Source organism: Catellatospora tritici (assembly GCF_019083965.1).
Taxonomy (GTDB): domain Bacteria; phylum Actinomycetota; class Actinomycetes; order Mycobacteriales; family Micromonosporaceae; genus Catellatospora; species Catellatospora tritici.
Genome location: NZ_JAHRCY010000007.1, coordinates 193180 through 248901, shown reverse-complemented (window position 1 = coordinate 248901; position 55722 = coordinate 193180). Strand labels below are relative to the sequence as shown.

General features: G+C 69.9%; 56 protein-coding genes and 4 tRNA genes (1 of these 60 only partly in view). 24 read left to right on the top strand and 36 right to left on the bottom strand.

What is annotated here, in order from left to right:
• Window positions 1–606, bottom strand: the beginning of a protein-coding gene (locus KUA19_RS18200; protein WP_217397190.1) for a 3-oxoacyl-ACP reductase. The gene continues 699 nt to the left of window position 1, outside the view; the window shows 606 of its 1305 coding nt (coding positions 1–606); the start codon lies at window positions 604–606; its stop codon lies off the left edge, out of view.
• A 46-nt stretch (window positions 607–652) separates the two neighbouring features.
• Here KUA19_RS18200 and KUA19_RS18195 point away from each other — a divergent pair, with 46 nt between their 5' ends.
• Together KUA19_RS18195 and purB are read left to right on the top strand one after the other, a co-directional pair.
• Window positions 653–1915 (top strand): acetyl-CoA C-acetyltransferase, encoded by a 1263-nt coding sequence (locus tag KUA19_RS18195; RefSeq protein WP_217397189.1) that lies wholly within the window; start codon window positions 653–655, stop codon window positions 1913–1915.
• 148 nt (window positions 1916–2063) lie between these two features.
• Complete coding sequence (gene purB / locus KUA19_RS18190) at window positions 2064–3503, top strand: adenylosuccinate lyase (protein ID WP_217397188.1); 1440 nt, start codon at window positions 2064–2066, stop codon at window positions 3501–3503.
• Window positions 3504–3552: 49 nt separating this feature from the next.
• Here purB and KUA19_RS18185 read toward each other — a convergent pair whose 3' ends face one another.
• Entirely contained in the window at window positions 3553–3996 is a 444-nt protein-coding gene (locus KUA19_RS18185) for an NINE protein (RefSeq protein WP_254549621.1), read from the bottom strand.
• An 87-nt stretch (window positions 3997–4083) separates the two neighbouring features.
• On the opposite strand from KUA19_RS18185, the gene KUA19_RS18180 reads away from it, so the two are divergent.
• The 4 genes from KUA19_RS18180 (at window position 4084) to purL (ending at window position 8130) form a co-directional block, all read left to right on the top strand.
• Window positions 4084–4662 carry a TMEM165/GDT1 family protein gene (locus KUA19_RS18180; protein WP_308167491.1) on the top strand — a complete coding sequence of 193 codons (579 nt, stop codon included), beginning with the start codon at window positions 4084–4086 and terminating at the stop codon, window positions 4660–4662.
• A gap of 119 nt (window positions 4663–4781) precedes the next feature.
• Complete coding sequence (purS, locus tag KUA19_RS18175; RefSeq protein WP_212834353.1) at window positions 4782–5024, top strand: phosphoribosylformylglycinamidine synthase subunit PurS; 243 nt, start codon at window positions 4782–4784, stop codon at window positions 5022–5024.
• Window positions 5021–5704 carry a phosphoribosylformylglycinamidine synthase subunit PurQ gene (gene purQ / locus KUA19_RS18170; protein WP_217397186.1) on the top strand — a complete coding sequence of 228 codons (684 nt, stop codon included), beginning with the start codon at window positions 5021–5023 and terminating at the stop codon, window positions 5702–5704. Before purS ends, purQ begins: the two co-directional genes overlap by 4 nt.
• A complete protein-coding gene (gene purL, locus KUA19_RS18165) occupies window positions 5701–8130 on the top strand; it encodes a phosphoribosylformylglycinamidine synthase subunit PurL (protein ID WP_217397185.1) in 2430 nt (809 codons plus the stop codon). The genes purQ and purL overlap by 4 nt, the downstream gene beginning before the upstream one ends.
• 65 nt (window positions 8131–8195) lie before the next feature.
• On the opposite strand, the gene KUA19_RS18160 is transcribed toward purL, so the two are convergent.
• Together KUA19_RS18160 and soxR are read right to left on the bottom strand one after the other, a co-directional pair.
• A complete protein-coding gene (locus tag KUA19_RS18160; RefSeq protein WP_217397184.1) occupies window positions 8196–8876 on the bottom strand; it encodes a transglycosylase domain-containing protein in 681 nt (226 codons plus the stop codon).
• A 76-nt stretch (window positions 8877–8952) separates the two neighbouring features.
• Window positions 8953–9378 (bottom strand): redox-sensitive transcriptional activator SoxR, encoded by a 426-nt coding sequence (gene soxR / locus KUA19_RS18155; RefSeq protein WP_217397365.1) that lies wholly within the window; start codon window positions 9376–9378, stop codon window positions 8953–8955.
• Window positions 9379–9441: 63 nt separating this feature from the next.
• Between soxR and KUA19_RS18150 the strand changes: the two genes are divergently transcribed.
• Both KUA19_RS18150 and KUA19_RS18145 read left to right on the top strand, forming a co-directional pair.
• Complete coding sequence (locus KUA19_RS18150; protein WP_217397183.1) at window positions 9442–10137, top strand: thiamine pyrophosphate-binding protein; 696 nt, start codon at window positions 9442–9444, stop codon at window positions 10135–10137.
• A gap of 1 nt (window position 10138) precedes the next feature.
• Entirely contained in the window at window positions 10139–11011 is an 873-nt protein-coding gene (locus KUA19_RS18145) for a transketolase family protein (protein ID WP_217397182.1), read from the top strand.
• A gap of 128 nt (window positions 11012–11139) precedes the next feature.
• Here KUA19_RS18145 and purM read toward each other — a convergent pair whose 3' ends face one another.
• The 3 genes from purM to KUA19_RS18130 form a co-directional block, all read right to left on the bottom strand.
• Window positions 11140–12285 (bottom strand): phosphoribosylformylglycinamidine cyclo-ligase, encoded by a 1146-nt coding sequence (gene purM, locus KUA19_RS18140; protein WP_217397181.1) that lies wholly within the window; start codon window positions 12283–12285, stop codon window positions 11140–11142.
• A gap of 87 nt (window positions 12286–12372) precedes the next feature.
• Window positions 12373–13908, bottom strand: a complete 1536-nt coding sequence (gene purF / locus KUA19_RS18135; protein ID WP_217397180.1) for an amidophosphoribosyltransferase — start codon at window positions 13906–13908, stop codon at window positions 12373–12375.
• A 207-nt stretch (window positions 13909–14115) separates the two neighbouring features.
• Window positions 14116–14472: a sterol carrier family protein gene (locus KUA19_RS18130; protein WP_217397179.1), complete on the bottom strand. Its 357-nt coding sequence runs from the start codon at window positions 14470–14472 to the stop codon at window positions 14116–14118.
• Window positions 14473–14729: 257 nt separating this feature from the next.
• On the opposite strand from KUA19_RS18130, the gene KUA19_RS18125 reads away from it, so the two are divergent.
• The 3 genes from KUA19_RS18125 to amcA all read left to right on the top strand — a co-directional run bounded on the left by KUA19_RS18125 (window position 14730) and on the right by amcA (window position 17938).
• Entirely contained in the window at window positions 14730–16544 is a 1815-nt protein-coding gene (locus tag KUA19_RS18125) for a carboxypeptidase-like regulatory domain-containing protein (protein WP_217397178.1), read from the top strand.
• Between the two features lie 127 nt (window positions 16545–16671).
• On the top strand, window positions 16672–17793 hold the full coding sequence (amcB, locus tag KUA19_RS18120) for a cyclophane-forming radical SAM peptide maturase AmcB (protein ID WP_217397364.1): 1122 nt from the start codon (window positions 16672–16674) through the stop codon (window positions 17791–17793).
• Window positions 17744–17938, top strand: a complete 195-nt coding sequence (amcA, locus tag KUA19_RS42890; RefSeq protein WP_254549620.1) for a multiple cyclophane-containing RiPP AmcA — start codon at window positions 17744–17746, stop codon at window positions 17936–17938. The genes amcB and amcA overlap by 50 nt, the downstream gene beginning before the upstream one ends.
• Window positions 17939–17959: 21 nt before the next feature.
• On the opposite strand, the gene KUA19_RS18115 is transcribed toward amcA, so the two are convergent.
• Both KUA19_RS18115 and KUA19_RS18110 read right to left on the bottom strand, forming a co-directional pair.
• On the bottom strand, window positions 17960–18196 hold the full coding sequence (locus tag KUA19_RS18115; RefSeq protein WP_217397177.1) for a DUF3073 domain-containing protein: 237 nt from the start codon (window positions 18194–18196) through the stop codon (window positions 17960–17962).
• 256 nt (window positions 18197–18452) lie between these two features.
• Window positions 18453–19514: a Glu/Leu/Phe/Val family dehydrogenase gene (locus KUA19_RS18110; protein WP_217397176.1), complete on the bottom strand. Its 1062-nt coding sequence runs from the start codon at window positions 19512–19514 to the stop codon at window positions 18453–18455.
• A gap of 122 nt (window positions 19515–19636) precedes the next feature.
• Here KUA19_RS18110 and KUA19_RS18105 point away from each other — a divergent pair, with 122 nt between their 5' ends.
• Window positions 19637–20464 carry a DUF8083 family protein gene (locus KUA19_RS18105; RefSeq protein WP_217397175.1) on the top strand — a complete coding sequence of 276 codons (828 nt, stop codon included), beginning with the start codon at window positions 19637–19639 and terminating at the stop codon, window positions 20462–20464.
• Between the two features lie 219 nt (window positions 20465–20683).
• Entirely contained in the window at window positions 20684–20893 is a 210-nt protein-coding gene (locus KUA19_RS18100) for a BldC family transcriptional regulator (protein WP_020522548.1), read from the top strand.
• 372 nt (window positions 20894–21265) lie between these two features.
• Here KUA19_RS18100 and KUA19_RS18095 read toward each other — a convergent pair whose 3' ends face one another.
• The 5 genes from KUA19_RS18095 to KUA19_RS18075 form a co-directional block, all read right to left on the bottom strand.
• Window positions 21266–21949: an ABC transporter ATP-binding protein gene (locus tag KUA19_RS18095; RefSeq protein WP_217397174.1), complete on the bottom strand. Its 684-nt coding sequence runs from the start codon at window positions 21947–21949 to the stop codon at window positions 21266–21268.
• Window positions 21942–22940 carry an ABC transporter ATP-binding protein gene (locus KUA19_RS18090; protein WP_217397173.1) on the bottom strand — a complete coding sequence of 333 codons (999 nt, stop codon included), beginning with the start codon at window positions 22938–22940 and terminating at the stop codon, window positions 21942–21944. Before KUA19_RS18090 ends, KUA19_RS18095 begins: the two co-directional genes overlap by 8 nt.
• The gene (locus tag KUA19_RS18085; protein ID WP_217397172.1) at window positions 22940–25591 is read right to left on the bottom strand and encodes an FtsX-like permease family protein; all 2652 of its coding nucleotides are present in this window, start codon (window positions 25589–25591) and stop codon (window positions 22940–22942) included. Before KUA19_RS18085 ends, KUA19_RS18090 begins: the two co-directional genes overlap by 1 nt.
• Before the next feature lie 8 nt (window positions 25592–25599).
• Window positions 25600–28797: an FtsX-like permease family protein gene (locus KUA19_RS18080; RefSeq protein WP_217397171.1), complete on the bottom strand. Its 3198-nt coding sequence runs from the start codon at window positions 28795–28797 to the stop codon at window positions 25600–25602.
• A 104-nt stretch (window positions 28798–28901) separates the two neighbouring features.
• On the bottom strand, window positions 28902–29504 hold the full coding sequence (locus tag KUA19_RS18075; RefSeq protein ID WP_217397170.1) for a TetR family transcriptional regulator: 603 nt from the start codon (window positions 29502–29504) through the stop codon (window positions 28902–28904).
• Window positions 29505–29634: 130 nt separating this feature from the next.
• On the opposite strand from KUA19_RS18075, the gene KUA19_RS18070 reads away from it, so the two are divergent.
• Together KUA19_RS18070 and KUA19_RS18065 are read left to right on the top strand one after the other, a co-directional pair.
• Window positions 29635–30192 (top strand): hypothetical protein, encoded by a 558-nt coding sequence (locus tag KUA19_RS18070; protein ID WP_217397169.1) that lies wholly within the window; start codon window positions 29635–29637, stop codon window positions 30190–30192.
• On the top strand, window positions 30189–31514 hold the full coding sequence (locus KUA19_RS18065) for a PrsW family intramembrane metalloprotease (RefSeq protein WP_217397168.1): 1326 nt from the start codon (window positions 30189–30191) through the stop codon (window positions 31512–31514). Before KUA19_RS18070 ends, KUA19_RS18065 begins: the two co-directional genes overlap by 4 nt.
• Before the next feature lie 123 nt (window positions 31515–31637).
• Here KUA19_RS18065 and KUA19_RS18060 read toward each other — a convergent pair whose 3' ends face one another.
• Both KUA19_RS18060 and KUA19_RS18055 read right to left on the bottom strand, forming a co-directional pair.
• Window positions 31638–31874 carry a hypothetical protein gene (locus KUA19_RS18060; protein WP_217397167.1) on the bottom strand — a complete coding sequence of 79 codons (237 nt, stop codon included), beginning with the start codon at window positions 31872–31874 and terminating at the stop codon, window positions 31638–31640.
• Between the two features lie 36 nt (window positions 31875–31910).
• A complete protein-coding gene (locus tag KUA19_RS18055; RefSeq protein WP_217397166.1) occupies window positions 31911–33239 on the bottom strand; it encodes an ABC transporter substrate-binding protein in 1329 nt (442 codons plus the stop codon).
• A gap of 129 nt (window positions 33240–33368) precedes the next feature.
• On the opposite strand from KUA19_RS18055, the gene KUA19_RS18050 reads away from it, so the two are divergent.
• Window positions 33369–33761 carry a hypothetical protein gene (locus KUA19_RS18050; RefSeq protein ID WP_217397165.1) on the top strand — a complete coding sequence of 131 codons (393 nt, stop codon included), beginning with the start codon at window positions 33369–33371 and terminating at the stop codon, window positions 33759–33761.
• A complete protein-coding gene (locus KUA19_RS18045; RefSeq protein WP_217397164.1) occupies window positions 33701–34201 on the top strand; it encodes a hypothetical protein in 501 nt (166 codons plus the stop codon). Before KUA19_RS18050 ends, KUA19_RS18045 begins: the two co-directional genes overlap by 61 nt.
• 41 nt (window positions 34202–34242) lie before the next feature.
• Here the strand turns inward: KUA19_RS18045 and KUA19_RS18040 are convergent, their stop codons facing one another.
• From KUA19_RS18040 to KUA19_RS17970, 15 genes are all read right to left on the bottom strand, one after another.
• Window positions 34243–34704 carry a hypothetical protein gene (locus KUA19_RS18040; protein WP_217397163.1) on the bottom strand — a complete coding sequence of 154 codons (462 nt, stop codon included), beginning with the start codon at window positions 34702–34704 and terminating at the stop codon, window positions 34243–34245.
• Between the two features lie 431 nt (window positions 34705–35135).
• Window positions 35136–35933 (bottom strand): pentapeptide repeat-containing protein, encoded by a 798-nt coding sequence (locus tag KUA19_RS18035; protein ID WP_254549617.1) that lies wholly within the window; start codon window positions 35931–35933, stop codon window positions 35136–35138.
• Window positions 35934–36134: 201 nt separating this feature from the next.
• A complete protein-coding gene (locus KUA19_RS18030) occupies window positions 36135–36596 on the bottom strand; it encodes a DUF4279 domain-containing protein (protein ID WP_217397162.1) in 462 nt (153 codons plus the stop codon).
• 430 nt (window positions 36597–37026) lie between these two features.
• Window positions 37027–37377 carry a hypothetical protein gene (locus KUA19_RS18025; protein ID WP_217397161.1) on the bottom strand — a complete coding sequence of 117 codons (351 nt, stop codon included), beginning with the start codon at window positions 37375–37377 and terminating at the stop codon, window positions 37027–37029.
• 819 nt (window positions 37378–38196) lie between these two features.
• On the bottom strand, window positions 38197–38862 hold the full coding sequence (locus KUA19_RS18020; protein ID WP_217397160.1) for a hypothetical protein: 666 nt from the start codon (window positions 38860–38862) through the stop codon (window positions 38197–38199).
• Window positions 38859–39182 (bottom strand): PadR family transcriptional regulator, encoded by a 324-nt coding sequence (locus KUA19_RS18015; RefSeq protein WP_217397159.1) that lies wholly within the window; start codon window positions 39180–39182, stop codon window positions 38859–38861. Before KUA19_RS18015 ends, KUA19_RS18020 begins: the two co-directional genes overlap by 4 nt.
• A 232-nt stretch (window positions 39183–39414) precedes the next feature.
• Window positions 39415–40422: a protein NO VEIN domain-containing protein gene (locus KUA19_RS18010; protein ID WP_217397158.1), complete on the bottom strand. Its 1008-nt coding sequence runs from the start codon at window positions 40420–40422 to the stop codon at window positions 39415–39417.
• Between the two features lie 258 nt (window positions 40423–40680).
• Window positions 40681–40757, bottom strand: a tRNA-Phe gene (locus KUA19_RS18005).
• Between the two features lie 27 nt (window positions 40758–40784).
• Window positions 40785–40858: transfer RNA gene (locus tag KUA19_RS18000), tRNA-Asp, on the bottom strand.
• A gap of 54 nt (window positions 40859–40912) precedes the next feature.
• A tRNA-Glu gene (locus KUA19_RS17995) sits at window positions 40913–40985 on the bottom strand.
• Window positions 40986–41142: 157 nt separating this feature from the next.
• Window positions 41143–41928, bottom strand: a complete 786-nt coding sequence (locus KUA19_RS17990; protein WP_217397157.1) for a polysaccharide deacetylase family protein — start codon at window positions 41926–41928, stop codon at window positions 41143–41145.
• Between the two features lie 170 nt (window positions 41929–42098).
• Entirely contained in the window at window positions 42099–42641 is a 543-nt protein-coding gene (gene idi, locus KUA19_RS17985; protein WP_217397156.1) for an isopentenyl-diphosphate Delta-isomerase, read from the bottom strand.
• Entirely contained in the window at window positions 42638–44065 is a 1428-nt protein-coding gene (gene crtI / locus KUA19_RS17980; protein WP_217397155.1) for a phytoene desaturase family protein, read from the bottom strand. Before crtI ends, idi begins: the two co-directional genes overlap by 4 nt.
• Before the next feature lie 262 nt (window positions 44066–44327).
• Window positions 44328–47069, bottom strand: a complete 2742-nt coding sequence (locus KUA19_RS17975) for a cellulose binding domain-containing protein (RefSeq protein WP_217397154.1) — start codon at window positions 47067–47069, stop codon at window positions 44328–44330.
• A gap of 294 nt (window positions 47070–47363) precedes the next feature.
• On the bottom strand, window positions 47364–48014 hold the full coding sequence (locus KUA19_RS17970; RefSeq protein WP_254549614.1) for an NADPH-dependent FMN reductase: 651 nt from the start codon (window positions 48012–48014) through the stop codon (window positions 47364–47366).
• Window positions 48015–48185: 171 nt separating this feature from the next.
• Here KUA19_RS17970 and KUA19_RS17965 point away from each other — a divergent pair, with 171 nt between their 5' ends.
• Window positions 48186–48749, top strand: coding sequence for a hypothetical protein (locus KUA19_RS17965; RefSeq protein WP_217397153.1), 564 nt, complete (start codon window positions 48186–48188; stop codon window positions 48747–48749).
• A gap of 63 nt (window positions 48750–48812) precedes the next feature.
• Here KUA19_RS17965 and KUA19_RS17960 read toward each other — a convergent pair whose 3' ends face one another.
• Complete coding sequence (locus KUA19_RS17960) at window positions 48813–49010, bottom strand: hypothetical protein (protein ID WP_217397152.1); 198 nt, start codon at window positions 49008–49010, stop codon at window positions 48813–48815.
• A gap of 290 nt (window positions 49011–49300) precedes the next feature.
• Here KUA19_RS17960 and KUA19_RS17955 point away from each other — a divergent pair, with 290 nt between their 5' ends.
• Complete coding sequence (locus KUA19_RS17955; protein ID WP_217397151.1) at window positions 49301–50020, top strand: PP2C family protein-serine/threonine phosphatase; 720 nt, start codon at window positions 49301–49303, stop codon at window positions 50018–50020.
• Between the two features lie 22 nt (window positions 50021–50042).
• Here KUA19_RS17955 and KUA19_RS17950 read toward each other — a convergent pair whose 3' ends face one another.
• The 4 genes from KUA19_RS17950 to KUA19_RS17935 form a co-directional block, all read right to left on the bottom strand.
• Window positions 50043–51050, bottom strand: a complete 1008-nt coding sequence (locus tag KUA19_RS17950) for a LacI family DNA-binding transcriptional regulator (protein WP_217397150.1) — start codon at window positions 51048–51050, stop codon at window positions 50043–50045.
• 123 nt (window positions 51051–51173) lie between these two features.
• Entirely contained in the window at window positions 51174–51938 is a 765-nt protein-coding gene (locus KUA19_RS17945) for a phytanoyl-CoA dioxygenase family protein (protein ID WP_217397149.1), read from the bottom strand.
• Window positions 51926–52771 carry an aminoglycoside phosphotransferase/kinase family protein gene (locus tag KUA19_RS17940; protein WP_217397148.1) on the bottom strand — a complete coding sequence of 282 codons (846 nt, stop codon included), beginning with the start codon at window positions 52769–52771 and terminating at the stop codon, window positions 51926–51928. The genes KUA19_RS17945 and KUA19_RS17940 overlap by 13 nt, the downstream gene beginning before the upstream one ends.
• A gap of 106 nt (window positions 52772–52877) precedes the next feature.
• Window positions 52878–52952, bottom strand: a tRNA-Lys gene (locus tag KUA19_RS17935).
• Between the two features lie 182 nt (window positions 52953–53134).
• Between KUA19_RS17935 and KUA19_RS17930 the strand changes: the two genes are divergently transcribed.
• The 5 genes from KUA19_RS17930 (at window position 53135) to KUA19_RS17910 (ending at window position 55649) form a co-directional block, all read left to right on the top strand.
• Window positions 53135–53458, top strand: coding sequence for a YbaB/EbfC family nucleoid-associated protein (locus KUA19_RS17930; RefSeq protein WP_217397147.1), 324 nt, complete (start codon window positions 53135–53137; stop codon window positions 53456–53458).
• On the top strand, window positions 53448–53789 hold the full coding sequence (locus KUA19_RS17925) for a type VII secretion target (RefSeq protein WP_217397146.1): 342 nt from the start codon (window positions 53448–53450) through the stop codon (window positions 53787–53789). The genes KUA19_RS17930 and KUA19_RS17925 overlap by 11 nt, the downstream gene beginning before the upstream one ends.
• Entirely contained in the window at window positions 53782–54096 is a 315-nt protein-coding gene (locus tag KUA19_RS17920; protein WP_217397145.1) for a hypothetical protein, read from the top strand. Before KUA19_RS17925 ends, KUA19_RS17920 begins: the two co-directional genes overlap by 8 nt.
• Window positions 54097–54237: 141 nt before the next feature.
• The gene (locus KUA19_RS17915; protein WP_217397144.1) at window positions 54238–55140 is read left to right on the top strand and encodes a hypothetical protein; all 903 of its coding nucleotides are present in this window, start codon (window positions 54238–54240) and stop codon (window positions 55138–55140) included.
• Window positions 55137–55649 carry a hypothetical protein gene (locus tag KUA19_RS17910; RefSeq protein WP_217397143.1) on the top strand — a complete coding sequence of 171 codons (513 nt, stop codon included), beginning with the start codon at window positions 55137–55139 and terminating at the stop codon, window positions 55647–55649. Before KUA19_RS17915 ends, KUA19_RS17910 begins: the two co-directional genes overlap by 4 nt.
• Window positions 55650–55722 lie beyond the last annotated feature (73 nt).

Genomic DNA, 55722 nt, shown 5'->3' with positions numbered 1-55722 from the left:
GGCCCCCGTGACCAGGGCGATCTTCCCGGTCAGGTCGCCGCTGCCGCTGTGCTGTGCGGGCGTCGCGTCCACCGTCACCGTCTGCCCGCTCACGTACGCCGACCTGGTCGACAGCAGGAACTCCAGCGTCGAGCGCAGCGCGGCGGTGTCGGCGGCCGGGTGCACCCGGACCAGCTGGGCGGTGGTGCCCCGCCCGAACTCCTTGCCGACGCTGCGCGTGAACCCGTCGAGGGCCTGCTGTGCGGCGGCGCGGGCCGGGTCGGTGAGCAGCTGCGGCGGCAGCCCGAGCACGATGACCCGCCCGGCGGGGGTGAGGCTGCGCGCGACGGGGTGGAAGAAGTCGTACAGCGCCTGCAGACCGGCCGGCGAGGTGATGCCGGTCGCGTCGAAGACGAGCCCGTGGTACTTCTCCGCCTCGGCGGCGCCGAGCAGCTTGACCAGGCCGTCGGCGCGCGGACCGTCGGACGGCCCGACCAGCACCGGCCCGGGGATGAGCGCGTCCCCGGCCTTGAATCGCGGCAGCTTCGGCGGATCCGGCAGGCCGAGCCGCTTGACTATCGCCCGACCTGCGCCTGACCTTGCGAAGCTTGTGTAACGATCGCTCATGCGGTAGACCTTACTCGCGAGTAAGGTTAGACACCAGGAGGCTGTTGTGACTGATCAGGTGCGCCGGGTAGCCGTCATCGGCGGCAACCGCATCCCGTTCGCCCGCTCCAACAGCCGCTACGCCAAGGCCTCCAACCAGGACATGCTCACCGCCGCGCTGGACGGGCTGATCGCCCGGTTCGGGCTGGCCGGGCAGCGCCTCGGCGAGGTCGCCGCGGGCGCGGTGCTCAAGCACTCGCGCGACTTCAACCTGACCCGCGAGTCGGTGCTGGGCACCGGCCTCGATCCGGCCACCCCGGCGGTCGACCTGCAGCAGGCCTGCGGCACCGGTCTCCAGGCGATCACCTACATCGCGAACAAGATCGCGCTGGGGCAGCTCGACTCGGGCATCGGCGGCGGCGTGGACACCACCTCCGACGCGCCTCTTGCCCTCAACGAGCAGTTCCGGCGGGTGCTGCTGCGGCTCAACAACGCGCGTACCACCGGCGAGCGGCTGAAGGCGGCGATGATGCTGCGCCCGTTGCAACCGTTCCAGCCGGAGATCCCCCGCAACTCCGAGCCGCGCACCGGGCTGTCCATGGGCGAGCACGCCGCGCTGACCGCCGAGCGGTGGAGCATCGGCCGGGCCGAACAGGACGAGCTGGCGCTCGACTCGCACCGCAAGCTGGCCGCCGCGTACGAGGCGGGCTTCTTCGACGACCTGCTCACGCCGTACCTCGGCCTCACCCGCGACCAGAACCTGCGCCCGGACAGCTCGCTGGAGAAGCTGGGCAGCCTCAAGCCCGTGTACGGCCTGCGCGGCGCCAACCCCACCATGACCGCGGGCAACTCGACCCCGCTCACCGACGGCGCGGCCGTGGTGCTGTTGGGCACCGAGGACTGGGCCCGTGAGCGCAACCTGCCCGTGCTGGCGAACTTCGTCACGGCGCAGACCGCCGCCGTCGACTTCGTGCACGGCGACCCCGAGCCCGAGGGCCTGCTCATGGCCCCGGTGTACGCCGTGCCCCAGCTGCTGGGCCGACTCGGCCTGAAACTGCGGGACTTCGACCTGTACGAGATCCACGAGGCGTTCGCCTCGCAGGTCCTGGCCACGCTCGCGGCCTGGGAGGCCAACGGTCTCGGCACCATCGACCGGGCCAAGCTCAACGTCAACGGCTCCTCGCTGGCGGCCGGGCACCCGTTCGCCGCCACCGGCGGCCGCATCGTGGCCACCGCCGCGAAGCTGCTGGCCCAACGCGGCGGCGGCCGCGCCCTCATCTCCATCTGCGCCGCCGGCGGCCAAGGCGTCGTCGCCGTCCTCGAACGCTGACCCGCCCCCGCCCCGCCCCGCCCCCGCCCCGCGGTGCGGTGCGGTGCGGGCCCAAGATCGTGCGCAAGTTGCCGGGCAATCGGGGGTATGACCGCCCAAGATACGCCCGATTGCCCGGCAACTTCGATGATCTAGCGTGCGTGCGAGAATGAGGTACGTGACGAAATCCCAGGTGCCTAACGTTCTTGCCGCTCGGTATGCCTCTGCTGAGCTGGTCTCGCTGTGGTCGCCCGAGGAGAAGGTGCGCGCCGAGCGGCGCCTGTGGCTCGCGGTGCTGCGGGCCCAGCGCGACCTCGGCATCACCCTGCCCGACGGCGTGCTCGAGTCGTACGAGCGGGTGCTGGACACGGTCGACCTGGACTCGATCGCCGCCCGCGAGCGGGTGACCCGCCACGACGTGAAGGCCCGCATCGAGGAGTTCAGTGAGCTGGCCGGGCATGAGCACGTCCACAAGGGGATGACCTCGCGGGACCTCACCGAGAACGTCGAGCAGCTGCAGATCCGCGACTCGCTGCTGCTGATGCGCGACCGCATGGTGTCGGCGCTGACCCGCCTGGCCGCCCGCGCCACCGAGTACGACGCGACGATCATGACCGGCCGCTCGCACAACGTCCCGGCGCAGGCCACGACGTTGGGCAAGCGGTTCGCCTCGGCCGCTCAGGAACTGCTCATCGCGTACGAGCGAATCGACGAGCTGATCGCCCGCTACCCCCTGCGCGGCATCAAGGGCCCGGTCGGCACCGCCGCCGACCAGCTCGACCTGTTCGACGGCGACGCCGCGAAGGTCGCCGAGCTGGAGCGCCGCGTCGCCGGGCACCTGGGCTTCCAGCGGGTGCTCGACAGCGTCGGCCAGGTCTACCCGCGCTCGCTCGACTTCGACGTGCTGAGCGCGCTGGCGCAGGCGGCGGCGGCGCCGTCCAGCCTGGCCACGACGATCCGGCTGATGGTCGGCCAGGAGCTGGCCACCGAGGGCTTCAAGCCGGGCCAGGTCGGCTCGTCGGCGATGCCGCACAAGATGAACACGCGCTCCAGCGAGCGGATCAACGGCCTGGCCGTGATCGTCCGGGGGTACGTGCATATGGCCGGTGAACTGGCCGGCGACCAGTGGAACGAGGGCGACGTCTCCTGCTCGGTGGTGCGCCGGGTGGCCCTGCCGGACGCGTTCTTCGCCCTGGACGGCCTGTTCCAGACGTTCCTGACCGTGCTCGACGAGTTCGGCGCGTACCCGGCGGTGATCAACCGGGAGCTGGACCGCTACCTGCCCTTCCTGGCCACCACGAAGGTGCTGGTGGGCGCGGTGAAGAAGGGTGTGGGCCGGGAGACGGCACACGAGGCGATCAAGGAGCACGCGGTGGGCGTGGCGCTGGCCATGCGCGAACGGGGCCAGGCCGACAACGACCTGTTCGACCGGCTCGCCGCCGACGCGCGGCTGGGCCTGACCCGGGCCGAGATCGACACGCTGGTCGCCGACCGGGCCGCGTTCGTGGGCGCGGCGTCGGCGCAGGTGGCCGCGGTGGTGGCGCAGGTGGAGAAGATCGCAGCGCAGCACCCGGCGGCCGCGGCGTACACGCCGGGCGCGATCCTGTGATCATCGGGCCGCGCCCGCCGCGATGCCGGCGGGCGCGGACCGGTGCGGATCAAGGGCGCAGGGGTCGGCCCTGGCCGTCGACCGGATTGCCCGCCAGCAGGACGACGCCGTCGACGACGAACCACAGCCAGATCGCGCCGTAGATCAAGAACGGGATGAACAGCACGAAGATGTTCAGGAAGAACCCGCACCAGAACGAGATCCAACCGACCACCGTCGCGCAGATCTGGAGGATGCCGACGGTGGTGTGCCCGGCGTAGAGGCGGCCGATCCCGCCCAGGCCCATGAAGAAGCCGGGCAGCAACTGCAGCAGGCCCGCGACGACCTTGCTCTTGTCGGACAGCACGGTCCCGGTCGCGTAGGTCGGCGTCGCGGAGACCGGCGCGAGAGCGTACGGCTGGTACGGGTCCGGCTGGTACGAGTCCAGTTGGTGCGGATCCGACTGGTACGGGGCCGGCTGGTACGGGTCCGGCTGGGGTGGCGGATAAGTCATGTGCTGACCGTATCGAGCGCGCTCCAGCCGCGCTTCCACCCGTACGGCTGAGAAGATCGGCTGGTGGAGTTCGTTACCGCACTGTTGGTGGCTTTCGTAGCCATCTTCCCGGTGGAGTTGCCGGACAAGACCTTCGTGGCGACCCTGGTGCTGAGCACCCGGTATCCGCCGCTGCCCACCTGGCTGGGGGTGGTGGCGGCGTTCGGGGTGCAGTGCGTGATCGCGGTGCTGGCTGGAGCCCTGCTGACGAAGCTGCCGGCGCGGCCGGTGCAGTTCGTCGCGGCGGGGCTGTTCCTGATCGGCGGGGTGGTCCTGGCGCGCGGCGCCCGCAACGCCGACGCCGAGGAGAAGGAGCAGGAGGAGGAGTTCGGCGCGAAGGTCGTCGAGCCCAAGCGGGGCTGGCGGGCGGCCGTGGCGAGCTTCCTGGTGCTGTTCACGGCCGAGTGGGGCGATCTGTCCCAGTTCCTGATCGCGGGCCTGGTCGCCCGGGGCAACCCGGCGCTGCCCACGTTCCTCGGCGGCTGGGCCGGCCTGGCAGCCGTCTCGGGCCTGGCCGTGCTGCTCGGTCGATGGCTCTTGAAACGGGTGAAACTCGCTGTCATCCGTTACGTAGGCGCGGCCGTCTGCGGCGTTCTCGCCGTCGTGACCTTGGTCTCAGCGCTGTGACGTGAGTGAAAACGTGAGGTCATTGCGGGTGCCCGGAATTCGTCGGGGATCTGACGCCCGGTAATCTGAGGTTGCCCGTGGCGGACAGGCAGACATAGAAGATAGTCAGGAGTTTCCCCGTGGCTCGCGTCGTGGTTGACGTCATGCTTAAGCCCGAGATCCTCGACCCGCAGGGGCAGGCCGTCGCGAACGCGCTGCCCCGCCTCGGCGTCAATGACGTCGCCTCGGTGCGGATCGGTCGACGTGTGGAGATCGACTTCGCCGGTGAGGTGGACCTGGAGCGCGCCCGCGAGATCGCGGACAAGCTGCTGGCCAACCCGGTGATCGAGGACTACGAGATCAGGGTTGTCGAAGCGGTATGAAGATCGGTGTGGTGACCTTCCCCGGTTCGCTGGACGACGGGGACGCGGCGCGGGCCGCACGCATCGCCGGCGCCGACGTGGTTCGGCTCTGGCACGCCGACCCGGACCTGCACGGCGTCGACGCCGTGGTGCTCCCGGGCGGCTTCTCCTACGGTGACTACCTGCGCTGCGGCGCCATCGCCCGGTTCGCCCCGGTGATGGAGACGATCTCCGCGGCCGCACGCGACGGCATGCCCGTGCTGGGCATCTGCAACGGCTTCCAGATCCTGTGCGAGGCCCACCTGCTGCCCGGCGCGCTGACCCGTAACCAGCACCTGCACTTCCGCAACCGCGACCAGTGGCTGCGGATCGAGAACAGCGACACGGCGTGGACCAACCACTTCAACACCGGCCAGGAGATCCTGGTCCCGGTGAAGAACGGTGAGGGCTGCTACGTCGCCGACCAGCGCACGCTGGACGAGCTGGAAGCCAACGGCCAGATCGTCGCGCGCTACATCCGCGGCAACCCGAACGGCTCGACGCGCGACATCGCGGCCATCCGCAACGCGGCCGGCAACGTGCTGGGCATCATGCCGCACCCGGAGCACGCCGTCGAAGCGCTGACCGGTCCGTCGCTGGACGGTCTCGGATTCTTCTCCTCGGTGCTCAAGCACCTGGCCGGCGTGGGGGTGCCCGCATGACCGAGATGCTCAACCAGACCGTCGCCGCCGTCGACACGGTGCGCCTCGCCGAGGTCACGCCCGACGAGCTGCAGCCCTACCTGGAGCTGGGGCTCAAGGACGACGAGTACCAGCGCATCCGCCAGATCCTGGGGCGCCGCCCGACCCAGTCCGAGCTCGCCATGTACTCGATCATGTGGAGCGAGCACTGCTCGTACAAGTCGAGCAAGGTGCACCTGCGGCAGTTCGGCGAGAAGGCCCCGCCGTCCGACCGGCTGCTGGCCGGCATGGGCGAGAACGCGGGCGTGATCGCGATCAACGACCGCATCGCGGTGACCTTCAAGGTCGAGTCGCACAACCACCCGTCCTTCGTCGAGCCCTACCAGGGTGCGGCGACCGGGGTCGGCGGCATCGTCCGCGACATCCTCGCCATGGGCGCCCGCCCGATCCTGGTGATGGACTCACTGCGCTTCGGCGCGGCCGACCACCCGGACACCCAGCGGGTGCTGCCGGGCGTGGTCGGCGGGGTCGGCGGCTACGGCAACTGCCTGGGCCTGCCCAACATCGGCGGCGAGGTCGTCTTCGACGAGTGCTACCAGGGCAACCCGCTGGTCAACGCGCTTAGCCTGGGCGTGCTGCCGGTCGACGGCCTGCAGCGCAAGGAGGCCGACGGCCCCGGCAACATCGTGGTGCTGATGGGCGCCAAGACCGGCCGGGACGGCATCGGCGGCGTGTCGGTGCTGGCCAGCGCCACCTTCGACGACGCCTCCGAGCAGCGGCGGCCCAGCGTCCAGGTCGGCGACCCGTTCACCGAGAAGCTGCTGATCGAGTCGTGCCTGGAGCTGTACCAGGCCAACCTGATCGTAGGCGTGCAGGACCTCGGCGGCGCGGGCCTGACCTGCGCCCTCACCGAGACCGCCGCCGCGGCGGGCACCGGCATGGACGTGCAGCTGGAGAAGGTGCACCTGCGTGAGGCTTCGATGGAGCCGCACGAGATCCTGGCCAGTGAGTCGCAGGAGCGGATGCTGTTCATCGTCGAGCCGGCCAAGCTCGATGCGGTGCTCGGCATCGCCCAGCTGTGGGGCGTCATCGCGACCCCGATCGGCGTGGTCACCGACAGCGGCCGCGTTCGGATCACCTGGCACGGCGAGACCGTGGTGGACGTGCCGCCGGGCAGCCTCGCCGACGACGGCCCGGTGTACGCCCGCCCGCTGCGCGAGCCCGCCGACCTGATCCTGCTGCAGGCCGACCGGGCCGAGACCCTGCCGCGCCCGCACCACGACCACGAGCTGCGCGAGACGGTGCTGCGCATGGCCGCCTCGCCGAACCTGTGCGACCGGTCCTGGATCACCGAGCAGTACGACCGCTACGTGCTCGGCAACACCGTGCTGGCGCAGCCGGAGGACTCCGGCATCGTCCGCCTCGACGAGGAGACCGGGCTGGGCGTGGCCCTGTCGGTCGACTGCAACTCCCGCTTCGCCCGTCTCGACCCGTACGAGGGCGCGAAGCTGGCGCTGGCCGAGGCGTACCGCAACGTGGTCGTCACCGGCGCGGAGCCGGTCGCCGTCACCGACTGCCTCAACTTCGGGTCGCCCGAGGACCCGGCGGTCATGTGGCAGTTCGCCGAGGCGGTGCGCGGCATCGCCGACGGCTGCCAGGAGCTGGGCATCCCGGTCACGGGCGGCAACGTCAGCTTCTACAACCAGACCGGCGCGGTGGCGATCCACCCGACTCCGGTGGTGGGCGTGCTCGGCGTGCTCGACAACGTCGCGCAGCGCATCCCGATGGGCTTCAGCCACGCCGGTGACCTGCTGTTCCTGATCGGCGAGACCCGCCTGGAGCTGTCCGGCTCCGAGTGGGCCTGGGTCACGCACCAGCACCTGGGCGGTCGTCCGCCGAAGGTGGACCTGGCGCGCGAGATGGCGATCGGGGCGTTCATGGCACAGGCGGCGCAGTCCGGCCTGGTCCGGTCCGCGCACGACCTGTCCGACGGCGGTCTGGCCCAGGCGTTGGTCGAGTCGACCCTGCGCAAGGGTCTCGGCGCGAGCGTGCAGCTGCCCGAGCAGCTCGAGGCGTTCACGGCGCTGTTCAGCGAGTCGGCGGGCCGGGTGCTGGTGGCCGTGCCGGCCGGGCACCGTCAGGCGTTCGAGGCGCTGGTCGCCGAGCACGAGCTGCCGGTGACCGAGCTTGGCCTGGTCGAGGGCGAGGGTGCGGACCTGACCGTGGTCGCGGCCGACGCGCACACGGGCCGATTCTCGATCCCGCTGGCCGAGCTGCGCGCGGCGTTCTCCGGCACGCTGCCGAAGCTGTTCGGCGGCGCGACCGAGCAGCCCGCGGCGGACGCGGCGCCCGCCGCCGTGGCCATCGAGACCGTCGAGATCATGTCGGCCGAGCTCGGCACGACTGACGCGGTGACCGACGAGCCGACGACCGGCGCGGCCGAGTAGTCGAAGAACCGGGCCACACCTCCTGGGTTGTACACACAACCCAGGAGGTGTGGCCCGGTTCCAGTTCAGCTCGGCTGGCCGGTCGTGGTCGCGGTCAGCACGCCGAGCTGCTTCACCTCGGCTTCGGTCAGCCAGCCGTGTGCGAGCATCGCCAGCACGATCTCGGGCTTGCGGGCGGCCGCCTCCTGCTCGCTGTGCGGGGCCGCGCCGAACGGGGCCAGCCTGCCCGCCAGCAGCACCGCCTCGGCGGTGGTCAGGCTGGGCGCCTCGTGCCCCGCGAAGGACTTGGCCGCCGCCGCCAGGCCGACGACGCCGGGCGCGAACTCGGCCGAGTTCAGGTAGCAGCCCAGCACTTCCTCCAGGGTGTACCGGTCCTCGAGCTTGCTGGCCAGCACGCGCCCGCGCCAACTGCCGTCGCTGTCGATCACGGCATCGTGGGTGATCGCCGCGACACAGCCGAGCGTGATCGGTGAGGCGTGCAGCGCCGAGCGCCGCTCGTAGAACTCGGGATCCACCGCGGCGACGAACGCCTCGCGCACCTGCGGCGCCAGCTGCCCCAGGGCCACCTGCGCATACCCCGGCCGGAAGTCCTCCAGGTGCGGGGCGGGCACGGAGTCGTAGTAGAAGCTGGCCGCGACGGCACCCGCGCCGGTGAGCGCCAGCACGACGAGCAGGCCGCTCGCGATCGCCCTGCGCTTGACGTAGCGCCGGGGCATGGGTGGATGCTCCAGCTCGATATCGGTCACTACGCCACGGTACGGGCAGACGTCACGTCCCGGCCCCAGCAATAAGGGTGGAACCCCGTCGGCCTCGCGACCGGCTTCAGCCCAGGAGTGTGCGGGGTCCGGGGCCCTCGGCGGCGCGGGCGTCACCGGGGTTGTGCAGCTTGCAGCTCTGCAACGACAGGCAGCCGCAGCCGATGCAGCCGTCGAGGGTGTCCCGCAGTCGTTCCAGCAGGGCGATCTTGTCGTCGAGTTCGGCGCGCCAGTGTGCCGACAGGCGGGCCCAGTCGGCCTTGGTCGGGGTGCGGCCCTCGGGCAGGTCGGCCAGGGCGGTGCTGATGCGCTCCAGCGAGACGCCCACCTGCTGGGCGATGCGGATGAAGGAGACCCGACGCAGTTCGCTGCGCTCGTACCGGCGCTGGTTGCCGCCGGTGCGCACGGAGTGGATCAGTCCGCGCTGCTCGTAGAAGCGAAGAGCCGATGGGGCGACGCCGCTGCGGGCGGACAGCTCGCCGATGGTCAGCATCACAGTGGAAGGCACCCCGTACCGCCTTGAGTTCAAGTGAACTTGAACTTGCACTCTACTTGTATGGCTGTGATCGAGGTTGCTCCGCTATCCGATACCTCCCTGCTGCTCAAGCGGCTGACAGGGGACGAGAAGCACGCGCCGAGCGCGTTCTCGACGCTGGACGTGATCTGGGTGCTCTACGACCGGGTGCTGCGGATCGACCCGGAGCGACCGGACGACCCCGACCGCGACCGCTTCCTGCTCTCCAAGGGCCACGGCCCCGCCGCATATTACGCCGTACTGGCTGCCAAGGGGTTCATCCCGCACGAGTGGCTGGACGACCTGGCCGGGCCGGACAGCCCGCTCGGGCACCACCCGGACCGGCTGCGCGTGCCCGGCGTCGAGATCAGCTCGGGTTCACTCGGCCACGGCCTGGGGCTGGGCATCGGCACCGCGCTGGGGCTGCGGGCCCAGGGCCGCCTGGCACCCCGGGTCTACGTCCTGCTCGGCGACGCCGAACTCGACGAGGGCAGCAACCACGAGGCCATCGCGTACGCCGGCGCGACCGGGCTGGACTCGGTCACCGCGATCGTGGTCGACAACGACTCCGCCTCGCTGGGCTGGCCCGGCGGGATCGCCTCCCGGTTCGAGGTGCACGGCTGGTCGGCCGTGACCGTGGCCGGCCGCGACCACGACGCCATTCACGCGGGGCTGCGGGCCGCGCGCCCCGGCCGCCCGCATGTGGTCGTCGCCCGGGTCGAGAAGAAGGGAAGCTGACATGCGCCAGGCGTTCACCGACACCATGGCCGAGCTGCTGACAGACGATCCGCGTACGGCGCTGGTGCTGGCCGACATCTCGGCGGCCGCGTTCGAGCCGATGCTGCGCGCGCACCCCGACCGGGTGCTCAACGTCGGCATCCGCGAGCAGTTGATGATCGGAGTCGCGGGCGGGTTGGCCCTGACCGGGCTGCGGCCGGTCGCGCACAGCTACGCCACCTTCGTCGTCGACCGGGCGTACGAGCAGATCAAACTGGACCTGGCCCACCAGGGCGTCGGGGCGGTGCTGGTCAGCGTCGGCGCCTCGTACGACGGCGCGGAGATGGGCTACACGCATATGTCGCCGATGGACGTGTCATTGATCGACACGCTGCCCGGCTGGACCGTGCGGGTGCCGGGGCACCCGGGCGAGGTCGGACCGCTGCTACGGGACGCGGCCACCACCGACGACCCGGTCTACCTGCGCCTGTCCACCCAGGTCAACGACATCGCGTACGCCGAGGCGGAGTTGCTGCGGCCGGTGCGCCACGGCACCGGTCCACTGGTCGTGGCGGTCGGGCCGATGCTCGCGCCCGTGCTCGCGGCCACCGAAGGGCTGGACGTGACGGTGGCGTACACGCACACCGTCCGCCCGTTCGACGTGATGGGCCTGCGGGCGCTGGCTGCCACCGGCGAGGTGGTGCTGGTCGAGCCGTACCTGGCGGGCACCTCCGCCCACGTCGTCAGCCAGGCACTGGCCGACCGGCCGCACCGGCTGCTCAGCCTCGGCGTCGGCCGCCGCGACCTGCACGCATACGGCACCCCCGCCGACCACGCCCGCTGGCACGGCCTAGACCCCACCTCCCTCCGCACCACCCTCTCCGCCTGGTTGTGAGGTAAGGAAGGGCCCCTTCTTATCGCTTTGCGTGGTAGAAGGGCCCCTTCTTAACTCAGCAGCTCCGGTTTAACGCAACAGCCCCGGTTCGCAGGCGCGAACCGGGGCTGGGAGCTGTCTGGGAGGGACTACCCGCGCGTGTACGACCGGTGCATCTGGACCGCGCCGGAGCCCTCGATGACCTCGCCGACCTGCCAGCACTCGACGCCGCGGCCCGTGAGCAGCGCCATCGCGCGGTCCGCGTCCTCGGGCGAGACCACGGTGAACATGCCGACGCCCATGTTGAACGTCGACTCCATGTCGTGGCCGTCGATCCGGCCCTTGCGCTGGATCAGGTCGAAGATCGGCTGCGGCGCCCAGGAGGACCGGTCGACTGTGGCGTCCATGTTCTTCGGCAGCACCCGGTTCAGGTTGCCCGGGATGCCGCCGCCGGTGACGTGCGCGAACGCGCGGACGTCACACTCGGCGATCAGGCTCAGGCAGTCCTTGGCGTAGATCTTGGTGGGGGTCAGCAGCTCCTCACCGAGGGTGCGCTGGTCGCCCAGGTCCTCGATGACGCTGTCGAGCTTGAGCCGGGCCTGGCCGAGCAGCACGTGCCGCACCAGCGAGTAACCGTTGGAGTGCAGGCCGGACGAGCGCATTGCGATCACCACGTCGCCGAGCTGGACCCGGTCGGGGCCGAGGATCTGGTCCTCCTCGACGACGCCGACACCGTTGGCGGACAGGTCGTACTCGTCCGGGCGCATCAGGCCGGGGTGCTCGGCGGTCTCGCCGCCAAGCAGGGCGCAACCGGCGTAGCGGCAGCCGTCGGCGATACCGGCGCCGATCTCGGCGATCCGGTCCGGCACCACCTCGCCGCAGGCGATGTAGTCGAGCAGGAACAGCGGCTCCGCACCGCAGGCGACCAGGTCGTCGACGACCATCGCGACCAGGTCGATGCCGACCGTGTCGTGGATGTTCATCTGCTGCGCGATCGCGAGCTTCGTGCCGACGCCGTCGGTCGAGGAGGCGAGCACCGGGTTGCGGTACTTCGAGGTGTCGAGCTTGAACAGGCCGGAGAAGCCGCCGAGCCCGCCCAGCACCTCGGGCCGGTGGGTGCGCTGCACCTTGTCCTTGAGCAACTCGACCGCGCGGTCACCGGCGTCGATCGACACGCCCGCGTCGGCGTACGACGAGCCCGTGCGTCGGCGGTTGCTGCTGCTGGCTGCCGTCCACAGCTGACGGTCCCCGTCGGAGCCCTGCCCGGAGACTGGGCGCTCGGTCACGTGCGTCACGGTCTTCTCTCCCCTTTGTTGCCGCGGCACCGCGCGCGTCGACGCGCGCGGTCCCGTGTCGATCGGCCGGTCCGCCCCGGCCGGGTGTCACTGAGACCGGCTCAGCTGCTCCGTCGACGGCGCCGCCGACTGTGCCTGGGCCTGGTCTCCGCGCTCGTCGGCGCCGACCCGGCGGCCGACCCCTTCCAGCACATGCTTGCCGATCAGGTTGCTCGCGGGCAGCTTGATCGGGTATTCGCCGTCAAAGCAGGCCCGGCACAACCGGTTCTTCGGCTGCTCGGACGCCGCGATGAGGCCGTCAAGCGACACGTAGCCCAGCGAGTCGGCACCGATGGAGCGGCGGATGCCCTCCATGTCCATGCCGTTCGCGAGCAGTTCGGCGCCGGTGGCGAAGTCGATGCCGTAGAAGCACGGCCACTTGACCGGCGGGGAGGAGATGCGTACGTGGACCTCCAGCGCGCCCGCCTCGCGCAGCATGCGCACGATGGCGCGCTGCGTGTTGCCGCGCACGATGGAGTCGTCGACCACGACGAGGCGCTTGCCCCGCACGTTGTCGCGCAGCGGGTTCAGCTTGAGCCGGATGCCCAGCTGCCGGATCGTCTGCGAGGGCTGGATGAAGGTCCGGCCCACGTAGGCGTTCTTCATCAGACCCTGGCCGTATGGGATGCCGGAGGCCTCGGCGTAGCCGATGGCGGCCGGGGTGCCCGACTCGGGCACCGGGATGACCAGGTCAGCCTCGACCGGGTGCTCCGCGGCGAGGCGGCGGCCGATCTCCACCCGGGTCGAGTAGATGTTGCGGCCGGAGATGGTCGCGTCGGGGCGGGCCAGGTAGACGTACTCGAACAGGCAGCCCTTGGGGTCGGGCGCGGCGAAGCGCGAGGAGCGCAGCCCGTACTCGTCGATGGCGATGAGCTCGCCTGGTTCGACCTCGCGGACCACGGAGGCGCCGCAGATGTCCAGCGCCGCCTGCTCGCTCGCGATGACCCAGCCGCGCTCCAGGCGGCCGAGCATCAGCGGGCGTACGCCGTGCGGATCACGGGCCGCGTACAGCGTGTTCTCGTCCATGAAGACGAAGCTGAACGCGCCCTCGACGGTCGGCAGCACCTCCAGCGCGGCGGCCTCGACCGACAGGTCGGGACGGCCCGCCAGCAGCATGGTGACCAGGCCGGTGTCGTTGGTCGAGCCCCGGCTGTCCATGCCGAGCTCGGCGGCGCGGCGGGCCAGGTCGGCGGTGTTCACCAGGTTGCCGTTGTGCGCCAGCGCGATCGTGGTGCCCGCGGTGGTCGACTGCAGCGTCGGCTGGGAGTTCTCCCAGGTCGAGTCGCCGGTGGTCGAGTAGCGGGCGTGCCCGATCGCGATGTGGCCGCGCAGGCTGGCCAGGGTCGGCTCGTCGAAGACCTGGGCCACCAGGCCGACGTCCTTGTAGACCACCACTCCGGAACCGTCGCTGACCGCGATGCCCGCCGCCTCCTGGCCGCGGTGCTGCAGTGCGTACAGGCCGAAGTAGGTGAGCTTGGCAACCTCTTCACCAGGGGCCCAGACACCGAAGACGCCACACGCGTCTTGCGGGCCTGGCCGGTGGGGGTCGAGTTCGTGGCTCAACCGGCCGTCGCCTCGGGGCACCCTGCTGCTCCTTGCGCTTGTCGCTTCATTGGCTGTCACGCCCGGCGGGACTTCGGCCGGCGTTCGATGGAGTGATTCGGCAGTGAGTCAGTCTCTGGGCGGCGTTGGCCGCCGCAGCTCAGTGTACGTGACTCGACAGGGTCGCCGGACCGGCGGCCGGTCCCTGGAAGGCGTGACTGAACAACGGGTGTGGCCTGAGTGGCGCGATCAACAGATAGGGAAAAGAGAGGAGATATCCGAGCGAATGCCACTGGCCCGGATCCGGCCATCCGCTACCGCTGTGTCCCATTCCACTCCTCCGGCAGCGAGTTGGAGAAATGTGATCGGATCGGTCTCCACCAGGTTCGGTGGCGTGCCGCGAGTGTGTCTCGGCCCGTCGACACACTGAATAGCTCCGTATGGAGGAACCCGCACCTCCACCGAACGGCCAGGGGCGGACGTCGCAAGTTGGTCCAGGAGTGCCCTGACCGCATCGCGGAGTGTCAAACGGTCCGGCGCGACCCCGTTGGCCAGGCTCTCTAGGGCCTCGGCTATGGCGGGGAACTTTTCCGACGAGGGGGACATAAACGGACGATACAACGTGACAACGGTTCGCTTTGGGGCGGCCCTGGGTCGCGCAACCCTTCCTTCGCAAGGCATAGTTGCGAGCGGTGTATTCCCGCAGCCCCCCAACCCCCACTGCTGCGGGACATTGAGGAGCCTGGAAGGCGGTGGCCGTGACTACCCAGCGACGGTCCTGGTTGGCGCGCGTCGGAGTGGTAGCGCTGGTGTCGCTTGGCACTCTGGTGGGCGTCGCTGCCCCCGCGAGTGCCGCACCACAGTTGGACAGTGCGAGCCTCAGTGACGGCACGATCGACGTCGGTGCGACTACGACGCTGACCTTCAAGATCAAGAATCCGGACGCCTCCGACGTGACGCTGACCATCGGCATCACCACGAGTGGTGGTGCGGCGACGTGTCAGACCGGTTGTGCCGTCACTAAGACGATCACGGCCGGTGGTGACACCGGCAATATGACCGCGAAGATCAAGGGCTCCCAGGCGGGCAACGTCAACGTCATGATCAAGGTCATGACCGGCGGCGCCGAGACGCAGCTGGGCACCTACCCGCTGACCGTGGAGCAGGGGCAGCCGCAGGCTGAGACCGTGGCGAAGGTGTCGGGCAAGGTCGTTGACATTCTGACGGGCAAGCCGATCGGCGGCGCCATCGTGATCCTGTCGGACGGCAACGGCAAGGACCTGCCGTCCAAGCAGACCAGCACCGCGGGGACGTTCACCTTCACTGGTTCGCAGCAGAGTCCGATCGCGCCGGGTCTGCTCGTTATCGCGGTCCAGAAGGACCCGTACACGACCTTCTCGCAGTCGTACCAGGTCGCGGCGAACGCTTCGAAGACCGACATCCAGATCTCCATGGAGAACCCGGCGGCCATCGCCAGCGCGTCGGCGGCGGCAGCTCTGCCGACGGCGACCGACGCGGCGACGCCGACCGACGCGGCCTCGGAGGGGGCGGGCGGCGAGGAGACCGAGCCGACCACGCCCGCCGACGAGGGTGGCCTCGACGGCATGACCTGGATCATGATCATCATCGGTGGTCTGCTGGTGGCGCTCGGCATCGGTGCGATCGTGCTGCTCGTCATCCGCCGCAACAACGACGATGACGATGATGACGACGACGAGGACGACGAGGACGACGACGAGCCGGTTCGCGGCCGTCCGCGCGGCGGCGCCGGTCAGCCGGTGCGTGCCGGAGCCGGTGCGTACGCCGGTGCCGGTGCGGGCACCTACGGCCGTCCCGCCGACCCGACCATGGTGGCCCGGCCCGGTGCCGACGCGGCCACGATGATGCACCGTCCGGGCGACTACGGCGTCCCGGCCCAGCGCGGCCCGCAGCAGCCGTACGGCCAGCCGGGTCCGCAGCAGGGCCAGCAGCCCCCGTGGGGCCAGCAGCAGCAGGGCGGTTACGGGCAGCAGCAGGGCTACGGCCAGCAGGGCGGCGCGTACGGCAGCCCGGCCGGCGGCGCCTACGGCGGCTCCCCGGTCGCGCCGACCAGCGGCTACGCCGGTGGCTCCCCCGTTGCCCCGACCAGTGGCTACGCCGGTGGCTCCCCCGTTGCCCCGACCAGTGGCTACGCAGGTGGCTCCCCGGTCGCGCCGACCAGTGGCTACGGCGGCCAGCCGGGCTACGGCGACTCCGGTTACGGCCAGCAGGGCTACGGCCAGCAGCAGCCGGGCTACGGGCAGCCGGGCTACGGCCAGCAGCAGCCCGGGTACGGCCAGGGCCAGTACGACGAGCCCACCCACTACGCGGGCCCGACCTCCGGCGCCGGTGGCGGCTACGGCACCCAGCAGCCGGGCTACGGCCAGCAGCAGGGCGGCTACGGGCAGCAGGGCTACGGCCAGCAGGACCCGTACGGCGGCCAGCAGCAGCCGGGCTACGGTCAGCAGCAGGGCTACGGCCAGGACCCGTACGGCAACGGCCAGCAGGGCGGGGGCTACGACCCGTACGGCGGCCAGCAGCAGCCGGGTTACGGTCAGCAGCAGGGCTACGGCCAGGACCCGTACGGCAGCCAGCAGGAGAACGGCTACGACGATCGCCGAGGCCGGGACGGCCGCAGGCTCGACTGGCTCGACGACTGATTCCACGTGTTGAGAAGGCGCCGACCCGTTCGCATTTTGCGACGCGGTCGGCGCCTTCTTTCACGTATGCGATGAAGACAAACTCCAGCACGTTTGCTGCAATGGTCGCGTGGCCCTCGTCAACGGCATGCGAGGCGTCTCGCGGGTTCCGTCATACGTGGTGATGCAGCCCACGACCCTGTGCAACCTGGACTGCGTCTACTGCTACCTGCCACTGCGGTCGGCCGACCGCCGGATGAGCGTGGCCGTGGCCCGCGCGGTGGCCGCCGACGGCAACGCCTGGGCGCAGCGGGGCCGGTTCTCGGTGGTCTGGCATGGCGGCGAGCCCATGGCGGCCGGGCGGGAGCACCTGGCGGCGCTGATGGCGCCGTTCTCGGCCGAGGTGGAGCAGCACATCCAGACCAACGCCACCCTGATCGACGACGCCTGGTGTGAGTTCTTCACCGCGCGGCGGTTGCGGGTGAGCGTGAGCGTCGACGGGCCGCCCGACTGCAACGGCGACCGGGTCGACCGGGCCGGGCGGGCCGCGTACGCCCGCATCGAGCGCGGCATCACCACCCTGCGCCGCCACGGCCTGCCGTTCGCGGCCCTGTGTGTCGTCACCGACCCGCGGCCCGGCCTGGCCGCCCGCCTGTACGACTACTTCCTCGACCTGGGCTGCGACACCCTGGGCATCAACGTGGAGGAGCGGGAGGGCGTCAACGGGCGCGACAACCGGCATGACGCGGCCGCGGTGCGGGCGTTCTGGGCGGAGCTGACCGCCGCGTGGCGTGCCCGTCCCCGGCTGCACCTGCGCGAGCTGGAATGGAGCCTGCGCTATCTGGACGCGGTGCTCACCGGCACCGCGGACGACCTGCTGCCGCGCGAGCTGGACCCGATCCCGACCGTGGGCTGGGACGGCGCCGTGGTGCTGCTGTCGCCGGAGCTGGCCGGGTTCACCGACGCCGGATACGGCGACTTCACCAGCGGAAACGTCCTCACCCGCGGGCTGTCGGAGCTGCTGGCGCAGCCCACGGGAACCCGGTGGGTCGGCGAGTTCGTCCAGGGAGTGGAGGCGTGCCGGGCGAGCTGCCCGTACTTCGGCTTCTGCGGCGGCGGGCACGCGGCCAACCGCTACTTCGAGCACGGGCGATTCGACGGGACACAGACCGAGCACTGCCGCAACAGCAAGATCCACTTACTGGAGGGAGTGCTCGATCATGTCCGATCCACTCGACCTGGTGGTAGCCCAGATCCGCGACGTACGTGACGATCTCGTTCCCCTGTTGGAGGAGGCCCGAGCGGCACGACTGGCGCGTTCCGAAGCACCAGGCGCGGACAGCACCGCTGTCTGCGCCTGGAACCACTTCGAGAACATCCCGACTTTCTTCAACTGGAACAACCGCCCGCGTTAGCGGGCGGCGCGGCCAGGAAGATCAGCGGCGGGGGGTCCAGTCCTTGCCGTCGTCATCGTCGTCATCATCATCGACGGCGTAGGCATCGTACGGGTCGTACGGATCCGGCTCGTCGTGATCTTCGGCTTTGCCGCTGTCGCTGGTGAGATCGCTTCCCGCGAGCTCACGCTGCAAGGCGGCGAGGTCGGTGTTCGGGGAGTGGTACTTCAACTCCCGGGCCACCTTAGTCTGCTTGGCCTTAGCTCGGCCGCGCCCCATGGCCGACCCCCTCGCACATGAATGACGGGGCTACCCGAAGGCGGGCCCCGATGACGTCAGACATCTCTCGTGGCTCATACGGTACATGGGAGGAGGCCACTTCGGCATCTCGGGTTGCCGGGTGTCTGGCAGCCCACGGGAACCTGTCCGTTTTATGACTTGTAAGGAGTATATCGCTCCCGGTTCATAACGGATCAGTATGACGGCGCGGCCCCGGGGATCGCCCGGAGCCGCGCCGCTGACCTGCTGAACCAGGCTAGACCCGGATGGTGCGCAGTCGGCCCACGTCGGCCATGCGCTGCTCGGCGAGCCGGTCCGCCGCGGTGGCCGGGGAGATCCCCTCGCTGTCGGCGAGCTCCAGCAGCCGCTTGGTGGTGTCGAAGATCTTCGTGGCGCGCAGCTTGGCCCGATCGAAGTTGAAGCCGTCGATCTCGTCGGCGACCTGGATCACACCGCCGGCGTTCACCAGGTAGTCGGGCGCGTAGAGGATGCCGCGGTCCATCAGCAGCTTCTCCACGCCGGGGTGGGCCAGCTGGTTGTTGGCGGCACCGGCGACGATCTGGGCACGCAGCGCGGGGACGGTGTCGTCGTCCAGGGCGCCGCCCAGCGCGCAGGGCGCGTACACGTCGATGTCGCTGGTGATCAGTGCGGTCGCGTCCGCGACCAGGTTCACCTGCGGGTGGGCCTCCTTCGCCCAGGCGAGCGCCTTGGGGCTGACATCGGTGGCCACGACCTCGGCGCCGTCCTCGAGCAGGTGCGCGGTGAGGTACTTGCCGACCTTGCCCAGGCCCGCGATGCCGACCCGGCGGCCGCGCAGCGAGGTGCTGCCCCAGCGGTGCTCGGCCGCGGCGCGCATGCCCTGGAAGACGCCCCAGGCGGTCAGGATGGAGGAGTCGCCGGCGCCGCCGTATTCGACGCTGCGGCCGGTGACGAAGTTGGTCTCGCGCGCCACCAGGTCCATGTCCTGCACGTAGGTGCCGACGTCACAGGCGGTGTAGTAGCGCCCGCCCAGCGACTGCACGAAGCGGCCGTACGCCCGCAGCAGGGCCTCGGACTTGAGCTGGTCGGGGTCGCCCCAGATGACGGCCTTGCCGCCGCCGAGGTCGAGCCCCGCGAGGGCGTTCTTGTACGCCATGCCACGGGACAGCTCCAGCACGTCGTGCAGAGCCTGCTCCTCCGAGGCGTACGGGTAGAAGCGCGTGCCGCCCAGGGCGGGCCCGAGCGCGGTCGAGTAGATGCCGATGATGGCCTTCAGACCGCTGGCGCGGTCCTGGCAGAACACAACCTGTTCGTGACTGCCGTCGGTGAATACACCCACTGCTGGCTCCAAGGAGACGTCGCTGGCCCTTGTGAGGCCATGGCCGCCGGTCTTTCCGGAGGCTGGGAGACGCCCCGGTAGTGACGCTCCCGCTGACAGCCTAATCGTGGGAGGATCGCGAGGTGCCGTCACAGTTCGCCGCGTACCTGAGGGTGTACGAACCGCTCACCGCGTTCGGCCCCGAACGGGAGCGGTTCTGGCGTCGCTACGTCGACGAGGGACGGGCCGTGGGCGTGGCCGACGGTCCTGGCCGCCAGCGTGCCACGGTGCTCGAGGCGCTCGGCGCGGGCTGGTCGCGCCTGCCCGATCTGCCCGACGAGGCGTACGTGATGTCGGCCCTCACCGGCCAGGCCGATGTGCCGCTGGTGTGCCCGTGGAACCTGCGGGTGCGGGTGGCCGAGGCGGCGCTGCAGGCCCGCGACGGGGTGCCGCAGGTGCTCGCCGACGCGTTCGTGCCCCCGGCGCTGGTCGGCCTGGCGCAGACCGTGGTGGAGCAGGTGCGGGCCGAGGACCGGATGCACGAGCAGGTGGCCACCTGGGGCGTGCCGCTGCGCTGGTTCGTGCTGGTCTCGCCGGCTGAGCGGGACCTGGTGCTGGAGCCGACCCGGCGGGTGCTGCGCTACCGCACCGAGATAGGAAAGGCCCGCCAGCGGGCGCACAAGGGCCTGCGGGTGCTCCGCAAGACACTGGGCGACGTGCCCATCACCGAGTCGCTGCGCGAGACCGCGCGCTGGCTCGAGTCGTTCCACCCCGGCTCGGTGGTGGAGCTGGACTACGGCGGCCTGACCGCCCTGCTGTCCGAGGACGCGCTGCGCGACGACGACTCGGTCGAGCTGGTCTCGACGGGGCTGGCGGGGCTGGAGCGAGAGGACGGCGACGCGGCGACGGCGGCGTACGAGCAGCTCGTGCAGCGGTGGCGGGCGATCCAACTGCTCGAACGCAGCAACTGACGCTACGCAGCGGTAGCACTACTTCACGTGACATGAAGCTATGAAATTCCTGGCTTCATGCTCTTAATGCGGACATGTCGTTCTTTCATCATCCGTCTATCCACGGACCTTCACCCGTTCGGCCCATGTCGGACATCGGGGACTAGCCGGACTATGGGTAGCGCGTTGGCCGGCGGGACCCCGGCCTACGTCTATAGGTACTTGTGGAGGAGTGACCGCATGGCGTCGCGTACGCACGAACCAGAGCCCCTGCTCACCCCGGCAGAGGTTGCGTCGATGTTCCGCGTCGACCCGAAGACCGTGACCCGGTGGGCCAAGGCGGGAAAGCTCAGCGCCATCCGGACGCTGGGTGGCCACCGCCGCTACCGTGAGTCGGAGGTGCGTGCTCTGCTCCAGGGCCAGATCCCGCACCAGCGACAGGGCGACTGACACAACTGAACAGCAAGGACCCCTTGACCGAGGCGCCCTCCACACCGTCCCCCAACGGTGCGGAGGGCGCCTCGGTGCTGTTGGCGCCCGCCTTCGCGGGCGCGGCGATCGGCTGTGCTGTTGGCGCCCGCCTTCGCGGGCGCGGCGATCGGCTGTGCTGTTGGCGCCCGCCGCCGCGGGCGCGGCGATCGGCTGTGCTGTTGGCGCCCGCCGCCGCGGGCGCGGCGATCGGCTCTGCTGTTGGCGCCCGCCGCCGCGGGCGCGGCGATCGGCCTTTGAGGCCGACCGCATCGGCGCGTCGCTACATCGCTGCGCGATGTCACGCTCCTTTACCGATGCGGTCGGCGGCCGATCGCGGGTCGGTGATCGGGGTTAAACCGTGGCCGGGACCAGGGCGCCGTCGCGGAGGGTGACCACTCGGTCGGCCATGTCCATTAGGGCGGGGTCGTGGGTGGCGACCAGGGCGGTCATGCCGCGGGCATGCACCAGGGCGCGCAGCAGATCCATGATCTGGCGGCCGGTCTCCGAGTCGAGCTGACCGGTCGGCTCGTCGGCGATGAGCAGCTGCGGGTCGTTGGCCAGGGCGCGGGCGACGGCGACGCGCTGCTGCTGGCCGCCGGACAGCTCGTACGGCCGCTGGTTGGCGTGCGCGCCCACCCCGACCAGTTCCAGCAGCACCGCCACGCGCTGCTCCCGCTCGGCCGCGGGCACCTTGGCCAGCCGCAGCGGCACGCCCACGTTCTCGGCCGCCGACAGGATCGGCACCAGCCCGAACGACTGGAACACGAACCCGATGACGGTGCGCCGCAGCGCCACCAGCTTGTGCTCGCTCGCCGAGGTCAGCTCCTGCCCGGCCACGAACACCTTGCCGGAGGTCGGCCGGTCCAGCCCGCCGACGATGTTGAGCAGCGTGGTCTTGCCCGCGCCCGACCGCCCGCGTACGGCCACCAGCTCGCCCTGCTCGGCCGTGAACGACACGTCGCGCACCGCGTGCACCACCCGGTCGCCCTTGCCGAAGTCGCGGCACACCGACTCCACCCGTACCAGCTCAGCCACGGCGCACCTCCACGTGCTCGGTCTCCAAGTTCAGCTTCACCCGGTCCTTGAGCTGCAGCGCCTCCACGAAGGCGCCCGGCAGCTGCATCCGGCCGGCCCGGTCGAGCACCGCGTACTCCTCGGTCACCAGCTCGGTCTCGCCGTCCTCGGTCTGGCGGGAGGTGCGGCGCACCTCCGAGGCCAGCCGGCCGTCGCGGATCGCGACGGTACGGCGCACCTGAGTGGACACGTTGTGGTCGTGGGTCACCACGACCACGGTCACGCCCAGCTCGGCGTTGATGGTCTGCAGCGCCCCGAACACGTCGGCCGCGGTCGACTCGTCCAGCTCGCCGGTCGGCTCGTCGGCGAACAGCACCTCGGGGTCGTTGGCCACCGCCAGCGCCACCGCGACCCGCTGCTGCTCGCCGCCGGACATCTGCCCCGGCCGCCGCTGCGCGCAGTAGCCGACGCCGACCATGTCCAGCAGCTCCATCGCCCGCCGTTTGGCCGCCCGGCCCGACCGGGTCCCGGCCAGCTGCATCGGGGTCACCACGTTCTCCTGTGCGGTCAGGTACGGCAGCAGGTTGCGACCGGTCTGCTGCCACACGAAGCCGACCATGCGCCGCCGGTACGACAGCCGCTTGCGCGCCGACATGGTGAGCAGGTCGTACTCGCCGACCCGGGCGATGCCCGCGGTGGGCACGTCCAGGCCGGACAGGATGTTCAGCAGCGTCGACTTGCCCGAGCCGGAGGCGCCGACGATGGCCAGCAGCTCGCCCCGGTCGACGACCAGGTCCAGCCCCTGCAGCGCGACGACCTCGACGCCTTCGGTCTTGTAGATGCGGACCAGCCCGTCGCAGACCAGGTGGCCGCGCAGCCGGTCGGCCCCGCCCGCCCGGTCGGCGGCCCGCTGCGCGGCCCGCGCCTGCAGGGTGGCCAGGTCGGGCACGGCGTCGTCACGTCCGGGAGCCCCAGCCGCGCTGGCGAGCCCCGTTCCGAGGTCAGTAGTCATCAGCTCTCTCCCGCGTCGAAGGAACCCAGCCGCAGCACCTCGCCGAGGCGCAGCCGCCGGTTGAACAGGGTCTCCACCAGCAGTGCCGTCAGCAGCCCGGCCAGCACCATGCCGACCGCCCCGGCGACCACCACCGGGTCGAGCCGCACCCCGACATCGAACCCGGCCGTGTAGGTCGTCAGCCCCAGCGCCGGGCCCAGCAGCTGCGGCAACGCCACGCCGACCGCCGCACCGGTGAGCACCGCCACCGTCACCAGCGGCGCCAGCTCGACCAGCAGCAGGCGGCGGCCCTGGCCGCGGCTCAGGCCCATGGTGCGCAGGCGCGACAGCACCTCCCCGCGGGCACGCGCCCCGGCCAGCACCGCGAACGCCACGGCCAGCAGCGCCAGCGACAGTCCGCCGAGCGCGCCCACGCCGTAGGCGAAGGTCAGCACGCCGTTGACGCCGGTCCGCTCCAGCCCGGCGCGGTAGTCGGTCCAGGTGGTGATCCGGGTGGTCAGGTCGGGGCCGCCGACCGGGGTGCCGATCGAGGTCACCCAGCGCTGCTGGCCGTCGTTGCCGACCTTCACGATCGTCGCCTGGTCGGCCTGGCCCGCGAGCAGGAAGGCGTTCGGGCTGATCGGCTTGTCGGCGCGTACGTCGAGGGCCTGCCAGGGGATGACGATGAAGCTGGAGCTGTCGGGCAGACCGGGGAAGCTGTCGACGACCCCGCCGACGCCGAAGTCGTACACCCGCCCCTGCAGATCGGCCGCGGCGGTGGTCTGGCCCTTGAACTGCTCGTACACCGCGGGCGACAGCAGGGCGGGCGCGGGCCGGCCCGGTCGGGCGTCGACGAACCCGGGTGGCAGCTCCAGGTCGCGACCGGAGTCGCGGATCACCTGGGCCAGCCGGGGCGCGTCAACGACGACCAGGTAGAAGACGCCGAGTCGCGCGGCACCGATCTCCTTGGAGGCGGTGACCGGGGTCGGCGGCTGCGCCAGCATCGGCGCGACCGACCGTACGCCCGGGACGGCCGCCAACGCGTCGGTGGTGTCGGGGGCGAAGAAGAAGCCGCTCACGCTCATGTCGCCGGGCACGGCCTGGTCCGCGGCGCGATCGCGGCCCGCGTCGACCGTGCCGGACACGCCGAGGCTGAACACCGTGGTGCAGATCGCCACCACCAGCACCGCGACCGGGCCGACGGCGGCGGGCGCGGTCCGGCCGGACCGGGCAAAGCCGAGGAAGCCGACGGCGCCCCGGGCCCGCGAGGCCAGTCGGCTGACCAGGCCCAGCGGCGCCGGGATGGCCCGCAGCGTGAGCACCGCCGCGCCCGCTGCCAGCAGCACCGGCACGGCGGCCAGGTAGACGTCGACGCCGTCGGCGGCGTTGAGGCCCCGGCGGCGCACCAGCCACACGCCCAGCGCGCCGAGCACCAGCAGACTCAGCTCCGCGGTGCGGCGCTTGGCGCCCACCTTGGACCCGGCCAGATCCTCCCGCTCGCCGGAGAACGACAGCCGTCGCAGCGTGAGCATCGCGATCACCGGTGTCGCAAGCGCCGCCACCAGCGCGAACAGCACCAGCACGAGGAGGGTGTCGGCGGGTCGGCCCGGCATCGCCCGACCGACCAGCCAGCCCACGATCGCGGCGGGCAGCACCACCGGCAGCACCTCGGCGAGCGTACGGGCGCCGATGGTCAGCATCGAACCGCCTCGCGCCCGCAGCAGCGTGAACTCGGACCGCCGCCGGGACACCGCGAGCCGCGCCGCCAGCAGCACCAGCCCGGCCAGCGTCGCCAGCGTGCCGGCCTGCACCACGGCCAGCAGCGCCTGCCCGGCACGGGCGGCGTCGGCGAAGCGCGACAGCGCGGTGTCCAGGCCGCCTTCCATCTGTGCCTCGATGCCCTGCGAGCGCGCCGCGTACACGGCCGACACCATGCTGGGCAACGCGGCCATGTCCAGGTGCTCCGGACCGACCCGGTAGCGCAGGTCGAACAGGGTGGGGATGCCGGCGTAGTGGGCGCGGTCGACTCCGGCCGTGTCGGTGAACATGATCGCCTTGAAGGACTCGCCGTCATCGTGCGGCTGGTACGGCTTCAGCGCCAGCGCGGCGGTGTCCCAGAAGCCCGCCGCCGGGTTCACCGGCTCGACGATGCCGACGACCTGGACGCCGCCCGCCTCCGCGAAGCTGTAGCGGCTGCCCACCTGGTAGTGCAGCGTCGCAGCCTCGGCCGTGGTGATCACGATTTCGATCGGGAACCCCGGCTCGTCCAGTGTCGCGGGCCATCGTCCGTCGACCAGGCGGGTCTCCTGCTGCAGGCCGCTGGCGGCGCGCAGGCTGAACTGGGCCTTGGAGGGCAGCCCGGTCTTGGCGGCCCAGGACTCGTCCAGGTCCGTGTATACCGTCCACCAGGACTCGCTGATCCGGTTGCGCAGGTCCGGGTACAGCACGTCCCGCTGCGACTGGAGCCGGTTCGGCATGGTGCGGGTGGACCGGTTGACCGGGTAGCCGCCGCGGTAGTTGAGGTCCTTCACCAGGTACGGCAGGGACGCGACGCGGTCGCGCAGCGCCTCGTCGGTGAGCCCGTTGGCGATGCGTGGGGTGCCGATGACCAGCACTCCGGCGACCGCCGTGAGCAGCCCGAGCAGAACGAGCTGCCCGAGCGAAGCCCGCATCCGCCTTCTCATCGGTCAGCTCCGATCCGCAGCTGGGCGGCGGCCAGCCGCTGCCGCATCGTGGTGGCGATCAGTCCGGCCATCGCCATCGACAGCACCAGCAGCAGCGCGCTGGTGCCGAGCACCGGCGCCCAGTCGAGACTGAGCAGCGGTGCGGGCACCGGCCGGGCGGCGCTGGGAGTGAGGATGACCAGCGGCGCCATCGTCGCCGCCACGCCGATGCCGACGACCAGGCCGACCGTCACGCCCAGCCCGGCCAGGAACGCCTGCTCGACGATGAGCGCGCCGGCCAGCAGGCGCGGGGTGGCGCCGAGGGTGTGCAGGACGGCCAGTTCGCCGATACGGCGGCGGGCGGTGGCGCGGACGTCGACGGCGACGCCGACCAGCGCCAGCGCGATCGCGCCGAGGGCCGCGATGAACAGGGCCAGGCGCGCGCCGACGCCGTACGGGTCGTGTCCGGCCTGGTCGGCCAGGGCCGTCCGGTCGGTGACGCGCAGATTGGTCAGTTGCCCGGCGGCTGCCGCGGCCGCGGCGTGCTGCGCCGGATCGGTGGTCAGCCACCACTCCTGCGTGCCCTGCGTGCCGCCGAACCAGTCGAAGTAGGCGGCGCTCAGCGACGGCAGGTCGAGCAGCACCGCGGAGGTGTCGGCGACGCCGGGCAGCGTCGGGACGGAGCCGACGAACTTCACCCGCACCGGCACGCCGTGGAACCGGACCGTCGTGGTGCCGCCGACCTGCTCGTGCATCGCGTCCAGTGCGGCGGTGGTGGCCAGTGCCGGCACCGTGCCGCCGGGCAGGGTCCGGGCGACCGTGGTGTGTATCGGCGGCGGATAGCCCCCGCCCTGGTCCTCGGTCCGGGGGTAACTCACGGTCAGCTCGTCCGCGGTCACCGCGTCGGCGGGCAGCTGATGGGCGCCGTTCGGCGGGTTCTGGTACTGCCAGGGGGCGCTGTCGACGCGCAGCGACAGCGGCGTGGCCGTGCCGTTCGCGTCGACGGTGGCCAGGCCCTTGACGCTCCAGTCGACGTTCACGTCGTACCCGGAGAAGCCGTCGATCATGAAGCCCGCGAGCCGCACCGCCCCTTCGGGCACCGCCACCTCGAACGGCGTCGGGGTCCCGTTGAGGGACAGGTTGCTCAGCGCGACCCGGTACGTCTGGCCGTAGGCGCCGTACAGCACGACGTCGGTGCTGCCGGCGCCCTGTGTCAGCGGCGGCAGCGGCGCACTGAGCCGCAGCGTGCCCCGCAGCTTCGCGGTGCCCGCGGGCAGCTCGACCGCGGCCGAGGTCAGGCGTGCGGCGGCCAGCCGGCGCAGCAACGCGGGCATGTCGCCGAGGTCGTTTCGCAGGTGGATCACGTCGGTCGCGGCGGCGGCGTCGATCGCGATCAGGGTCGACGGGGTCGACTTCTCGCCGAGCGGGATCGAGGTGCGCCAGACGGGCAGGGCGGTGCGGACGCCGGGCAGGCCATTGAGCGCGGCGGTGCGTCCGGCCGGGTCGAACCCGGACGACTCGGTGAGCCGCAGATCGGCGCCCGCGACCTGGTCGGCCTGGTCATGGTTGGAACGCTCACTGGTGGCGGCCAGGGTCCAGGCCAGGGTGCTGACCGCGACGGCCAGCGCCAGCAGCAGCACCGGACCGGCGTGCGGGCGGCGCCCGGCCTGCCACATGCCCAGCTGGGTGGCGAACCACGGCCGCCGGTCGAGCAGCCGCTCGATGAGGCGGGTCAGCGGGGGCAGCAGCCGCAGCGCGAGCACGGCGCCCGCGAGCACACCGATGGGGGCGGCCGAGGCGAGCAGCGGATCGATGCCGAGCTTGCCGCCGAGGCCGGCCAGCGGGGAGTCGTACTGCCGCAGCTGGAACCAGGCCAAGATGGCGAAGCCGATGAGTGCCAGGTCGGCCCCGGCCCGCTGGACCGCGGCACCCCGGCTGGGGCGCGAGCGGGCGGCCAGGTCCGCGACGTAGGTGCCCCCGGCCTTGAGCGTGGGCAGCATCATCGCCAGCACGCAGCCTGCTCCGGCGGCCAGCGCGACGAGCCATACGCTCGCCGTCAGTGATCCGTCCGGATGCAGGTTCACCTCGCGGAACACGTTCAGGCCCTCGGTCTGGCCGAGCAGCAGCCCGGCCAGCGGCGGAGCCACCACCACGGCGGGCAGCGCGACCAGCACCGCCTCCCGCGCGGCGAGTCCGGCGAGCTGGCCGCGGGCGGCGCCGCGGGCGCGCAGCAGTGCGGTCTCGGGTCGCCGCTGCTCGGTGAGCAGGGCGGCCAGCAGCATCAGCGCGTATCCGCCGAGCACGACGGTCAACAGCATCGGGGTGAGCAGCGCGGAACGGCCGACGAGGTCGGCGGCCTTGAGCCGCTCGACCAGCCGGTCCAGGTTCGTGGTGGTCTGGCCGGAGCTGCCGAACCCGACTGCCTTGGGCAGCTCGGTCAGGCCGCGCAGCGCGCCGCTGACCCGGACCAGCCCGGCCAGGTCGGACCCGGCCAGGCGCGGTTCGGCGATCCAGCCGGCGCTGCCGTTGGCCGCCCAGCCGCCGCCGAAGAAGTCGGCCCGGTCGAACACCAGCGGGCCGTAGGTCGACCCGCCCAGGATCGAGCCCTCGGCCAGCTCGGGCGTGAGCAGCCAGTATGGGTCGTCGGTGTGCTTGGGGGCGAAGACGCCGGTGACCACCACCTCGGTGACCTTGCCGGAGCGCCGGTCGGTGATCGGCACGCGGGCGCCGGGCTGCACGCCCATGATCCGGGCCGCCGCCTCGCCGAGCACCGCCTGCGCGGGTTCGGACCCGGGCACCGCCCAGGTGCCCGCCCGCAGCTCGGCGTGCTCGGGCAGCGCGTCGAGGAACATGACCTGCGCGAACACCAGGCCGCCGGAGTCGGCCACGGCGTTGCCGGTGGCACCGCTGAACTGCCGCCCACTGGCGTAACCGGCGCCGGTGAGGTCCACCTGCGCCCCGCCGAGTCCACCGGAGAACCACTCGCGGACCTTGGTGTCCGCGGTGGTCCAGGCGTCGGTGCTGTCGGCGGGACCGCGTACCAGGATCGACCGCTCGCTGGGCGGGGCGGCGGCGACCGCCGCCTGTCCGCCCGCCTCGACCACGGCGCTGTTGTAGCTGACCAGGCCCGCTAGCAGCACTGTTGCGATCAGGGCCGCGGCGGCTGCTGCCGCGAGAAGGCTCCTCGCGCTGTTGGCGCGACGCCAGACCAGCATCTCCACTCCCACGTTCGTCGGCTGTTGGCCGCTGTAGAGAGCCAGGACGATGCCGGAAAGGTTCGCGTGGAAACAGTGGTCGTTACTCGAATGTGACAGCACTCTCAGGGCTGATCGGGTAACCCGGCCGTCAACTGGGCGAAAGCGGACCGCCGCGTCCCGGCCAGGTCAGTGCTCAGCCCGGCCGCCCAGGACCACAGCGCGGTGTCCCAGGCCCCCTGCGCGGCCGCGGCGACCAGCAGCGGATACGGGTGCGCCGCGGGCACCCCACACCGTGCCCCCACGAACTGCGCCACCTGCTGCCGCAGCTCCTCGCTGATCAGCAGGTATGTCTGCAGCAGCGTCGGCTGCGCCTCGACCAGCCGCAGCCGGGCCCGGATCTGGGCCAGCTCCGCCGGGCCGGTCAGGTCACCGGCCTCCAGCACGGCGCGCACCGAGGCCAGCGGCGCTTCGTCCGCAGGTCGTGCCAGCAGGGCCGCCCGCAGGTCGCCCAGCCGCCGATGGGCGACGTCGCCGAAGAGCACGTGCTGCTTGGATGAGAAGTACCGGAAGAACGTGCGCACCGAGACCCCGGCCGCCGCGGCGATCTCCTCGACCGTGGTGACGTCGAACCCGCGCCGCGCGAACAGCTCCAGCGCGGCCTCTTCGAGCGCCGCGCGGGTGTGCTCCTTGTGCTGCTCCCGCCGGTTCATCACCCTGCCGGTCATTCACTCATCCTGCGCGGCCCGACCGGGGCCGTCAAAATGCCGAAGCCAACTGCTTGGGCCAATGCCGGGGAAGCCCACGCATTGGTCGATATAGCAGCATTCAAGTTCTATGCCCGGTTAACGTCGGCTCATGGTGGCGCACCGACTGCTGCGGAACCTGGCCGGCGGCACCGCGGTGCTCGCTGCTCTGCTCGTGATCGTCTTCGGCCTGCCCGCGCTCAACCGGGCCGTCCCCAACGACCGCTCGTTGACCGGACAGCAGCGCTACGAGGTCGGCGCGGGGGTCAGCGTGCAGCCGCCGCCCGGCGCCCGCATCGACGCCAGCAAGACCAGGCCCGGTACCGACCGGGCCGCCGTGCTTTTTCTGATCGGGGCGGTCCGGTACGCGATCGTGGTGACCCCGTTCAGCGGCGGCATCGAGGACGCGGCCAGCCGCCTCCGTACGAAGATCAAAGCGACCCAGGGGTACCAGGTGATCGGTGACGAGGACGGCGTACGCACCGACAGCGGCATCGACGGGCTCGCCGGCGGCTACACCGCGCCCGGCCGGTGCGGCCGCTACGCGGTGTTCCTCACCGGCGGCGTCGCCATCGAGGTGACCGTCAGCGGCGCGGAGTTCGAACTCGGCCAGGTGATCGCGGGCATCGACACCAGCATCGACTCCATCGCGTACGGCGGTGGCCGGTGACCGCGGTGGGGCAGACCGGCGGCAGACGCTGGCGATTCTCCGTCCGCCCGACGCCACGCCCGGCGCGGGCGCTCAAGTCGCTGCAGTTGCCCGCGTTCTGGCTGCTGGGACTGATCCTGCTGGCCGGGCTGACGCGACTGGGCGGCATCCTGCGCGCCGACCTGGCCAAGTTCCCGGTGGCGACCACCAGCGCGGTCATCCTGTTCGCCCTGTACGCCGTCCCGTTCTGGCTGTTCATCGCGTCGATGGACTTCCTGGAACGCGAGCCGCCGCTGCTCATGGCCACCGCGTTCGCCTGGGGCGGCGCGGTCGCCACCACGGCGGCCATCCCGGGCAACCAGTCCGTGCACGACCTGCTGGCCAAGCTGATCTCGCCCGCCTTCGCCGCCACCTGGGGCCCGGCCATCGCCGGGCCGACCATCGAGGAGCTGCTCAAAGCGCTCGGCGTGGTCATGATCGTGCTGGTGGCCCGAAAACAGATCAACAGCGTGCTGGACGGAATGGTCTACGGCGCGCTGGTCGGTCTGGGCTTCCAGGTCGTCGAGGACATCGTGTACGCCGTCAACGCCGTCTCCGTCAGCGGCCGGGGCGACGGCGTCGGGCCGGTCATCGCCACCTTCTTCCTGCGCGGCTTCCTGGCCGGGCTGTGGAGCCACACGCTGTTCACGGCGCTGGCGGGCGCGGGCATCGCCTGGTTCCTGGTCCGCACCGACAAGCCCACCTGGTGGCGCGCGGGCGGCCTGGCGGTCGGGCTCGGCCTGGCCTGGCTCACCCACTTCATCTGGAACTCGCCCCTGTTCGCCGACGGCCTCGGCTCCGGCGGGGCGGGGGTGCTGCTCGGCATGCTGGGCAAGGGCCTACCCGCCCTGATCATGGTGCTGGCGCTCGTCTGGGTCGCCCGCCACCGCGAGGCGCACTTCTACGTGGCCCACCTGGCCGCGCTGCACGACCCCGCCATCGCCACCCCCGGGGAGCTGCAGATCATGGGCCACGGTCACCTACGGGCCGACGCCCGCCGCTACGGCAAGGCCCGCTGCGGCCGAGCCGGCGAGCGCGCGGTACGCGGCCTGCAGACCGCCCAGGCCCGGCTCGCCGTGGAACTGAGCCGGGTCAGCCACCTCGACCCCGCCGACGCGCTGCTGATCTACTGCCGCGACGAGGTGCTGGCCCAGCGCCAGCGGCTGGTCGCCCTCGGCCACCCCGAGGCGATCGTGTCCCCGTGCCGCCCGGCGGTGCCACGCATCGTGGTCCTGGGCGCGCTCGGCGCAATCCTCCTGGTCCTGCTCATCTGGCAGGCCATCCGCTCCATGAACGCCGCCTGACGCCGCTCGCCCCCGCCTTTACATAAACGCTGGCCTATCCAGAGGACGGATTTCCGAGAATCGTCTTCTAGATAGGCCAGCGTCAATGGAAAAACCGGGTGCCGCGCGGGGCGGCCAGGCGGGTCAGGCCGGGGCGTGGCCGCCGTCGCCGTCCACGGTCACCTCGGGGGTGCCGTCCTGGTCGAGGTCGACCAGGGTGATGTCCACGTTGCCGTCCAGGTCGGTGTCGAACTGGAACAGGTCGGCCTTGCCGTCGCCGTCGGTGTCCGACACCCACACGTCGGTCTTGCCGTCCTGGTTGGTGTCGCCGACGATCAGGTCGCGACGGTCGTCGCCGCGGGTCTCTACGGTCTCGCTCATGGCAGCTCCTTCTCGGGATGCGGTGCGGTCAACACGTTAGTGCCGGATGGTCGCACCCGCATCGACCAGGGCCTTGATCGCGTCGGCCGATTCGGCATACCCGATGACCAGCACACCGTCGGCCTTCATCGGCACGACCTCCTTGGCGATCGTCGCCAGCTCGGCCTTGTCCTTCACGGTGCCGTCGTCGTTGATCTGATAGGTGTACGCGCGGATGTCGGACTCGCTGAGCCCGGCCTTGACCAGTTCCTTCTTGACGTCCTCGGTCAGCTTCGTGCCGTAGTTGGCGGCGTGCGCGATGATGACGATCTTCCGGTCACCGTCGCGCAGGATCACGTCGGCGACGGCGCGGGCCTGCAGGATGTCCGAAGGCGCGGTACGGAAGTACAGCCCCTTGTCCTCGACCGTGGTCAGCGACGCCGAGGTGTTGGACGGCGAGAACATGATCATGTCGTTCTTCACCGCGTCGGGCAGCGAGGCCAGGGCCACGCCGGAGGCGCCCGTACCGATCAGGACCTGCACCCCGTTCGCGTGGTGCGAGGCGATCGTCTGCTTGGCGACCTTGGGGTCGGTGCCGTCGTTGCCGTCGATCCACTTGACGTCCTTGCCCAGCACGCCACCGGCCGCGTTGATCTCGGTGATCGCCAGGGCCGCGCCCGCGTCCATCGGCTTGGTGATGAACGACAGCGCGCCGGTCTTCGGCAGCAGACCGCCGATGGTCAACGGCGTCGACGACTTGCCGTTGGCGACGGCCTTCGGCAGGTCCTTCGAGGTCACGTTGCTCTCGTTGCCGGTGCCCAGGAACTCGGTCTTGCCGCTGTCGACCTGGTTGGTGGTGTCGAAGTGCAGCGTCGCGTACGTCGTGGTCGACGGCTCGCCGGCCTCGGTGAAGCCGTACTTGACCGTGATGCCGCGGTAGGCGATGTTGTCGCCCTTGCGAGCCGCCTGCAGGCACAGCGCGACCGTCTTGCAGACGGCACCCTCGGTGGTCACCCCGTTGATGTACTTCGCGATGTCCGTGGCCTTGGTCGACCCGGCCTGCTGCGCCGCCAGCGCGCTGATGACGACCGCGTCGTAGGTCTCCCCCGCGTACGTGAAGTCCTTCAGCGTCGGGTCGATCGCCTTCAGCTTGCTCACGAACGTGGAGTCCAGCGGCGTCAGCGGCAGGGTGCCCTTCATGCCCGCGAGCACGCCAGGGTGGTCGGCGAAGATGTCGCCGAATTCGTTGCTCATGTTGCCGTCGGTGCCGTAGAGATACGCCCCCAGATAGTCGGCGGCCTGCGGGTCGTCCGCGTTGTTCGAGCACGCGGCGAGGGTGAGCAGCGATACGCAGGCGGCAGCTGCGACAGCGCGCGAGATACGCATGAGGGTGCCTCCATGGCCATGGTCCAACGGGCACCTTAGCGTTGTTCCCGGGATTGGGGGAGGGGGCGGTTACGTCCGTTGGGTGGCGAGTGCTCCGGTACGGTTGCCACCGCCCGATAGGCTCCCACCGTGACCGTCGATCCTGACCACGCGTTCGAAGACGCCGCCCTCATCCTTGACCAGGCACTGGCCGGCGACGGGAAGGCGGTGGCAGGCACTTTCGACGCGGTAGTCAAGCGGGAGGGTGCGTCCGGGGCGTACAACGTCGCCTGGTGCCTGGCCGGAGAGTTGGCCGGCGACGGCTTGCGGAAGGGCCCGTGGGCGCTCGACTACCCCGAGATAGACGAGGCGCAGTACGACGCCCGCTGGGTGGCCAGATTCGTCAGCGCGTACGTCAACGAGGACGAGCCGACCGGAGAAGCCCTGGTCGGAGCGGCCCTGGCCGACGGTAGGCTGCCCGAATGCCTGCTCACCCTGGCCGGCTCGACGGTGGCCACGCTGCGGCGCCGCTCGCAGCCCTGACCGATGCGCGCCGCCCGCCCCGAACGTGGCGGGCCTGGGCTCTGGTCGCCGGGCATGGCGTGCTCTCCGGTGTCGCCACGACCACTGTGGTCGTCGCGGTCTTCCTGCTCGCCGAGGTGTCACTGCGGCACGATCCCCGCGTCGACGGACCGGCGGCGTTCGGCGGGATCCTGCTGATCACCGCCATGCCGGGCATTCCCCTGGGCCTGACCGCCGGGTGGGTCACCGGTCGACTGCTCGGCCTGGCTCGTCCGGGACGAGTCTCCCTGTTCGGCTCGTGCCTGAGCCTGCTGATCCTCACCGGGGCCGCGGGCTCCGCCGGGCATCCGGGCACCGGCTGGCTGGCGCCCACAAGCGCGGCACTGGCCGCCTATGGCGCGACCGCGCTCTTCTTCGCCGACTGGCACGCGGTCGTCCGTGAGGTCCCGCCGACAACCTGACTCGACATGCGCCGGGCCGCTGAGTCCGACCTTCGGCAGTGTCACTTCGCGCTGTGCGTCCGCTGAAGAACCAGGTCAGCCATTGTTGATGGAGTGTTCTTCGCGTTTTGATGATGCTGACCGTCGGGCCCACCGTGGGATGGAACAACAGTGTCCTCGCCGTCTACCTGGGCAGCCTGTACCTGCCGCACTCCTCTTCGCTGCTGCCACGCCGTTCCTGCTGGGTGGAGGCACCGCCGTGGCCTTGCTGGCGATCGGAGTATGGCCACGTCGAAATGAACGCTGACCTGCGGGGCTACAAACCCCGGATCCAGGAAGCGCCGCGCCCACGTTGCCACGACGCCCCATCCGACCAGCGCGCCTTCCTCGCCGCCGCCGGACTCGGCGAACTCCACGAGCAGCGCAGCCGTCCCGATCACCAGCGCCACGCCGCCGAGGAGCCCGGCTGGCAGCATGGCCGGTGCCGGCTCGGACTCGATCGCGAGCAGCACGTCGTTAGCCACCCCCGTCGTCTACTGCCCCGGCGAAAGCCGGTTTGACGCGGTCAGCCACGGTCACTCGTTCGTGACGCCGGGATCGGCATACAAAAATGCCCCGAACCGCGTTTCCGCAGATCGGGGCGACAAAGCCCGGCGAAGAGCTTTGGTGGCCAGGGGCGGGGTCGAACCGCCGACCTTCCGTTTTTCAGTCGTGGAAGTTTCCGCAGCTCAGAAATCGAGGCCGTAACGCTCCATGGGCGGCTGGTGAGCCTGGAGCCGCTGACAATGCGGTTCCTGGAGCCGCTAGCGCGAGCGGCAAATTGGTCAGAGATCTGGACATGCCTTGATGAAGCGACGCCCGACACCAATGGTGTGGCGGCTCTGATCGCCGAGGCTCTCGGAGAGCAGCGCGCTGGAGGTGGGCCACTCGGTATGAGTTCGCGGGAAAGGCCTCGTCAGTTTCCGGGAAAGGTCGCCTGCGATAGGTCTGCGCCGGTCAGGTCTACGTGGGTCAGGTCTACGCCGGTGAGGACTGCGCCGTGTAGTTTCGCGCCGGCCAGCTTTGCGTACGCCAAGTTAGCGCCCGTCAGGTTTGCGCCCCTCAGGTCGGCACCGGTCAAGCTCGCGCCGTCCAGGTGAGTGCCAGTCAGGTCGGCGCGTGTCAGGTTCGCGTCGTCCAGGAACACGCCATCTAGGTACGATCGTGCCAGGTTGATAATACGGTGATTCTCTGGGTCTGGCCGACGTATCAAGACCGTGAGTGCGGCTTGAATGTCTGTTGGAGTTTTTGCAAGCCGGGATTGATCTGGCTTAGGAGATGGTGATGCGGGCGGCGATGTGTCCCGCGAGGTTCGATTACGAACGTATGCAGCCAGGATCTCAATGATCGGGTCTTCGTAGTCGGCAGAGTCTTTCATGATCTGTTCGAGTGCGCAGATTCCGCCCAAGCGGCCCTCGATGGCGTCAGAGCCGAGTTGATCATTTGCCTTGGTGAAGCGATCGGTGATTTGGCCCTTTTCGGTAAGTTCTCGCTGCTTGCCGCTATCTATGCTTGTGGCGATAACTGCACCGGCGGTAGCTATTCCGAGAATCATGGCGCCGATGGCGGTCCAGTGCTGAGTCCAATCGATCGCCTTGGAGGGGCCCGGTTTGCGTCGATTGATCCGGCGCCACTCGATCGGTTTGGAGGGGCGCGGGTTGCGTTGAGTGATCCGGCGCCACTGTGCGGTGCGCCGTGAGGGCTTGTAAAGCATCGGCCCATTGTGGACTTCGTTCGCCAGCGCGTAGACGTGCGCGAAGGCAGACGGTGGCTGATGCTCAGGTGGGGCTCATGAGCCGATTGTCTAGTCCCAGTTCCTGCTTGACCGATCCGTCCCAGTAGCTACTTGACCGGTGACCTAGAAATGGTTGCGACCTTGCGAGGGTCGTCGTGCTGTGGTGCCCAGTCGGCGCCGTCAGTAGCCGTACTCGTCGACGTCCAGCTCGGCGTGGGTGCGCCTCAGGAAGTCGAGAACCCGCGCGTCGAGGTGCCAGCCGAACAGGTTGTGCTGCTCCGGCGACTCCTGCTCGACTGGGCTGGTCGAGTCCTCGTCCTTGTCCCCGAAGTACCGCACGACCTGCAGAACGCTGGAGATCGGACGCTCGTCGGCTCTGCCGGGCTCGGCAGCCAGCTCACCGATACGGTCGGCGGAGGGCAGCAGCCGACCCACGACTTGATCGATCTGTTCATCCACGGTCATGTTTGGCTCGCGGCAGACGATCATCCAGATATGGCAGACCGGCCGCACGAACGGGTCGGTCTGTCGGCTGCCGCGCACCACGACTTCGTCGGGCTCGACGCCCAACCTCATGGCGATCTCGGCGGCTGAGACCTCCTCGGATTTCAACGCGAAGTACACGTACTGGCGCAGACGCACCCCGGGACCCTACCCATGAAGGGCACCTACGTTCTCCGGATTTCCGTCCTGACGATCGGGGCATCTCACGCCACCCGCCTCGGCCGGTGCGCTTTGAACCGAGTGACGGCCTGGTCGGTGGTGCGGCGAACGGTCCGCACAGCGTCTTGCCAGCGTGGACCCGACCGAAGGCTACCTTCTGCCCGACCACCATGGTCACGCCGTTGTTGCTGGCCCGGCGCTGCACCCGCACCGGCTCATCGACCGGCTGCGGAGACGGCCCGGCCGGACGGGCACCGCGCAGCCGGGCGACCTCGGCAGGGTTCAGCGGGTTCGGGCGGGTGCGCAGCAGCTCACGGGTCTGCGGGTCGAAGAACATCAGCGTGTGCTCCTCCACCCGGATGCCCACCCGACGCCCGCCCAGGATGTCTGCTCTGATCGCTGGCTTCGGTTACCCGGCGCTGTCCTCTTGGACCTCGACGCCGAGCTTCTTCGCGATCGCGGCAACCATCGCCTCGATGCGGTCGACCTTGCCGTTGATCTCGCGCACGTCGAAGCGGATCTCGCTCTGGTCACCGGCGAGTTCCCCGACCGCGTTCGTAAGGTGGTCGACCCGTCCCTTCAACTCGGACAGCTTGCCGCTCACGTCCACGAGCTGGCGACTGCGGAATGCCTCAGCTTCCAGAGCCTCAACACGCTGCGCCGGTGCGGTCATCCGTCGATTCTCCTTCACAAGCCGACCCAGCACCAGCCAGGCCACACGGGGGATGAGGGGTGGAACGACGATCGCGATTGCGTCCACACCAGCCTACGGGCACCGACCGACACCACCCCGACGCCACATCACCCGCCGGCCACAGCACCCGCAAGCATCCCGCCACCGAACACCCAACCGCAGCCCGATCCAGCCACCCACCAGCAACCACACGACAGCCATAGGCCCTGGTCGAAACTCTCCTTACGAGGTCAAGGCGGCCGCAAGCGGCCGCGCCGGGGCCGGGACACTCGGGCGCTCGCGCCACGCCTGCGGCAGCGCGGCGCCCGGCGCCCGCCCGGCCAGCCCGAAGCGGAACGCCACACCACGACAGGACATGATCGACAGCGGCCATGGTCGTCGCTGTCGCAGGTGAGTGCCATGGTCGACGCGTTCAGAGATCGCTGCGGTTGCATCGGTGCTGGTCAGCGAGATGGTCGCCAGAGGCCATCGATGGGAAGGCGGGCTGATGAGATAGCGATCGTCGGTGAGGAGAGAAAGATCAGCTTCACATCGAAGATCTTCTTTCGGATGCCCGTCGTGGACCAGGCCGCGCCTCCCGCGACGCCGTCACACCCGTACGCCAAGGCTCCTCATGACCTTGGGGCTCTGCCCCAAACCCTGGCCACCGCTTCAGAGATCAGCCGGACAGGCGCTTGCTGGTCGGAGGTTGGGAGAAGGGGAGCGGGGGTGGTGATCTCCTTGCGTCGACACCAGAGGGCACCACATCTGGCGGCCGCTCCGTACCGACACTCCAAGATTCTTTCTAAACGCTACGCAGAAAGAATCTTGAAGCCTCGTCGGCACTACGGACCACCAGATGTGGTGGGCTACGCCTGCCGCCGCAAGGAGATCACCGCTCACTCATCATCGCGGGCGGTCGATCATGATCGGCCGGAAAGGCTGAATTTCCGTGCGACGATTCCAGGCCGACTTCACTGGCTCTCCGCGCCGGAACGCAGCCAACATAATTATCGCCCGTCCCACTCTGCTGACCGTGTTGTCCAGAGCGAGGGTAGTTCTGCCAGCAGCGGCGTGATAGGCAATACTAACCTTGATGTCCGTGCCCTCAACGGAAAGAACTTCGTGAACCGGCTGAATGGTTGGATTCGCAGTGACCAGCATAAGCCCGAATTTCACTCGAAGAATCGATTCCGCAGGCATCGACTTCTGGTCAAGCATCTTCTGGAGATTTTTGCTCAGAGCTAGCTTGACGAGGCCCGGCATAACGTTCCAAAGCGCCATCAGGTAGCTGGATAGGCGTACGTAGTTGGCCGGACGCATCGACCGCGCAACGGCGAAGCTGCCACGCCAAATGTCGAGCGCCTTGAGTAGCTTGGTTAGCTTGAGGCCGTCAAGTGATGCAAGCTCGGCGTTCCATTCCTCGCAGTACCGGTCCCGCGCCTCTGCGTTATGCATGCGCCGTGCAGCTGCCTTAACGATTTTCGGCGCAGCCCACGCGCCGAGGTCTACCGCTTCGGCAATTAGCGCAGATACGATTGCACCAACGATGAATCCGACAAGGATGTTCACGCTACACCGTTCGCAGTCCGCCAGGAGCGGCTGGGCGATCGATGAGAACGCGCGAGAGCTTGACGAGCGGAAACTGCGCCGTCCTCGGTGAGCTTGTAGTAACGACGCCGAGGGCGCCCTTCAATCTGCTGTTCTTGCTGCTCCCAGTACGACTCGACAACACCCAGCGCCTCAAGCCGGGCGAGGATCGGGTACAAGGAGCCGGTAGCGATCCCGGCATACTGGGCGATATCGAATCCGTACCTGGGCGCGGTGGGATCTTCGAGCAATGCAGCGAGCACCGCCTGGGTTGTGTGGGTCATGCGTACCTTGTTGAGCATATCGCTTACTCTAGCTATATAGAGATAGAGTGTCAACGGCCTGACTCGCCAACTCGCTGATGCGTCAGAACGCGGAATGGCGCGGGACGACGTCGTTGCTGTACAGCAACGAAGTACAGCAACGGCAACGATCATGATCGACGCTGGGCGCGCCGGACAGTGCGTCTGACCTCCCGGTCAACCGTGGCCGACCTTGCTGCGACTAATCCGTAGGTTCAGGCCTGCGTATGCGTTAGGCGGGTTCGGCTGTTGCGGTCGCCTCAGGGAGGGCGTACCGGTAGGCGGTGGGCATCAGGCTGGCGCGGTCGGGCGTCCATTCGGCCCAGAGCCGTAGCCGGCCACCGGAGCAGTTCAGCGCGGCGTCCATCTGTATCTGGTCGACAACCGCGAGGAGCGTGGAGTACGTCTCAGCGTGGCGCACCTCGCCGTCGGTGAGGTCGACCGCGTCGCGAGTGCCTGTGCTTCCCTTCACCTCGACGTGTAGCTCCTCGTCGTCTTTCACCGCAGTCAGGTCCCAGGGCCCAAACGCGCCGACGTTGGTCACCTTCCAGCCGTCCTGCTCCAGGTGAGCCGTGACCCGGGCGACTGCGTGGTTCTCAACGGCTTTGCGCTTCGCGGGATCGGCCTGTCTGCCAGTGTTGGTGGAGCTGCTCCTGCGTTGCGTGGGGATCACGCCCGGCTCGGCGAGCGCGAGGTCGGCCAGCGGTCGGAGGCCCGGGATCAGGAAGAGAAGATCCTTGGGGAACTTGGTCAGGTAGCCCTGGGCGGTGCGCAGCGGTCTCTTGGTCGACAGCTCGAACGGGAAATAGAGGCTTCCTCCCGCCCGCTGGGCGAGTTCTTCCTGCGCGCGCCTCACCTCGGACTCCACCGAGCGCACGGTGTCCAGTCCCACGGGCGTGGCGAACGGGCGGAACGCGTCCAGGGGGGCCTGCCAGGCGGGCTGCTGCCCAGATAGCCCCCGTTCGTCGGCGAGCAGGGCGGGGCTGGCCCACTCCATCTCCGAGTCCTCCGCGTGCCCGACGACGAACGACCATCCGATGAAGGCCAGGCGTGGCTGGGCGGCCCAGTGCAGCACAACGTCGCCGGGTGTGACGTAGGAGACGAGGGTGTAGGACCAGTACTCCGCACCGGTCCGGTCAAGCTTCGGGGCCAGCAAGTCCCCGCCGACGTCGTCGCGGTAGGTGATCTCCAGCCAGAAGCGTTCGCTCGGGTCGTCTGCCCACCAGTCATTGATCGCCATGTCTGCGATCATCATGCGCTGGCAATCCGCCGGCTATCGACTCATCCGCTCGGATCGCAGCCCGTTTCCGTGGGCCGGTGAGCCGTCCGGGTGGAGATCCGGGTGATCTTGCATGCGACCTACGTGCGATTCGGTGCGGCAACGACGGGACGGCGACGGGTACCACCGGTCACTCGTTCGTGGCCGCCAGATCGGCATACGAAAATGCCCCGAGCCGCGTTTCCGCAGTTCGGGGCGACAAAGCCCGGCGAAGAGCTTTGGTGGCCAGGGGCGGGGTCGAACCGCCGACCTTCCGATTTTCAGTCGGACGCTCGTACCAACTGAGCTACCTGGCCGATACCACCGAGGTGGTCGAACAAAAGCGGTCCTGACGGGACTTGAACCCGCGACCTCCGCCTTGACAGGGCGGCGAGCACTCCGACTGCTCCACAGGACCTTGCTTGTCTTGCTGTCTTGCTTCCGGGAGAGACCTTACCAGGTCTCCCGGTCGTGCCCCCAACGGGATTCGAACCCGTGCTACCGCCTTGAAAGGGCGGCGTCCTGGGCCGCTAGACGATGAGGGCGGCCGCACCATCATTGCACAGTATTGCGGAGAACCCGCAGCTACTTATGCTCTGACGGTTTGTTGCTCCCATCCGGCCCCGCCGGAGGCTCGGAAAGCATATGTGACCAGCGGCCGTTCCGCCAAATCGGGGGTGGGGTCCGCTGCGGCGGGGCGGATCAGAGGGCGTCTGGCAGGCGTACGAGCCGGTACTTCGCCCGCAGCGTGGTGATGATGCGGGGCAGCGCGGCCAGGGTCTGGCTGCGGTCGCCGCCGCCGTCGTGCATGAGCACGACCGAGCCGGAGCGGGTGGCCCTGATCACGCGGTTGGCGATGGTGCCCGCGCCCGGACGTCGCCAGTCCTGCGGGTCGACGGCCCAGTGCAGCGGGCTCATGCCCATGCTGCGGGCCACCCGCGTCGCGGTCAGCGTCCAGTTTCCGCCGGGATGCCGGAAGTACTTGATCGGTACCCCGGGGACGGCGGCGTGGATCGCGTCGTTGGTCCGCTGCAGGTTCGCCCGGACCTTGGCGGTCGACCAGGTGCCGAGCTTGAACTCGTGGTTCCAGCTGTGGTTGCACAGGGTGTGCCCCTCGGCCACGATCCGCCGGATCAGGTCGGGGTGGGCGGCGGCCTGCGAGCCGATCACGCAGAACGTGGCCTTGACCCCGCGGGCCTTGAGCGCGTCCAGGACCTTCGGCGTCCACGCGGACGGGCCGTCGTCGAAGGTCAGGGCGACGCCACCGATGCCCGTGGTGCGCTGAAGGTTCATCTTCTCGGGGATCGGCGACGGCTTGACCGTCGGCGTCGCCGAAGGGCTCGCCGAGGGGCTGGGCGAGGGTATGGCCGCGCTTGGCGACTCTCTGGGGGCCGCGGTGTTGTCGTCGCGTCCGCCGGTGCAGGCGGACAGGGCCAGGGTGAGGCTGATCACCGCAGTGATCAGGCCGTGGCTGCGCCGTTGCGCCATGGCCGCTCCCGGGGGTGGAGAGGTGCCGCTGGTGGGGGAGTCGTCGACGGTCCGCCGTCAGGCGGTCCACCGGAGCGAGCAACCAGCGGAAGGGGAGCCCCAGCGTGACACAGCGGCGCGGGCTCTGCCAGGGGACGGCCAGTGAAGTCTTTGGCGTACCGACGCTGTCGCTAAGCGTTGTCGCCCAGTGCGACGTCCGTCACTCCGGCCAGCCACGGGGCGAAGTCGTCGGGGCTGCGCCCGAGCCAGGCGCGCAGATCGGCCGGGGAGATCCAGCGCAGCGCGGCGACCTCGGCCGGGTCGGGCCGGGGCGGTTCGGCCTCGGTGCCGAGGATGCCGAGCAGCACGTGGTCGTACTCGTCCTCGACCCGTCCGGTCTCCGGGTCGACGGCGCGGTAGCCGTATACCCCGATCTCGGTGAGTTCGACCGAGCGCACGCCGACCTCCTCGGCCAGGCGGCGCGCGGCGGCGAGCACGACCGGCTCGCCCGGGGCCGGGTGGCCGCAGGTGGCGTTGGCCCAGCGCAGCGCGAACCGGGTCTTCACCGAGGCGCGCTGCTGCAGCAGCAGCCGCCCGGAGGAGTCCATCAGGTGCACCGAGAAGGCACGGTGCCTGCTGCCCGGGGCGCTGTGTGCCTGGGCGACCGTCGCCTTTCCGCAGGCCGCACCGTCAGCATCGACCAGTTCGACCAGGTCTTCTTCCCGTGACCTCATGAGCGCGCTCCGATCACCCGACGCGCGGCCGCTCTACCCGAGATCAGCACCATCGGTACTCCGACGCCGGGACGCGTGCCGGACCCCGTGAACACCACATTTGTCAGGGTCGGATGCAGGTTACCCGGCCGCAGGGGTCCGCTCTGCCGTAAGGTGTGCGCACTCGCGAACGGTGTGCCGAATGTCATACCCTGCCGGGCCCAGTCGTCCGGCGTGACCACATAGGACAACGCCAGGTCGGCCCCCAGGTCCAGGTAACCTCTGGCCTCCAGGGTGGCCACGAGCTCGCCGGCGTACCGGCGGCCGACCGGACCGTCCCAGCGCACCGGCGCCGTCTTCAGGTTCGGCACCGGCACCGTCACCTGATACGTCTGCCGTCCTGCCGGGGCCGCCCCCGGATCGGTCCGGCTCGGGTTGGTGACCAGCACCGACGGGTCGCTCATCAGCTCGCCCCGGTTGACCACCTCGTCGAAGGTCCGCTGCCAGGAGCGGCCGAAGTGCAGGTTGTGGTGCGCGATCCGCTGGTAGCCGCCCCGGTCGTCGCGGGTGCCCAGGTGCAGCACCACGCAGGAGGGCGCCGGGCGCAGTCGCCGTACCCGGGGCGGGGCACCGCCGGGCAGCAGGCCATACGCGGCGGGCAGGTCGGGGTTGAGCACCACCGCGTCTGCGGTCAGCCGCTCCCCCTCCGCCGTGTGCACCGCCACCGCCCGATCGCCGCGCGTCTCCACCGCGGTCACCTCGGTGTGGAAGCGGAAGCTCACGCCGTGCTTCTCGGCGGCGGCGGCCAGCGCGCGGGGCACCGCGTGCATGCCGCCGCGCGGATACCAGACCTCCGTCACGGTATCGAGGTACGAGGCCACCCGCGGGTCCCGCCCGGTGAGCAGGTTCCGGAACGCGAACAGTCGCTGCGTACGCGGATCGGCGAAGAAGTCGGTGAGCCGTCGCCGGGCGCCCTCGCTCGCGAGCGTGCGCCAGTGGCCGGCCGGGTCGCGCCGCTCGAACGACTGCAGTCGCCGCGCCCAACGCAGGAACCGCAGGTAGCCCGCGGCCTCCCTGCCGCCGCAGAGGCGGGCGATCGCGGCCACCATCCGGTCCGGGTCGGCGTGCACGTCCAGCGTGGTGCCGTCGGGGAAGTGCGCCCGGTACGCGGGGTCGAGCCGGATCAGCTCGATCCAGTCGTCCAGGTGCTCGCCGACCGCGTGCAGCGGTTCGGCCAGCAGCTCGGGGGAAGTGATCATGGTGGGTCCGGTGTCGAAGCGGTGGCCGTCGAGTTCGAGCACCCCGACCTGCCCGCCGGGGTGCCCGTTCCGCTCCAACACGGTGACCTCGCGCCCTGCACCCGCCAGGTGCAGCGCGCAGGCGAGCCCGCCCAGGCCGGCCCCCACCACGACGACATGATTTGTCGGCCCTAGTACGGTTCGCACCGATTCATGGTGGCACGTTCGGTCAGTCCGACACGCCATTCAGCCATCTCACAGCCACCTGTTGGCCGATATCTGACATTTCGGACAGGGGGCTTCGTGCAGTTTCGGGGAAACTGCACGAATACCCGCCAAGATTCGAGCAGTTTCCCCGAAACTGCGCTATCCCGACTCCCAACTCCCGGGGCGGGGGCGGAGGGCGGCACGGACCGTCCCCGGCCGCGAGCGTGAGCGCCGCGGGCGGGGACGGTCCTGGGGTGTCGGATCAGAGGGCCGTGCAGGTGATGGGAGACGGAACGGGGTTGGACGTCGTGTAGTTGGCGTTGAAGCCCGGGTTCGCCGTGCCGCCCGGAGCCAGCCCGCCGTTCCACGCCTCGTTGGTGACCTGGACGGCCGCGCCGGTCTGCGTCTTCACGCCACCCCAGAGCTGGGTGATCACCTGACCGGCGGTGTAGCTGAAGTTGACCCGCCAGCCCGTGGTGGCCATCGAACCGGTGTTGGTCACCACGATCTCGCCCTGGAAGCCGCCCGGCCACGAGTTGAGGATCTTGTACGTGGCACTGCACGACTTCCCGCCCTGCGGCGAGGGAGAAGCGCTGGGCGAGGTCGACGGCGACGGCGACGCGCTGCGCGACGGCGAGACCGACGGGGACGGCGACGCCGAAGCCGATGCCGACGGCGAGCCCGAGGTCGAGGCGCTGGGTGAGGCCGACGGGATCACGCCGGTGTCGCCGTACACGATGCCGCGGCCGTTGGTGCCCAGGTACACGCGGCCGTAGGTACGGGGGTCACCGGTGATCGAGTCACCGGCGTTGCCCCACTGGTGCTGGGCGTCGTTGATGCGGACCCAGCTCGCGCCCGCGTCGTTGGAGCGGTACACGCCGCGTACGCCGTCGATGGTGGCCATGGTGTAGACCGCCATGTTGGTGCGGCCCGGCGCCGCCTTGCCGAAGCCGACGCCGACCGCGCTGGCCGAGGCGGCGAACTTGGTGAAGCTGGTGCCGGAGTTGGTCGAGCGGTACAGGCCGGTGTCGCTGGCCAGCCACAGCTCGCCCTCGACGCCCGGAATCGCCTTGAACCCGGCGATGACGCCCAGCCCGCTGGCGGCCGCGGTGAAGGTCTGGCCGCCGTTGGTGCTGACGTACACCGTGCCGTTGTAGGCGGCGTAGAACTTGTTCGCGTTGACCCGGTCCGCCTCCACCTTCGCGGTGGCCGGAGCGCCGGTGGCCTGCGTGAACGAGCCGCCGAAGCTGGTGGCGTAGAAGACGCCGTTGGCCTCGGTGCTCCACACCACGCGGGTGCCGTTGGCGTTCAGCGCGACCGTGCCGCCCTGCGCGCCGCTGGGCGAGCTGCCCGACCACCAGTTCGCGCCGCCGTCGCTGGAGACGCCGATGTTGGTCTGGCCGTTGGCGGTACGCGCGCCCTTGCCGACCCGGACCACGTAGCTCGGGTTCAGCTCGGCGTAGTCGAGGCTGTTGGTGCTGCCGAAGTACGGCATGTCGAACATGTCCGGGACCACGGTCAGGTCGGTGTGTCGGAAGCCGCCGATGTCACCGACCCCGGAGATCAGCGGGGCCGCGCCGGTCGGCGGGCTGATCAGGTCGAGCACCGCGGTCTCCTCCAGGCCCTTGATCATCGGGGTCAGGGCGACCGTGCCACCGGTGTCCAGCGCGGTGACGTTGGTGGTGCCGTAGATCGTGGCGCCGGTGCCGAACATCATCCGGTTCGAGTTGAACGGGTCGATCTCCAGCGCCTCGGTCATCCAGCCCAGCTTCGGCGACTGCTCGGGGGCCGACTTCTGCTCGTTGAAGTCCAGCCACGGCACACCGCTGATGTTCAAGGTGTACTTGTTGGTCCGGTTCGGCCAGGCGTAGTCGTAGAACTGCTTCCAGGTGGCGCCGCCGTCGGTGCTGCGCCAGATGAAGGTGTCCGGGTACCAGGAGCTGTAGCCGGTGACCATCAGCGTGTTCGGGTTCTGCTTGTCCACCGACAGGCCGGAGTAGCCGAACCAGTTGTTGTTGGTGTCGGTCGACGGGACCGGGCTGATCTGGGTCCAGGTGCCGGTGGACAACTGCATCTTCCACACGTCGCCGTGGCCGCCGTCGTACGGGCCGCCCTTGTCGCTGGTGGTGATGTAGAGGTATCCGCCCGCGATCTCACCCTGGTGGGCCAGGAAGCCGGTCGGCTGACCCGCCACCCGCTCCCAGCTGGTGCCGCCGTTGAGGCTGCGGTACACCGTGTTCTGCAGGTCGGCCACGCCCACGTAGATGGCCTGGGTGGTGTTGCCCGCGGTGCCGGTGGACTTGTCGAACGCGACCCACACCACGCCCTGGTTGAACGTCAGGTACTGGTTGGTGTCGGCGGCGTCCTGCACGTAGTTGCCGACGTTCGGGAAGTTGGTGACCTTGGCCCAGGTCACGCCCGAGTCGGTGCTGCGCCACAGGCCGTTGCCGGCCTCGGTGCCGAAGTAGAGGGTGCTGTTCTTGTTCGGATCGATCGCCAGGCGCTCGCCCATGCCTCGGCCGGGCATGTTGCCGCCGACCTTGAACGGCAGCGTGGTCGCCGCCCAGGTGGCGCCCTTGTCCGAGGAGCGCAGGATGGCGCCGTTGTTCGGGTCCCAGCTGTTGAGGTACATGCCGACGGCGGCGTACACCTTGTTGGTCTGCACCGGGTCGGTGGCGAGGCTCAGCACGCCGTTGTAGTTCCAGTTGTCCCAGCCCGCCCAGTCCAGCAGCGGGGTCCAGCTGCTGGTCGACTGGTTCCAGCGGTAGGCGCCGCCGATGTCGGTCCGCGCGTAGATCAGGTTCTGCTCGGTGGGGTTGAAGATGATGCCGGGGACGAACCCGCCCCCGTCGATCCGGACGTTCTTCCAGGTGTACGGCTCAGACGCGGCGGCCAGCGCCGGCGTACCACCGGCGAGCTGGGTGACCACGGCCAGTGCTCCGGCGGCGAGGGTGGCGGCTACCGCACCGGCGATGGTGCGGGTTCTTCGAGCACGCGTTGGCATTGCGGCATTCCTCTCAGGGACGCGAGAAAGGACGTGCCGCCGCGTACGGGGGAGAGCGTGAAGCGGGCCCGGGCAGTGTCGACCGCCGCACTCACCCGTCGGACGGCGACAGAGTTCGTGCGTTAGTTGCTGCGGGACTGCCCTCGGCGCACACGGCACCGGCCCCGTGGAGAGGTTCACATGGGGCGCCGAGCCATGTCAATAGTTTGGGGTGTCAACGAATTAGCGACCGCCATGACCAGGAGATCGTCTCTCCGTGGTCAGCGTTGCCGGAAGACTCGGGATCGACGGGCGCTACTCGATGCGGTCCACGGCGGGGTCCGGGCGCTCGCCCAGGAACTCGATCCAGCGCTGCTTGGCGCACGGGTAGTGGACGGCCGACTCCACCAGGGTCAGGAAGTCGGTCATCGTCGTGGCGAATCGGCGGGCCAACTCGGCGTCGCCGATGCCACCCCGCTCGTCCATCGCCTGGTGCGCCTGGGCCAGCGAGAACATCTCCGGGTACACCCGGGCGCCCAGATGCTCCAGCGGGACGCGCAGGGCCCACAGGCCCCGGTTGCCGCCCACCATGGACGGTGAGGCCGACATCAGCAGCACGTGCCGGGCGGCGAAGGGCTGCGGGCGCAGGCGTGAGCCCCAGTCGATCAGGTTCTTCAGGATTCCGGGCACCGAGGCGTTGTACTCCGGCGAGGCGATGATCAGCGCGTCGGCGTTGGCGAGCGCCGCGCCGAAGGCGTGCACGGCGTCGGACAGGCCCACGGCGGCCTCCTCGTCGCCGTCGTACGACGGCAGCGGCCAGTCGCGCAGGTCCGCCAGGTTGACCTCGGCCCCGAGCCGACCGGCCTCGGCGGCGGCGTACGCGGCGAGCCTGCGGTTGAGCGACTCGCGCCGCAGCGACCCACCGAACACGAGCAGCCGCACCGGGCGGTCGGGCGAGTGGTCCATGTCGACACTCAATCACCAGCGGCGGCCGTGCGTTGGTGGATCGGCGAACGCGGCCTGCCAAGATTGTCAGGTTCCGGGCCGGGACTGGGCTGAGGTGTCGGAGTAGGGCACTATGACGGCGGCGGAGTAATGCCCGCCGGCTATACCCCTCAACCCCTCCGGAGCTCGATCATGAGTGAATACACACCTCAGGTGAACCTGGTCAGCCGCACCGGTGCCGGTGTGGTCGGCGGCGTCGCCGGTGGGCTGTTCCTGGCCCTGGCGCTGCAGATCCTGGGGCACATCAAGCCGTACGCCCAGCTCGTGGGTGAGACCGACGCCTCGACCGCGTGGGTGATGACCCTCGTGGTGGCCGGTGCGGGCGGCGGCCTCTTCGGCGCGTTCCTGGGCAAGTTCATCCGTGGGCAGATCATTCCCGCGGTCGGTGTCGGCCTGGTCTACGGCATGATCACCTGGGTGCTGTTGGCCCTGATCGTGCTGCCGATCCGGGGTGACGGCGGCTTCCTGGGCATCGCCGACTCGGGCGGCATCTTCGTCCTCGGCGTCTACGTCATCTTCGGCGTGGCCACCTCGATCGTGTACGCCGTCTTCGGCCCGCGCCGCCGCCACTACTACCGTCGCCGCCGCGAGTACGGCTTCGTCATGGCGATGCCGTCCGTGTCGCGCCGCCGTCGCAAATCGCGCCGCAGCCACGACGACATCGACATCGATGTGGACGTCGACATCGACGACTAGTCCCGCAGGCCTGGTCCGGCCCGGATGCGTCCGCCCTCGCGGTGCGCACCCGGGCCGTTCTGTCTACCGGATCAGCTCGGCCAGCACGTCGGCGGGCACCTCGACCACCGTCTCGTGCGCCGGGATGTCCAGCTGCGACAGCGCCTCCGGATCGGTCACCCGCCAGCCTTGGACCACGAAGGTGCCCCGGTCGGTTTGGTAGAGCGAAGGGCAGTTGGTGTCGCCGGACAGCGCCGTCTTGCGGATGAAGGTGAGCTGCACTGGTCCCCCTGGCCTCGACGTCGGAACGCCCGTATCGGGCAATACCGGTAGCTTAGCCACGCCTAGCCTTTGCCCCGGGCATCGGGCGCGCCGCCCGGGATGGTCGGCGGGAAGGTTCCGGTGTGGAGCGAGTTTGGGGCGATGTGATCTATGTCACGCAGGTGCGCACGGAAACGCCACACGCTGCGAGGAGCGCACGGTGAGGCCGCCGGGCGTGTCGCGGACCGCGGGAGGCAAGATACGTACATCCGCTAAAGACAAAGCCGTTCGCGATAGGCAGGCTAGACACCATGAGCTTGATCCTGCGCGCCGTGACCGTCACCGACCCGGGTCTGGTTCGGGAGAACAACGAGGACTCGGCGTACGCGGGCCGTCGACTGATCGCCGTCGCCGACGGCATCGGCGGCTCCCCCTCCGGCGAGGTGGCCAGCCACATCGTCATCAACGAGCTCGCGCCCCTGGACGGCGAGCCCGCCGACGGTGACCCGGCCGACGCTTTGCTGGCCCGCCTGGCCGGCGCGAACAAGCGCATCCGAGAGGTCACCGACGCCGACCCCGCCAGCGAGGGCATGGGTACGACGCTGACAGTGCTCGTCTTCGACGACGGCCGCGCCACCCTGCTGCACGTCGGCGACTCCCGGGCGTACCTGCTGCAAGAGGGCGAGCTCAGCCAGCTCACAGTCGACGACACCCTGGTCCAGGCGATGATCGAGCGGGGACTGCTCACCCCCGCCGAGGCCCGAGTGCACCCGCACCGGTCGATCATCACGCAGGCGGTGCAGGGCCGGGAGTTCACGCCCGCCATCCTCACGCTCCAGCTGCGGCCCGGGGACCGGATCATGCTGTGCAGCGACGGCCTGTCCGACGTGGTCGACGACGAGTCGATCGCCGACGTCATGTCCCGCGTGATCGACGTGCGCCCGTGCGCCGACCGGCTGGTGTCGTTGGCGCTGGCCGGGGGCGCGCCCGACAACGTGACCGTCGTCGTCGCGGACGTGGTGAACGGCTAGACCACCCGGCCGTGGTGACCGGCTAGGCCGAGTCGCGCAGCACCAGCTCGGTGGGCAGGACGGTGGCCCCGTCCTCGACCTGCTCGCCGCGTACCGCCGCGAGCAGCCAGCGGGCGGCGACCGTGCCGATCTGCTCCACCGGCTGGTGCACCGTCGTCAGCGCGGGCCGGATCTGCTCGGCCAGCGCATGGTCGTCGAAGCCGACCACGGCCACGTCCTCAGGAATGCGGCGCCCGGCCTTGCGCAGGTAACGCACGGCACCGGCGGCCATCACGTCCGAGGCGGCGAAGACCGCGTCCAGGTGTGGGCGCTGGTCGAGCAGCCGCTGCATGGCGTGGGCGGCCGAGGCCTGGCTCCAGTCGCCGTACGCGACCGGGGCGTCGGTGGCGCCGATGGCCTGCATGGCGTCGCGGTAGCCGGCCAGCCGGTCGGCGCCCACGCCGGTGTCGGGCGGGGCGGCCAGGTGCGCGATCGAGCGGCGGCCCGTCGAGATCAGGTACTCCACCGCGGCGCGGGCGCCGCCCCGATTGTCGGCGTCGACATACGGCACCGGTTGTGGGCGCAGCGGCCGCCCGATCACCGTGACCGGCGTGCCCAGCGTCGCCAGCGTCGCCGCCAGTGGGAGCGGCCCGTGGTCAGAGACGATCATGATGCCGGAGACGTGGCCGCCCTGCAGATAGCGCCCGACCGTTTCGACGAGCGGGCCGCTGACCGTGGTGACCAGTAGCGGGATGCCGTGCTGGGCGAGCTCCAACTCGGCCGCGCCGATGAGGCGGGCAAAGAACGGCTCGCTGAACAGCAGCCGGTGACCGGCGTGGATGACGGCGGCGAACGCGTTGACCTTGCGCTGGGCCTGGCCCCACGCGGCCCGGTGCCGGCGGTAGCCGAGGCTGCTCGCCGCGTCGCAGACCCGCTGGTACGCCTCGGCACTGACCCGGCTGGAGTTGTTGAGCACCCGCGACGCGGTGGCGATGGAGACTCCGGCCACTCGGGCGACTTCGGCCAGCGTGGGCGCGGTGGCGGTGAGCACTCCGGGATTGTATCCATCGATGGAAGCGCTCCCGAAAGTCATTCGTGCACCATAACGCCGATCCGCCATACCGCGGTAGGGCCGGTGCCGAACCCGGGCGGACGAGTAGCCGGTATGCGGGCCCTATCGACCGGCGGTGCCGCGCGCGGCGCGGACGCCGTCGTACTCGAAGAACGGGTCCGTCAGCGCCTGCCGCCAGTGCTCGGCGTGGCCACGTCGCTTGAGCCGCAGGTAGACGGTGCGCCGGATCACCGACGACATGTTGCCGCCGATGTTGTGGGCCAGCAGGTAGTGGGCGAAGACCACATCGCCCGGTCGCCCGCGCACCTGCGTACGGTGCGTCGCGTCGACCGGAGGGTGGGAGGTCTCCGCCGACCGCGCGAGGAGTTCGCTGATGCCGTGGTCGCGGGCGTAGGCGGCCACCGCATGGTGGCTGCCGGGCCACACGTGCACGTTGCCCATGTCGTCGGCGCTCTGATCGGAGAGCAGGACGCCGACGAGCAGGGTGAAGCTGGTTACCCTGCCGTCAGGCGCCAGCTGGTTGAGCCCGTCGATGTGCCCGGAACCCGGCCGGTGGAGGTAGGGCGGATAGGTCAGTGCCACCTGTACATGAGTCGGCCCGGTCAGGCCGCCGACCGCCGTCAACTGCTCGGCGATGGCATAGGCGGGGGTATGGGTGAGCAGACCCAGTAGCGCCGGCTGGCGCTCCGGCGGCTTCTCGACCAGCGCGTACGAGCCGAGGTGGCCCTCCGGGGGCGGCTGCTCGGCCACCAGGCGGTCGATCGCGGCGTTGGCGGCGGCCACCCCGGCCGCGGGCACCAGCCGGGGGACCACGACGTAGCCCTCGTCGCCGAACTGCCGGATCTGGTCGAGCGTCAGCGGGCCCATACCGGCACCTCCACCATCGCGAGCACGCTGGCTGCGGCCTCGGCGGTGCCGAATCGCTGATACCACTCGGCTCTCGAGAGCCGACGGAGGAAGGTGTAGAACGGCACCAGTCGGTCGAAGATCACGCGCTCCTGGTCGTCCGGCCGGTAGCCGGCGAGGACGCCGTCGAGTAGATCGGGGTCTTCGACGGTGAGCACCGCCAGGTCCATCGCGGCGTCGCCGGAGCGCAGTTCGGAGACGTCGATGAGCCCGATGCCACCGTCGCCGCGGACCAGGATGTGCTCCGGACGACCGTCGAAGAGCATGAGGTCGGCGCCGCGGGTGGCCAGCAACGGCCTCAGTTCGTGGTACCAGGCCCAGGCCCGGTGGTGCACCGCGTCGTCCACAGCCGCGACCGTGCGCCACCACGCCAGCACGCTGTTGAGCCATCCGGCCATCCACAAGTCCCACCCTTGTTCGCCACTGAAAGTGGCGTCCGGATCGGCGCCGAGCAGGTGAATCCGCCGCAACAGGGCGCCCGCCGCCCGTTTGGTCTCGGGCGAACCGGCCGAACTCAGCGCCTCGCCCACCACCCACGTCAGCACCAGGCAGGCCGGCGGCCCCTCCGCGTGGGCGATCACGTCGGCGACGGGGAGCCCGGCACCGGCAAGGCGCCGCACCGCCGCCTCCTCCGGCACGAACGCGCCCGCCTCGGCAGAGATTTTCACCGCGACCGGTCCGACCGTGGTCTCGACCCGGGCCACCAGCCGTCCCTCGCGCCGCACGAGCGTGATGATCTCGCCCGACGCGATCACGCCGTGCCTGGCGAGCAAGTCATGGACATCGACGAGCATGCACTGATTGTGCGAGCTCGAGACGTCGCCGTCACGGGATTTTGGACCGCCCGAAAGATCAGATGCCCCCTCCCGTGGTTCGGAGGGGGCATCTGATCTGCCGTGCTGGTGGGCCGCCAGGGACTCGAACCCTGAACCTACGGATTAAAAGTCCGCAGCTCTGCCATTGAGCTAGCAGCCCGTGCTGCCAGGCTACCGGATCGCGCAGCACCGGTCTTGGGGGTATCTGTCGCGTCTGCGAAATGACGCCCGCCGAGCCGCTGAAGTCACTCAATACATCACCGAGCGTCGACGCCTTGTGGCGGTTGACAGCCTTCTTTAGGCTCCTGCGGTCAGCGCATCCGGCAGCGAGGACGCATCGACGTGCTCGATGGTGACCTGGACTCGGTCGATCGACAGGTCGGCAACTGGCAGGCGGCACTGGAGGAGCGTGCTCGCCGCGCAGCTGAACTCGCCGCTCAGACGAGGGATGTCGTGGTGGACGCGTCCGTGCTGCGCGGCACGGTGACCGCCACCGTCGACCTGAACGGCCATCTCGTCGGGCTGAAGCTCCACGAGCGGATTCGGGACCTGCCGGCAGATCGCATCGCCGAGGCGGTGCTGGAGGCGACCCGGGCGGCTCGCGGCGCGCTGGCCGCGCACGTGCTCGAGCTCGCGGCGGAGGCGGGGTTTACCCATGCCGACTGAAGAACCGCAGATCACGCCGGTGACGGCCGAGCCGGTCCAGCTGGACCAGCACGCACAGACGGTCCGCCGTTTGGCGGACCGAGTCGAGCATACGTATGGCGCCGCTCGGCAGGTCACCATGGATCTGGACGCATACGGCAGGATTTGCGCGGTCATCCCGCTGATGCTGGTTCCGTTGCAGGCACGGATCACGGCGACCCTGGGTGTGGCCGCAGCCGACCTGCAGCTGCGGAGCGAAGCGCTGCAGGGTGTGGCAGCCGCATATGAACAAGCCGATACCACCGCTGCCGCTCGGCACGAGTCGATCCTCCATCGGCTCACCGATGGGTGAAGTTGGGGCGCCGCTGATCGCCGAGCGAGTCGATTCCACGACCTGGTACTCCGGGGTCGGCATCGCGGAGACCGTCGACATGATCGTGGTCGAGGCCGGGTCCTGGGTCGACGGCGTGTTGGGCGGTGTCGGGACCGTTGCCGAGACGGCGGTGTGGGTCCTCGACCCGCTGGGCGCGCTGGTGACCGCGGGCTTCGGTTGGTGCGTCGAGCACGTCGAGCCTTTGTCGCAAACGTTGGACTGGCTGGCAGGCGACCCGGACCAGATCTCCGCCAACGCTCAGACCTGGCACAACCTCGCCGTCTAGCACGCAGACATCGCCGACCTATACCGCCGCTCCGTCGCCGAGCAGCTGCCGGACTGGGACGGACCGGCCGCAGTCGCATACCACCAGCAGGCGCGAGAGACCCTCGACCTGCTGGCCGGGCTCACTCGTGCCGCTGAGGGCATGAAAGCGATCGTCGCCATGAGCGGGGCGCTTGTCACCCTCGTCCGGACCCTGGTCCGGGACCTGATCGGCGAACTCGTATCGATCCTGCTCGCCAGACTGCCGCTGTGGACCGCCGAGGCCCTGGGAACCATGGGCATCGCCGCACCGTATGTGGTCGCGCAGGTGACCGCGCTGGTCGCCAAATGGGCAGCTCGGATCACCCGTCTGCTCAGAGCGCTTACGGCCAGCGTGCGGAACCTCATGCCCGCAGTGCGCGGACTTGACGAGGCCATCGAGGCGATCCGCGGGGTGCTGGCCCGACGAGGTGGTGGCGTTCCGCACTCGGTCACCGATGCGGCTACACCCGAGATCCGCTGGGGTGGGGCAGGCTACGTCGACACCCCGCAGTCTGCAGCGGCAGCCGACCAATATGCCAAGATCCGTGCCCGCACCGACGACGTGGACAACATCGCCGAGCTGCTTGAAGTGCCGCGCTACATCGTCGAGCGGGTCAAGAACCACGTCTTCCTGACCAAACATGACGTGCCGGCGGGCGATGAGGTTGTGCACGGCTTCTTCGCACCTATGGACCACATCGGGACGTGGTGGACCCAAGCGGCCGACGACTTGCTGCCCTGGTCCGATGAGATCGCGCTCAAACGCCTGCTGGTACATGAGTTCGTCGAGAGCCATCTCATGGAAGCGGGTATGCCCTACATCAGCCTCGACTCCCGGGCATCGACGGACAGCCTGGACCCCGTCTTCTACGGCGCGCACCATTTAGCGCCGATGGAGGCATTCAGAATGCCTATGTTCGGACACTGGCCTACGCTCGGCAAGGCTATACCGGATGTCGCCATGGCGGATGATTTGTCCAATATTGAGGACATCTTAGAGATCGTACTCAAGGAGATCCAGTGACTGCGCCGCTGACACCGATCGAGTTCATTGCCCGTCTGCGCGCCGTCAACTGGTCCGACGCAGGCGTTTACAACCGTATGCGATCCCGAAGCCTGCTCATGCGGGAGCATCTACGCCGTGCAGCCTGGTGGCTACAGAGGTACCCCTCCGACCGGTGGCCATTTCCTGATCTGGCCGCAGCGATCAACCCGGCGGTGCGCGCTGATCCGGTTCTGGTCGACCAGGTCGAAGAGATCACGGGCGGCGAGTTCGTGGTACGTGCGGTGTGCCTAGACGCACTGCACTGGTACACCCTGCGGTCGTTGCCCGGCGTGGTCCTTCCTGACCTGCCTGATCCGTTCGAGCCACTGCTCGTGCTGTTGGAGCGCGGCGGCGGCTTCACCCTGATCAGCGGGTATGTGGATGTCGGGTTGGCGCTGGTTCCCCGCTGGGATGTGGCACGACACCTCAGTGGCGAGCAGATCGTGGAACTCGACAGCGCCGTCTTGGACAAGATCGATAATCCATGATTTTGCCGGCCGTGGGGGGGGGGGGGGGGGCCACCCAACCACCGCCGTTAAAAGCGGGGGGAGGGCCCGGGAG

Excerpts from the sequence above, each read along its gene's own strand:
- purB (WP_217397188.1), top strand. The coding sequence starts at position 2,064 with ATGAGGTACGTGACGAAATCCCAGGTGCCTAACGTTCTTGCCGCTCGG.
- KUA19_RS18185 (WP_254549621.1), bottom strand. The coding sequence starts at position 3,996 with ATGACTTATCCGCCACCCCAGCCGGACCCGTACCAGCCGGCCCCGTAC.
- purQ (WP_217397186.1), top strand. The coding sequence starts at position 5,021 with ATGAAGATCGGTGTGGTGACCTTCCCCGGTTCGCTGGACGACGGGGAC.
- purL (WP_217397185.1), top strand. The coding sequence starts at position 5,701 with ATGACCGAGATGCTCAACCAGACCGTCGCCGCCGTCGACACGGTGCGC.
- soxR (WP_217397365.1), bottom strand. The coding sequence starts at position 9,378 with ATGCTGACCATCGGCGAGCTGTCCGCCCGCAGCGGCGTCGCCCCATCG.
- KUA19_RS18150 (WP_217397183.1), top strand. The coding sequence starts at position 9,442 with ATGGCTGTGATCGAGGTTGCTCCGCTATCCGATACCTCCCTGCTGCTC.
- KUA19_RS18145 (WP_217397182.1), top strand. The coding sequence starts at position 10,139 with ATGCGCCAGGCGTTCACCGACACCATGGCCGAGCTGCTGACAGACGAT.
- KUA19_RS18130 (WP_217397179.1), bottom strand. The coding sequence starts at position 14,472 with ATGTCCCCCTCGTCGGAAAAGTTCCCCGCCATAGCCGAGGCCCTAGAG.
- amcB (WP_217397364.1), top strand. The coding sequence starts at position 16,672 with ATGCGAGGCGTCTCGCGGGTTCCGTCATACGTGGTGATGCAGCCCACG.
- amcA (WP_254549620.1), top strand. The coding sequence starts at position 17,744 with ATGTCCGATCCACTCGACCTGGTGGTAGCCCAGATCCGCGACGTACGT.
- KUA19_RS18115 (WP_217397177.1), bottom strand. The coding sequence starts at position 18,196 with ATGGGGCGCGGCCGAGCTAAGGCCAAGCAGACTAAGGTGGCCCGGGAG.
- KUA19_RS18100 (WP_020522548.1), top strand. The coding sequence starts at position 20,684 with ATGGCGTCGCGTACGCACGAACCAGAGCCCCTGCTCACCCCGGCAGAG.
- KUA19_RS18090 (WP_217397173.1), bottom strand. The coding sequence starts at position 22,940 with ATGACTACTGACCTCGGAACGGGGCTCGCCAGCGCGGCTGGGGCTCCC.
- KUA19_RS18085 (WP_217397172.1), bottom strand. The coding sequence starts at position 25,591 with ATGCGGGCTTCGCTCGGGCAGCTCGTTCTGCTCGGGCTGCTCACGGCG.
- KUA19_RS18080 (WP_217397171.1), bottom strand. The coding sequence starts at position 28,797 with ATGCTGGTCTGGCGTCGCGCCAACAGCGCGAGGAGCCTTCTCGCGGCA.
- KUA19_RS18075 (WP_217397170.1), bottom strand. The coding sequence starts at position 29,504 with ATGACCGGCAGGGTGATGAACCGGCGGGAGCAGCACAAGGAGCACACC.
- KUA19_RS18070 (WP_217397169.1), top strand. The coding sequence starts at position 29,635 with ATGGTGGCGCACCGACTGCTGCGGAACCTGGCCGGCGGCACCGCGGTG.
- KUA19_RS18060 (WP_217397167.1), bottom strand. The coding sequence starts at position 31,874 with ATGAGCGAGACCGTAGAGACCCGCGGCGACGACCGTCGCGACCTGATC.
- KUA19_RS18055 (WP_217397166.1), bottom strand. The coding sequence starts at position 33,239 with ATGCGTATCTCGCGCGCTGTCGCAGCTGCCGCCTGCGTATCGCTGCTC.
- KUA19_RS18045 (WP_217397164.1), top strand. The coding sequence starts at position 33,701 with ATGCCTGCTCACCCTGGCCGGCTCGACGGTGGCCACGCTGCGGCGCCG.
- KUA19_RS18035 (WP_254549617.1), bottom strand. The coding sequence starts at position 35,933 with ATGCTTTACAAGCCCTCACGGCGCACCGCACAGTGGCGCCGGATCACT.
- KUA19_RS18015 (WP_217397159.1), bottom strand. The coding sequence starts at position 39,182 with ATGCTCAACAAGGTACGCATGACCCACACAACCCAGGCGGTGCTCGCT.
- KUA19_RS18010 (WP_217397158.1), bottom strand. The coding sequence starts at position 40,422 with ATGGCGATCAATGACTGGTGGGCAGACGACCCGAGCGAACGCTTCTGG.
- KUA19_RS17990 (WP_217397157.1), bottom strand. The coding sequence starts at position 41,928 with ATGGCGCAACGGCGCAGCCACGGCCTGATCACTGCGGTGATCAGCCTC.
- idi (WP_217397156.1), bottom strand. The coding sequence starts at position 42,641 with ATGAGGTCACGGGAAGAAGACCTGGTCGAACTGGTCGATGCTGACGGT.
- KUA19_RS17975 (WP_217397154.1), bottom strand. The coding sequence starts at position 47,069 with ATGCCAACGCGTGCTCGAAGAACCCGCACCATCGCCGGTGCGGTAGCC.
- KUA19_RS17970 (WP_254549614.1), bottom strand. The coding sequence starts at position 48,014 with ATGGACCACTCGCCCGACCGCCCGGTGCGGCTGCTCGTGTTCGGTGGG.
- KUA19_RS17965 (WP_217397153.1), top strand. The coding sequence starts at position 48,186 with ATGAGTGAATACACACCTCAGGTGAACCTGGTCAGCCGCACCGGTGCC.
- KUA19_RS17955 (WP_217397151.1), top strand. The coding sequence starts at position 49,301 with ATGAGCTTGATCCTGCGCGCCGTGACCGTCACCGACCCGGGTCTGGTT.
- KUA19_RS17945 (WP_217397149.1), bottom strand. The coding sequence starts at position 51,938 with ATGGGCCCGCTGACGCTCGACCAGATCCGGCAGTTCGGCGACGAGGGC.
- KUA19_RS17940 (WP_217397148.1), bottom strand. The coding sequence starts at position 52,771 with ATGCTCGTCGATGTCCATGACTTGCTCGCCAGGCACGGCGTGATCGCG.
- KUA19_RS17925 (WP_217397146.1), top strand. The coding sequence starts at position 53,448 with ATGCCGACTGAAGAACCGCAGATCACGCCGGTGACGGCCGAGCCGGTC.
- KUA19_RS17920 (WP_217397145.1), top strand. The coding sequence starts at position 53,782 with ATGGGTGAAGTTGGGGCGCCGCTGATCGCCGAGCGAGTCGATTCCACG.
- KUA19_RS17915 (WP_217397144.1), top strand. The coding sequence starts at position 54,238 with ATGAAAGCGATCGTCGCCATGAGCGGGGCGCTTGTCACCCTCGTCCGG.